This is a genomic window from Devosia honganensis (genome assembly GCF_042648785.1).
GTDB lineage: Bacteria > Pseudomonadota > Alphaproteobacteria > Rhizobiales > Devosiaceae > Devosia > Devosia honganensis.
Window position 1 is genome coordinate 1 of the sequence record NZ_JBHRYD010000016.1, and the last position, 57,157, is coordinate 57,157.

At 58.9% G+C, this 57,157-nt stretch carries 50 protein-coding genes and 3 pseudogenes (1 of these 53 cut by a window edge); 39 read left to right on the forward strand and 14 right to left on the reverse strand.

Features of this window, described 5'->3' with window-relative positions; all coding sequences use genetic code 11:
- Positions 1–261 precede the first annotated feature (261 nt).
- The 6 genes from ACFOOL_RS15820 to ACFOOL_RS15845 all read left to right on the forward strand — a co-directional run bounded on the left by ACFOOL_RS15820 (position 262) and on the right by ACFOOL_RS15845 (position 8,062).
- Positions 262–762, forward strand: a complete 501-nt coding sequence (locus ACFOOL_RS15820) for a nucleoside 2-deoxyribosyltransferase (RefSeq protein WP_380098316.1) — start codon at positions 262–264, stop codon at positions 760–762.
- A 372-nt stretch (positions 763–1,134) separates the two neighbouring features.
- Positions 1,135–1,668, forward strand: a complete 534-nt coding sequence (locus ACFOOL_RS15825; protein WP_380098317.1) for a restriction endonuclease — start codon at positions 1,135–1,137, stop codon at positions 1,666–1,668.
- Positions 1,669–2,647: 979 nt separating this feature from the next.
- Positions 2,648–3,289, forward strand: a complete 642-nt coding sequence (locus ACFOOL_RS15830; protein WP_380098319.1) for a recombinase family protein — start codon at positions 2,648–2,650, stop codon at positions 3,287–3,289.
- A gap of 1,201 nt (positions 3,290–4,490) precedes the next feature.
- A complete protein-coding gene (locus ACFOOL_RS15835; protein WP_380098404.1) occupies positions 4,491–5,555 on the forward strand; it encodes a serine/threonine-protein kinase in 1,065 nt (354 codons plus the stop codon).
- The gene (locus tag ACFOOL_RS15840) at positions 5,552–6,643 is read left to right on the forward strand and encodes a serine/threonine-protein kinase (RefSeq protein ID WP_380098321.1); all 1,092 of its coding nucleotides are present in this window, start codon (positions 5,552–5,554) and stop codon (positions 6,641–6,643) included. Before ACFOOL_RS15835 ends, ACFOOL_RS15840 begins: the two co-directional genes overlap by 4 nt.
- A gap of 513 nt (positions 6,644–7,156) precedes the next feature.
- Positions 7,157–8,062: a hypothetical protein gene (locus ACFOOL_RS15845; RefSeq protein WP_380098323.1), complete on the forward strand. Its 906-nt coding sequence runs from the start codon at positions 7,157–7,159 to the stop codon at positions 8,060–8,062.
- A 259-nt stretch (positions 8,063–8,321) separates the two neighbouring features.
- Here the strand turns inward: ACFOOL_RS15845 and ACFOOL_RS15850 are convergent, their stop codons facing one another.
- The gene (locus tag ACFOOL_RS15850) at positions 8,322–8,873 is read right to left on the reverse strand and encodes a hypothetical protein (RefSeq protein WP_380098324.1); all 552 of its coding nucleotides are present in this window, start codon (positions 8,871–8,873) and stop codon (positions 8,322–8,324) included.
- A gap of 101 nt (positions 8,874–8,974) precedes the next feature.
- On the opposite strand from ACFOOL_RS15850, the gene ACFOOL_RS15855 reads away from it, so the two are divergent.
- Positions 8,975–10,177, forward strand: coding sequence for a restriction endonuclease (locus ACFOOL_RS15855; RefSeq protein ID WP_380098326.1), 1,203 nt, complete (start codon positions 8,975–8,977; stop codon positions 10,175–10,177).
- A gap of 408 nt (positions 10,178–10,585) precedes the next feature.
- Here the strand turns inward: ACFOOL_RS15855 and ACFOOL_RS15860 are convergent, their stop codons facing one another.
- Both ACFOOL_RS15860 and ACFOOL_RS15865 read right to left on the reverse strand, forming a co-directional pair.
- Positions 10,586–12,517: a heavy metal translocating P-type ATPase gene (locus ACFOOL_RS15860; RefSeq protein ID WP_380098405.1), complete on the reverse strand. Its 1,932-nt coding sequence runs from the start codon at positions 12,515–12,517 to the stop codon at positions 10,586–10,588.
- Between the two features lie 61 nt (positions 12,518–12,578).
- Positions 12,579–13,568 carry a LysR family transcriptional regulator gene (locus ACFOOL_RS15865; RefSeq protein ID WP_380098328.1) on the reverse strand — a complete coding sequence of 330 codons (990 nt, stop codon included), beginning with the start codon at positions 13,566–13,568 and terminating at the stop codon, positions 12,579–12,581.
- 81 nt (positions 13,569–13,649) lie between these two features.
- On the opposite strand from ACFOOL_RS15865, the gene ACFOOL_RS15870 reads away from it, so the two are divergent.
- The 15 genes and pseudogenes from ACFOOL_RS15870 (at position 13,650) to ACFOOL_RS15940 (ending at position 29,120) form a co-directional block, all read left to right on the forward strand.
- Entirely contained in the window at positions 13,650–13,877 is a 228-nt protein-coding gene (locus tag ACFOOL_RS15870) for a heavy-metal-associated domain-containing protein (RefSeq protein WP_253125830.1), read from the forward strand.
- Positions 13,878–13,951: 74 nt separating this feature from the next.
- Positions 13,952–15,895 carry a heavy metal translocating P-type ATPase gene (locus ACFOOL_RS15875; RefSeq protein ID WP_380098329.1) on the forward strand — a complete coding sequence of 648 codons (1,944 nt, stop codon included), beginning with the start codon at positions 13,952–13,954 and terminating at the stop codon, positions 15,893–15,895.
- A 100-nt stretch (positions 15,896–15,995) separates the two neighbouring features.
- Complete coding sequence (locus ACFOOL_RS15880; protein ID WP_380098330.1) at positions 15,996–16,646, forward strand: DUF924 family protein; 651 nt, start codon at positions 15,996–15,998, stop codon at positions 16,644–16,646.
- A gap of 246 nt (positions 16,647–16,892) precedes the next feature.
- Entirely contained in the window at positions 16,893–17,111 is a 219-nt protein-coding gene (locus ACFOOL_RS15885; RefSeq protein WP_380098332.1) for a hypothetical protein, read from the forward strand.
- 611 nt (positions 17,112–17,722) lie between these two features.
- Positions 17,723–18,511, forward strand: a pseudogene (locus ACFOOL_RS15890) (IS3 family transposase); the annotation flags it as partial.
- Between the two features lie 135 nt (positions 18,512–18,646).
- Positions 18,647–19,390, forward strand: a complete 744-nt coding sequence (locus ACFOOL_RS15895; RefSeq protein WP_380098334.1) for a FadR/GntR family transcriptional regulator — start codon at positions 18,647–18,649, stop codon at positions 19,388–19,390.
- On the forward strand, positions 19,387–20,322 hold the full coding sequence (locus ACFOOL_RS15900) for a ribokinase (protein ID WP_380098335.1): 936 nt from the start codon (positions 19,387–19,389) through the stop codon (positions 20,320–20,322). The genes ACFOOL_RS15895 and ACFOOL_RS15900 overlap by 4 nt, the downstream gene beginning before the upstream one ends.
- 13 nt (positions 20,323–20,335) lie before the next feature.
- Positions 20,336–20,794 carry a ribose 5-phosphate isomerase B gene (gene rpiB / locus ACFOOL_RS15905; protein ID WP_380098336.1) on the forward strand — a complete coding sequence of 153 codons (459 nt, stop codon included), beginning with the start codon at positions 20,336–20,338 and terminating at the stop codon, positions 20,792–20,794.
- Between the two features lie 10 nt (positions 20,795–20,804).
- Positions 20,805–21,905: an ADP-ribosylglycohydrolase family protein gene (locus ACFOOL_RS15910; RefSeq protein WP_380098337.1), complete on the forward strand. Its 1,101-nt coding sequence runs from the start codon at positions 20,805–20,807 to the stop codon at positions 21,903–21,905.
- 98 nt (positions 21,906–22,003) lie between these two features.
- Positions 22,004–23,509: an ABC transporter substrate-binding protein gene (locus ACFOOL_RS15915; protein ID WP_380098338.1), complete on the forward strand. Its 1,506-nt coding sequence runs from the start codon at positions 22,004–22,006 to the stop codon at positions 23,507–23,509.
- Between the two features lie 9 nt (positions 23,510–23,518).
- Positions 23,519–24,478, forward strand: a complete 960-nt coding sequence (locus ACFOOL_RS15920) for an ABC transporter permease (protein ID WP_380098339.1) — start codon at positions 23,519–23,521, stop codon at positions 24,476–24,478.
- Positions 24,475–25,350 (forward strand): ABC transporter permease, encoded by an 876-nt coding sequence (locus ACFOOL_RS15925; RefSeq protein ID WP_380098341.1) that lies wholly within the window; start codon positions 24,475–24,477, stop codon positions 25,348–25,350. Before ACFOOL_RS15920 ends, ACFOOL_RS15925 begins: the two co-directional genes overlap by 4 nt.
- Positions 25,351–25,354: 4 nt before the next feature.
- Positions 25,355–26,389 carry an ABC transporter ATP-binding protein gene (locus ACFOOL_RS15930; RefSeq protein ID WP_380098342.1) on the forward strand — a complete coding sequence of 345 codons (1,035 nt, stop codon included), beginning with the start codon at positions 25,355–25,357 and terminating at the stop codon, positions 26,387–26,389.
- Positions 26,386–27,384: an ABC transporter ATP-binding protein gene (locus tag ACFOOL_RS15935; RefSeq protein ID WP_380098344.1), complete on the forward strand. Its 999-nt coding sequence runs from the start codon at positions 26,386–26,388 to the stop codon at positions 27,382–27,384. Before ACFOOL_RS15930 ends, ACFOOL_RS15935 begins: the two co-directional genes overlap by 4 nt.
- 5 nt (positions 27,385–27,389) lie before the next feature.
- A complete protein-coding gene (locus tag ACFOOL_RS15940) occupies positions 27,390–29,120 on the forward strand; it encodes a SulP family inorganic anion transporter (protein WP_380098345.1) in 1,731 nt (576 codons plus the stop codon).
- Between the two features lie 335 nt (positions 29,121–29,455).
- On the opposite strand, the pseudogene ACFOOL_RS15945 reads toward ACFOOL_RS15940, so the two are convergent.
- Both ACFOOL_RS15945 and ACFOOL_RS15950 read right to left on the reverse strand, forming a co-directional pair.
- A pseudogene (locus tag ACFOOL_RS15945) lies at positions 29,456–29,587 on the reverse strand (integrase core domain-containing protein); the annotation flags it as partial.
- Positions 29,576–29,727: pseudogene (locus ACFOOL_RS15950) on the reverse strand (IS3 family transposase); the annotation flags it as partial. The pseudogenes ACFOOL_RS15950 and ACFOOL_RS15945, both read right to left, overlap by 12 nt.
- A 108-nt stretch (positions 29,728–29,835) precedes the next feature.
- Between ACFOOL_RS15950 and ACFOOL_RS15955 the strand changes: the two are divergent.
- The 16 genes from ACFOOL_RS15955 (at position 29,836) to ACFOOL_RS16030 (ending at position 48,052) form a co-directional block, all read left to right on the forward strand.
- Positions 29,836–30,510, forward strand: coding sequence for a hypothetical protein (locus ACFOOL_RS15955; RefSeq protein ID WP_380098346.1), 675 nt, complete (start codon positions 29,836–29,838; stop codon positions 30,508–30,510).
- Between the two features lie 283 nt (positions 30,511–30,793).
- Positions 30,794–30,985 carry a helix-turn-helix transcriptional regulator gene (locus ACFOOL_RS15960; RefSeq protein WP_380098347.1) on the forward strand — a complete coding sequence of 64 codons (192 nt, stop codon included), beginning with the start codon at positions 30,794–30,796 and terminating at the stop codon, positions 30,983–30,985.
- A complete protein-coding gene (locus ACFOOL_RS15965) occupies positions 30,982–31,710 on the forward strand; it encodes a helix-turn-helix domain-containing protein (protein WP_380098348.1) in 729 nt (242 codons plus the stop codon). The genes ACFOOL_RS15960 and ACFOOL_RS15965 overlap by 4 nt, the downstream gene beginning before the upstream one ends.
- Positions 31,711–32,187: 477 nt before the next feature.
- On the forward strand, positions 32,188–32,652 hold the full coding sequence (locus ACFOOL_RS15970; RefSeq protein WP_380098407.1) for a DUF2924 domain-containing protein: 465 nt from the start codon (positions 32,188–32,190) through the stop codon (positions 32,650–32,652).
- The gene (locus tag ACFOOL_RS15975; protein WP_380098349.1) at positions 32,633–33,958 is read left to right on the forward strand and encodes a recombinase family protein; all 1,326 of its coding nucleotides are present in this window, start codon (positions 32,633–32,635) and stop codon (positions 33,956–33,958) included. Before ACFOOL_RS15970 ends, ACFOOL_RS15975 begins: the two co-directional genes overlap by 20 nt.
- Entirely contained in the window at positions 33,955–34,356 is a 402-nt protein-coding gene (locus ACFOOL_RS15980) for a hypothetical protein (protein ID WP_380098350.1), read from the forward strand. Before ACFOOL_RS15975 ends, ACFOOL_RS15980 begins: the two co-directional genes overlap by 4 nt.
- 59 nt (positions 34,357–34,415) lie before the next feature.
- Positions 34,416–34,619, forward strand: coding sequence for a type II toxin-antitoxin system prevent-host-death family antitoxin (locus tag ACFOOL_RS15985; protein ID WP_380098351.1), 204 nt, complete (start codon positions 34,416–34,418; stop codon positions 34,617–34,619).
- Positions 34,620–34,665: 46 nt separating this feature from the next.
- Positions 34,666–36,669 (forward strand): type I restriction-modification system subunit M, encoded by a 2,004-nt coding sequence (locus ACFOOL_RS15990; protein ID WP_380098352.1) that lies wholly within the window; start codon positions 34,666–34,668, stop codon positions 36,667–36,669.
- Positions 36,666–37,940: a restriction endonuclease subunit S gene (locus ACFOOL_RS15995; RefSeq protein WP_380098354.1), complete on the forward strand. Its 1,275-nt coding sequence runs from the start codon at positions 36,666–36,668 to the stop codon at positions 37,938–37,940. Before ACFOOL_RS15990 ends, ACFOOL_RS15995 begins: the two co-directional genes overlap by 4 nt.
- A complete protein-coding gene (locus tag ACFOOL_RS16000) occupies positions 37,937–39,187 on the forward strand; it encodes an AAA family ATPase (protein WP_380098355.1) in 1,251 nt (416 codons plus the stop codon). Before ACFOOL_RS15995 ends, ACFOOL_RS16000 begins: the two co-directional genes overlap by 4 nt.
- Positions 39,188–39,195: 8 nt before the next feature.
- Positions 39,196–39,816: a retron system putative HNH endonuclease gene (locus ACFOOL_RS16005; RefSeq protein WP_380098357.1), complete on the forward strand. Its 621-nt coding sequence runs from the start codon at positions 39,196–39,198 to the stop codon at positions 39,814–39,816.
- The gene (locus ACFOOL_RS16010; RefSeq protein ID WP_380098359.1) at positions 39,813–42,890 is read left to right on the forward strand and encodes a type I restriction endonuclease subunit R; all 3,078 of its coding nucleotides are present in this window, start codon (positions 39,813–39,815) and stop codon (positions 42,888–42,890) included. Before ACFOOL_RS16005 ends, ACFOOL_RS16010 begins: the two co-directional genes overlap by 4 nt.
- 5 nt (positions 42,891–42,895) lie before the next feature.
- Positions 42,896–43,837 carry a GIY-YIG nuclease family protein gene (locus tag ACFOOL_RS16015; protein ID WP_380098360.1) on the forward strand — a complete coding sequence of 314 codons (942 nt, stop codon included), beginning with the start codon at positions 42,896–42,898 and terminating at the stop codon, positions 43,835–43,837.
- Between the two features lie 391 nt (positions 43,838–44,228).
- Entirely contained in the window at positions 44,229–44,681 is a 453-nt protein-coding gene (locus ACFOOL_RS16020) for a hypothetical protein (protein WP_380098362.1), read from the forward strand.
- Positions 44,678–45,958 (forward strand): relaxase/mobilization nuclease domain-containing protein, encoded by a 1,281-nt coding sequence (locus tag ACFOOL_RS16025; RefSeq protein WP_380098363.1) that lies wholly within the window; start codon positions 44,678–44,680, stop codon positions 45,956–45,958. Before ACFOOL_RS16020 ends, ACFOOL_RS16025 begins: the two co-directional genes overlap by 4 nt.
- A 15-nt stretch (positions 45,959–45,973) precedes the next feature.
- Positions 45,974–48,052 carry a type IV secretory system conjugative DNA transfer family protein gene (locus tag ACFOOL_RS16030; protein WP_380098365.1) on the forward strand — a complete coding sequence of 693 codons (2,079 nt, stop codon included), beginning with the start codon at positions 45,974–45,976 and terminating at the stop codon, positions 48,050–48,052.
- Here ACFOOL_RS16030 and ACFOOL_RS16035 read toward each other — a convergent pair.
- Entirely contained in the window at positions 48,049–48,333 is a 285-nt protein-coding gene (locus ACFOOL_RS16035; protein ID WP_380098366.1) for a hypothetical protein, read from the reverse strand. The genes ACFOOL_RS16030 and ACFOOL_RS16035 overlap by 4 nt on opposite strands.
- Positions 48,330–48,572, reverse strand: a complete 243-nt coding sequence (locus tag ACFOOL_RS16040; RefSeq protein WP_380098367.1) for a hypothetical protein — start codon at positions 48,570–48,572, stop codon at positions 48,330–48,332. Before ACFOOL_RS16040 ends, ACFOOL_RS16035 begins: the two co-directional genes overlap by 4 nt.
- A 442-nt stretch (positions 48,573–49,014) precedes the next feature.
- On the opposite strand from ACFOOL_RS16040, the gene ACFOOL_RS16045 reads away from it, so the two are divergent.
- Positions 49,015–49,209 (forward strand): hypothetical protein, encoded by a 195-nt coding sequence (locus tag ACFOOL_RS16045; protein WP_380098369.1) that lies wholly within the window; start codon positions 49,015–49,017, stop codon positions 49,207–49,209.
- A gap of 529 nt (positions 49,210–49,738) precedes the next feature.
- On the opposite strand, the gene ACFOOL_RS16050 is transcribed toward ACFOOL_RS16045, so the two are convergent.
- The 7 genes from ACFOOL_RS16050 to ACFOOL_RS16080 form a co-directional block, all read right to left on the reverse strand.
- Positions 49,739–50,503, reverse strand: coding sequence for a hypothetical protein (locus tag ACFOOL_RS16050; RefSeq protein WP_380098370.1), 765 nt, complete (start codon positions 50,501–50,503; stop codon positions 49,739–49,741).
- 13 nt (positions 50,504–50,516) lie between these two features.
- Positions 50,517–51,182, reverse strand: a complete 666-nt coding sequence (locus tag ACFOOL_RS16055) for an Abi family protein (RefSeq protein WP_380098372.1) — start codon at positions 51,180–51,182, stop codon at positions 50,517–50,519.
- A gap of 104 nt (positions 51,183–51,286) precedes the next feature.
- Entirely contained in the window at positions 51,287–51,775 is a 489-nt protein-coding gene (locus tag ACFOOL_RS16060) for a helix-turn-helix domain-containing protein (RefSeq protein ID WP_380098374.1), read from the reverse strand.
- A gap of 239 nt (positions 51,776–52,014) precedes the next feature.
- The gene (locus ACFOOL_RS16065) at positions 52,015–52,944 is read right to left on the reverse strand and encodes an ArdC family protein (RefSeq protein WP_380098375.1); all 930 of its coding nucleotides are present in this window, start codon (positions 52,942–52,944) and stop codon (positions 52,015–52,017) included.
- Between the two features lie 257 nt (positions 52,945–53,201).
- Positions 53,202–54,920, reverse strand: coding sequence for an ATP-binding protein (locus ACFOOL_RS16070; RefSeq protein WP_380098376.1), 1,719 nt, complete (start codon positions 54,918–54,920; stop codon positions 53,202–53,204).
- 1 nt (position 54,921) lies between these two features.
- Complete coding sequence (locus ACFOOL_RS16075; protein WP_380098377.1) at positions 54,922–56,214, reverse strand: SIR2 family protein; 1,293 nt, start codon at positions 56,212–56,214, stop codon at positions 54,922–54,924.
- Positions 56,211–57,157, reverse strand: partial view of a GIY-YIG nuclease family protein gene (locus tag ACFOOL_RS16080; RefSeq protein WP_380098378.1) — the 3' portion only. It continues 250 nt past the right edge of the window; 947 of the gene's 1,197 nt are visible here — the last part of the coding sequence; its start codon lies beyond the right edge, outside the window — the gene reads right to left on this strand; the stop codon is at positions 56,211–56,213. Before ACFOOL_RS16080 ends, ACFOOL_RS16075 begins: the two co-directional genes overlap by 4 nt.

Consider the following 57,157-nt stretch of genomic DNA (forward strand, 5'->3'; position numbering starts at 1 on the left):
ACCAGCGCCCCATAACCGCCCTCAAATCAACCCCACCACCAATACCCCGCGATACCCGCCAAATGATCCTCCAGTTCTCACCAGATTAAACCGGACAGCAGTGGGTACATCCCGAGACGCAACGACTTGGGAGGGCGCCGTCACTAAGTGCGTGCCCCTCCTATCAATATAGGTCGCGTGCGCCGGTCAACAGCGAGTACATTTGCAATCAATTGACGCGCGGCCCGCCTTGTAAGAAATGTCATTCCACGGAGTTCGCAAATGTTTACAGAGCCCCCTCGACCGTTTCATCGTTGCTATATATCTGCCCCGTTCGGCATTGACCTAGGGTCACTGCCGATCCTATTGGGCCAGCGGCAGATTAGCTGGAACTGGGCAGCGCCCGACATTCCGGGCGAGTTGGGTTACGCGAGCGCTATCCAACGAAGCGAGTTCGTTATTGCAGTTCTCGACGGTAGCCGAAGCGATCACCGCGTCCTCTACGAGGTAGGTGTCGCCGAGGGCATGGGCAAGCCTATCTTCATGGTCTCCATACGCAAGCGAACGAATACCTTTGCAATCTCGAAATTCGCCGTTGCGACCGTGGGCCTGCATGAAGCGGGGGCCCTGGGATTTCAACTCGACTTGTTTTTGTCTGCGCCGCACGAAAGCATCTTCATTAAAGGCACGCAGCCACCTCCATCGGCGCCGGTTGCTACCATCGCCGCACGTGAAGGTTCGATCGCCATGCGGGGGGGGGTCTCTGGAAAAATTCGTGTTTGACGAGGTAGTTCTCGCAGGCGGGACTGCTATCGCTGAGCCAGGGAACGATGCTGACACTGCAGCGCCAGACTTGGTTATGTGGCTCCCAATGCAGGAACCAGTTCTTTTGGACCCTGCCATAATCGAGGTTAAGTCCAAGGCTACCGCGCAAATGGCGAGGAACGTGGAGCGTGGCCTCCTCCCTTTAATTCAGGCCGGGAGGATGGGTTCAGCGCTTCTGCTGACGCAAGAGCTGCCAGCGTCCGCATTTCGACCGACTGTCCCACACTTTTTCTGGCTCTCAATAGAGCAGTTTGTTGAGTTGATCCGAGCGGGTCAACTTGGCCGTCACCTGCGCGAGCTTCGTAATCGTGCCGCGCATGGAATGCCCTAATGGTGGCCATTCCTCAGCAGCAGATCATTGAGCAACTGGCGGCGGGCGACGCAGGCCACACAGCACAAAAGGGCATCGCCCTTGAGGAGGTCGTCAACCACACTCTCGGACTTTTTAGCGGGATAACCCTCATTCATCGGAATGCGGTAGATGTGGCAGGCTCTTGCGAGATAGACTTGATATTATCGAACAATCAACATCCCGACGGGCTACCGTTCTTGCCCTTCTATCTAGTGATAGAATGTAAAAATTGGCAGGCTCCGGTCGACACCGCCACTGTTCGCGCCTTCACATCGAAGCTGCGTTTAATGCGGATGAAGTTCGGTCTTCTGGTGGCGGCCAGCGGCATCACTGGCGACGCCGCTGACCGAACGAACAGCCATGCGCACATTCGCGACGAGTTTAATCGGGATGAACTGATCCTCCTTGTGGTCACAAGAGCGGAGCTGGAGAGGCTTACCAGTACCGAAGAGTTCGGTGCACTTCTGAAATTGAAACTTGGCCAATTCCTCCTGAACATGGCTCACTTCTAGGTCTCTTTTGTAGCCATGGAACCCTTGACGTAAATGCAGCCAACCCAAGACCAGTACTGCGAAGATGCGGCTGTCGCTGGTCCCTTTGAAAACCGCCTTCTGTACTCAATGTGCAGAGACTACCCTCATCATAATGAGCCCTATGTCACAGCAGGCAAGGTTACCGCAATTGGACGCATTTACGCCGCCGCCCCAGAACGCGGCGCTGGAAAGACAGGCACCTCGGCCACACTGGCGAGAGCTATCGGTCAAAAGTTAGCAGTCTCAGAACTGGATCAAAAGCTGAACGCAATCGACTTCAGAACTCAATTCTCCCCGGACGTGTGCGGGCTTGTGATAGAAACGCATGCATACCTACTGGGTCAGGTCGCCGACGCCATTAACGATTGGTCGTTGCTGAGTGAACGAGCGGGCTGGAAGCCCCGTAAGCAGGGATCTTTCGCATCGAAGTACCTCCACTTGCATCGCCCAAATGCGTTCCCGATCATGGATAAGTTTGCTAGGGCGGGCCTCGCTTGTCGGGGAATCAAGGGCTCCCGGGAGGCTTACTCCGATTTCTGTGAAGGTCTACTTGCATACATCAGCGGTCAATTACCCCGGACGCTCCGTGCCGTGGACACCGAGCTGGTTGGTCTGGGCCGGGTGCACCTCGACCGCGAGGCGGGCTTCTGCCCGATCTGCAAAGCCAAGTTTGTAAGGCGAGCGCGGGCGAAAGTCTGACCCTGTCGGCTGGCCGCTCCCCAAGGTAACAGGAGCCGCATCGAACGCCCGCTTTGGGGGGCGAAAGGCTGCCATGGTCGGCATGCACCGCGAATGGCCAAAATGGAGTCGGTACAGCCCTTTGCCTTACCCAAATGCGGGTACGTTTTAGGCACACCTCTGCGGAACCACCCCGCATGGTGGTTCGATAATGCCGATTGACAACCCATAGCGAACTTATAATTATGAGACTATCCAAATCGAACTACAGGTCTCATCAATGTTTGTCCGTGCGTACCTCCGGGCGTCCACCAAACAACAGGATGCAAGCCGCGCCCGTGCCGATCTTGAAGCCTTTTCCGTAGAACGAGGGCTCACCATTGCTGCTGCCTATGTCGAGAACGAGAGCGGTGCCTCGCTCCAACGTCCAGAGCTGTTCCGCCTCTTGGCTGATAGTCGCCCGGGAGACGTGCTGCTAGTGGAGCAGGTAGATCGATTGTCGCGCCTGAACGCGGCCGATTGGGAGCGCCTCAGGGCGGAAATCAGGCGGCGACAGGTGAAGGTCGTTGCACTGGACCTTCCCACCTCATGGCAGCTTGCCGTGGCCCATAGCGATGACTTCACTGCCCGCATGGCAGAGGCCATTAATGGCATGCTCTTAGACATGCTGGCCGCTATCGCCCGCAAGGACTATGAGGACCGTCGTAGAAGGCAGGCTCAGGGCATTGAGACGGCAAAGGCCAAGGGGGTCTACGCGGGGCGTCCTGAGGACACTGAACGCAACACTGCTATTCTCGCCATGCTGCAATCAGGTCAGAGCTGGAACACCATACTGAAGGCGACGGGTTGTTCGCGCTCCACTTTGTCGCGGCTGGCTAAGCGGCTAACGTCGGGAGCATCAGTGGGCGCGACAACAGCGTAGGGCAAGCACGAAAGTCTACTTCGTGAGGGACTGACGGTTGTCTCCATTTTGTCGTCGCAGGGGCGTCGGGATTGTGCCAACCCCCTAGGACCTTGCCCGGCGCAACAAGCTTGCCTACACATCTTGATGATCACAAACGGGGAGCGGTCTTGGCCCAAAGTACGGACGACATCGCGAAGTTGCTGCATTTCTATATCAAGCGATCAGCGGCTGGGAAGTCTGTCCGCTCCTCCGCCGGTCTCGCTGTGGGTTCAGTGCGGGGTCCAGTCAGAGACGACAACCAAGACAGAGCCGCCGTTGCATATCTCACGTCGCCCCACAGGGAGCCGCTGCTTGTAGGTCTGATCTGCGACGGAATGGGCGGAATGGTCGATGGCGCCGCAGCGGCCACTATTGCTGCTTCCCAGTTTGTCGCGTCCTTGGCATTGCTGCGAGGGGAGGTCCATGAACGAGGCTTGCTTGGGGCAGTTGATGCAGCAAACCGATCAGTCTTTGACAAATATCGAGGTGAAGGCGGCACTACACTCACTGCCTTGGTAGTTTTACAGACGGGGCCAGCATGGATAGTGCATGTAGGGGACAGCAGGCTGTATTCCCGCACTGAAAATGAAGGATTATTTCTGCTAACGAAAGATGACACGATAGCTGGGATTGCCAGTGGGGCGGGAGTAGGCGAGGACGATCTCGACAGTAGGCTTCTTCAATTCGTGGGAATTGGTGCGAGCATTGAGCCACACCTCCTATTCTTGGAACAGGTAAGGGACCGAAAATTCCTTCTGACCACAGACGGCGCGCACTCTCTTGGAAGGAAACTTCTCGAAGGGACCGGGGCCGGGGCACCTCTTGCAGGGGATTGGATCGAACGCTTGATGGAAGTAGCAGACGCAGCGAACGTTCAAGACAATGCCACTGCCGTAGCGATCTCACTGACAGACTTCGCTGGTCCGCCCGCACTTGGAGGTGGGATAGCCATTAAACTTTGGACACCATTCGATACGTTCGAGCTTTGGCTTCAGTCCCTAACAAATCCAGCCGTTCAAGACGAACCTGCGCCTTCAGAACCTTCGGCTACGGCGCAGCCCCCAAAAGTGAAGAAGCCTAGGACTAAACCGACATCAACGGATAAGGCGAAACAGCGTACCACCAAGAAGGTAAGTCAACGCCCCCAGCTCAGTATCAAGTTTAACGAGGGTGATAGTTGATGATCGCCCTGCCTCCACGATATGCGAAAATCGTCAAACTGCTTTCTGGAGGAGGGATGTCAGACACCGCAATCTGCGAAGACTCCCACCTCCAGCGGGAGGTTGTAATCAAAGGGCTGAAACCCGGCATAGAAAAGCATCGTCTTATGGACGAGCTTTCGGCACTTTCAGCTATCCGCTCGAAATACGTCGTCCAAATTCTAGATGTAGTTTACTCGGGCAATGACATTGTTGGCTTAGTGGAGGAGATACTAGACGGGCCGGACCTCGCCCCGCTTCCAAATGGAGCCGGCTTATCTGAGGCACTTCGTGCCCTATATCCAATCGCTGCAGGTGTCGCTGACGTGCATGCCCACGGCAGACTGCACCGCGACCTTAAACCAGAGAATATGAAGTTTGACAGCAGCGGGGCGCTGAAATTGTTCGACTTTGGTTTGGCAAAGTTGACCGCCAGCGCAAGGACTGGGCAGCTTTTCTTCAGTCAGGGCTATGCCGCCCCGGAAATCTTCAAGCTGGACGCCACTGGGCAATACTCTTTCACGCCTGCTGTGGATGTCTTCGCAATCGGCGTCACAGCTTGGTGGTTACTCAACCATGGCCAAATACCTGACGCCGTCAAGCAAATCCCACCTCAGCTGCCCTGCATGGACTTCTCGATTTTGGTGCCCGTCCTTCCTCCGCCAATAGTGGAAATGCTCAACAGGTCGGTACACCCAAACCCCGCTAACAGACCTAGCGCCGAAGAAATTAGGGGTGCGCTGGCCCGGCAGTTACTGCACGAACGACATCGCATGCTAATTACTCACGGGGGCCTAGAGTACATCCTAGATGCCAACAACCGTGGCGTTACCTTAACCGAAGGGGCGGACACCGTGAGCATACTGTACGATGGGTATGATTTCCGCGTTGCATCGGTGACGGGGCATGTTCGGCGGAACAATATTCAGTTGGTCGTGGGGAGTGTTTTGAGTGGGGCTGCCGTCATAGTTCTCGGCAATCCCTTTGCTAACCGCTACCGCGTCTCAATCACTGCTGATGTCTCGCACCCGGAGGTTATGCTTTGACGGGACCACTTTCCCCAGAAACGCCCCCCATCGGCGGACGGTATAAAATTTCTGGCTGGATCAACGCAGGCGGCATGCAGCATGTCTATCTAGCCGAGGACCAACTCTTTGGCCGGGTAGTTGCCCTCAAAACTCCGAAGGACGACACCGGAGCCCGCAGATTTACTCAGTCAGCGATTGTCAGCGCGAAGGTCAACCATACCAACGTCGCCAAAACCTTGGATTACCTTGAGGCCGCTGGTGGTAGGGCAGTCCTGATCGAAGAGCTAGTAGAGGGCGCCGATCTTGAGACCGTCTTAGCAGGCGGACTACCCTACCTCCCGCCGATGACTGTCGCCCGCCTCCTTCATCAGCTCGCTAAAGGCTTGGCCGCATCCCACCACGTCAAAGTGGTGCATCGCGATCTAAAGCCGAGCAATATAATGATCGTGGGTGGTTGGAAATTTGAACAGGCCAAAATTACTGACTTCGGCATTGCGAAAATGGCCGAACAGGAAATCGGAGCGTGGGCCGATAGCCAAGGAAATACCCAGTCAAAAACGGTTCTGGGTGCAATCCCATACATGTCCCCAGAAAGCGTTGAGAACTTTCGTCGCTATGACATGCCCTCCGATGTGTGGTCGATCGCAGCTATCGCTTATCGATTGCTATCGGGGGAGCCGCCATTCGGAGGGGGTCTAAGTTCGGTTGCGCGAATATTACAAGCCGTTCCTCCGCCGCCGCCCATCCACTTGGCGCCAGTTCAATTCCGAGGATTAGGCGGCCAACTCCATAGTATCATTCTCAAGTGCTTGAACAAGGACCCTAGAGCACGGCCTACCGCAGCCCAGCTTGTCACTGAATGTGAGACGCTCTGCTACTCGATGGTACCTTACGAACTGGGGACCATAAGTCGGACCAATGGCGCCACAGGGTTCATACGGGCAGACGGAGGTTCTGACCTTATGTACTACACCGGCAACTTTTATGGTCGCCAGCGCAAGATTGAAGAGGGTCAGCGCGTCTGGTTCCAGCGCGGTCCCGGCCACCCCAATGACCGAGCGTTTCCCATAGTACAACTCTTACCTCCCGTGCCGCGCCCCGCGTAACCTGCGCACAGCACACACCTGTGACACTTGCGCTGCCAATTCGGATTGAGACCCCGCAAAAGCGTGGCTCTAATGGCTTCAGTGACGAAATTTAGCCCTGCCCGGAAGCGCGCATTAGAGGCCGTATGCGTATTCAAGCGAAAACCGGTAAGCCTCGCAGTTGACCGTTCGATTGATCGAATAGTTGGAATTCGGCCCTTAATAGGACATTGAAATTCAATCTAGCGAATACTTTCTAACGAGAAGCCGCCCCAAAATCTGTTGGCAATCCCGGTAATTCCGCAGTTGTTTGGTGACCTATCAGACCGCCAACTATAGCCTCTCCTAATGTTGCCAGACTTTAGCGCAAAGACAGTGGAGACATTGGCAAGGCGAGCGGCCTACCTTTGCTCGAATCCAGATTGCCGTGTTTCAACAGTGGGACCGAATTCGGAGCCGGATAAGTCGACAACCATCGGCGAGGCGGCCCACATATATGGGGCTCGCCGCGACACGGCCCGATACGATCCCAAAATGCTAGACATAGCCAGAGCTGAAATTACGAACGGCATTTGGCTATGCCGCAATTGCCACAAAGTTGTAGATCGCGACGCTCCGGCCCATCCGGCCGACTTATTGTTCTCTTGGCGAGCCGATCATGAACGCTACGTTCTGGGCAATCTTGGAAGTGCCAGCGATCGCGTACGGCCTGAGGCCAACCCTAGCTATTTGAGCGAATTCGACGGTTATCCTCCTGTAGTCAAGCGCATACTGCTCGACAAACCGCTCGGATGGGAATGGCGGCTAACTGCTGAGCTGTTGCGATATCTCAATGGCCCGGTCCTGAAGCGGCTTAATGACCTCCGAGGCGGCTACTACACCGTGCCTTCGACACATATCGACGACGCGGACGCCATATCATGGGTGAATAGCCAGTTGCACGAGATGCAAAAGCTCGTCCAACCTATGAGCAAGGTGCTCGACAGGCTAACTGCAAGCTGGGGCGAACTGGGAGAGCCCGGAGACCTCACAGAAATCCATCACTCTTGTTTGCTCCTTCGCGACGCTCTGAATCGAGCCGTACAGCATGAGGAGCAAATCTGGTTTGTAGACATAGCGAGTGATTATCAGCATCTCGCGGACCTACTGAGGGACGTTATAGGTTCCCAAATCGGTCAGTTTGAAACCCTCCCGGACTCTCTTTACGAAGTGGTCGCCCTAATCGCTGGAGACCATCCCGGAACAAAAGAGGCACCACACATCATTGAGAGAACATTGACGTTCACGCTGCCAGAGAAATGGGAAAACCAGTTTACCAAGGAGATGCGCCGGATCGTGCATAAGAACGGCGGACAAGTTGGCGGCAAAACTATGAGTGGCTTTTGGTCCACATTTTGGACTATTGCCTTCATCGTACTCCTGATCATCGTGATATTCTAGACTTTGGCAACGTGTCATAGACTAGCCCGTGGGGCTTAGCGCGCCAGCGTAGGGTCGACCCGAAGTTTCGGGAACCGTTGCCACTCCTTAACAGCCGTTTGGTGCACAGGCATTCAATAAGAACAGTCCTCGAAGGTCGGATCACACGGTCCGACCTTCGTGCCTCCCCCTGCGTGATGCGAAAATAGTCATCGCAGGAGATTGGTTCGACGGATTTGGCGAAGTCGCCTAGAATTTTTGATTGGGGCGACGCAATCGCCTACCGTACAATGTTGGCACTCAGGAAGCTAATCTGCGCCAACGGCAATGCAAACCCGATGACAAAAGCGCTAGCTGATACAATCAAGCTGCCCGCCCAAAGTCGCGACCACAAGCGGTAGCTCTTCCAAGCACTTTCGGCATGTCCGTGCTCGCGCCCGGACCTAGCGATCAGGGCGTTTCGTTCAGCGTTCATTTCGTCGGCCAGGCGCTGGGGCGAAGAAAGCACCTCGGGGATTTTCTTGATCGCCTGATTCACCTGCTCACGGTTATGCGCTGCCGCGTGGTGGAGGGCCAAAGCATCCGCCCTCCGGGCAAGAAAAAGCAAACTTGCCCCGGCGGCAACAACTCCCAGCAAAAAACACCAAAGAGACGGCTGGAGGAACCGAAGTGCATGAGCGGGATCAGAAAGGTTCGCAGCTAGAGAGACCATTGAGATCGCGCCGCCAGCGGAGCCAATGCCGAGCCAAACATGCAATTGCCGCATGTAGCTTTCGCTCTCTGCATTCTTATTTTGTACGACGCGCAAGGCGTCTGAGGTATCAACGGTCATGATCACTCCGATCTGTATGAAGTTTAGCAGATTCGATGGCCGTCGGTTCTCCGAACCTTCCCTTTCTGCTTATTGGTCCTATTTGATTGACCGAGACATCTATGATCGTGGGGGAAAATTTGGCGTCGACTTTTCAGCATGCACTTGAGCAGTTCGAAGCTACGGAAGCGAACATTGCGAAACTTGAGCGCCTTTGTGACGAGGTTCGCGGTCTTGTTCCGAGCGGTGTGGTGTTCGGCTCGAATGCGGACTACGAGGACAAATGCCGAAGCGCCGTAGATATTGCCAAGCACCTCCCGGCCATCGACGGGTGGAAACCAGACATTGGATTTGTGGATTGGAACGCTCTGGCGCAAACCCGGCTCGATCTGTTGGAACTTGGTGAGCCATCGGCGGAAATCTCGTTTGAAAATTCGCTAGACGAGCCGCAACAGCAAATGCGCGACTACCGCTTTAGGTTCAACCGCAAGCGCCGCGCTCTGGTTCGTAGCGCGATTGAACGTCCCATCGATGAAATAGACCGATTGCTTCGCGAAACAGCCTCCGCCGTTGACCAACTGCCGATTGGCGGACAAATCCCCGAGCCCGCCCTATCCGAGCTTCGCGCGCACTACAAAGAAATCCATGTATTGCTTGGCAGCAGCGCTTCTCGCCCAGACCGCTGGCAGGACATGGGACGGCACCTCCACTTCGGTCAGAAAGGTGACTTCCACGACATAGTGGAGTTTGACTGGCCTGCCGCGAAGGCGAGCCTGCGAGCAAGCTTCTATGGTCAGAACGAAGCGATCCCGGTTGCTGTTGCCGATTTAGGAGAACTTGTGGCTAGCGCCCCTTCGGGTCCAATCCCAATCAAACTCAATTGGAGCGCGCTGACCGACGATACATTTGAACGGCTGATGTTCGCGCTAATCGCCAGCGAGCCGGGTTACGAGAACCCTGAATGGCTTACTCCAACCCGCGCACCTGATCGTGGCCGTGACCTATCGGTCATGCGCGTCACTCGCGACGGGCTGTCGGGGCAGATACGGAGCCGTGTCATCATCCAATGCAAGCATTGGCAGTCCAAGACAGTGAATGCAGCGGAAGTAGCGACACTCAAGGAACAAATGACGCTCTGGGAGCCGCCCCGTGTAGACGTGCTAACCATCGCCACCACCGGACGATTTAGTACGGACGCGGTTCAGCTCATCGAAAAGCAGGCGCAGTCGGATAGAGCGCTAAAGATCGAGATGTGGGCCGACAGCCATCTTGAAATGCTTCTGGCCTCTCGGCCCGCTCTGATCGCAGAGTTCGCACTTCGCTAAGCAGAGGTGATATAGGGGCGCACGCGAGCAGCATTTACGCAGGAGACGCCCATAGTTGCAGTTTCTAGCGGTAGCCAACGCTGGATTTAGTCTGTCCGTGCGCTGGCGCGTTCAAACCGATTCAGCGTCTTAGCTGCACTTGAGGTGTTCCCCACAAGGGACAAGCAGGTGCCCTTCGGCAAACTAGAAATATATAAACACCACCTCGGCGAGATGGAATCGACCTAAACTTGGTGGAATCCACGGTGGGAGAGGGCATACCGCACATCTACCTGAACCGCACCTTTAGGGTAAACCTTAGGGTAGCGTCGGCGACGGCACACCAATTCTTTGAAAATAAACACGATTTTGAAAGGAAGTGGCGGAGGGGATGGGCCTGATATCCAACCTTCTCCATTCCAAGTTCTATCAACCTGCTCGCCTCGGCACCTTTCTCCTATAGGCCTCTCGCGGAATGGGCTGGCTCGAACTCGCAGGAACAGAGGTGTTTGGCGCTGTTTTCGTTCCGTCCCGGCGAATGGGATCCCTCAGTAAGCGCAAGCCATTGAGTACGACCAGAACTGTTCCACCTTCGTGGCCGATCACGGCAAGTGGCAGGGGCAGTTCGAAAAATAGCCCGCCGGTGACGAGGATCGCCATGGCGCCCATGGCAAAGACGAGGTTTTGCCGAATAATTGTCGCTGCGTGGCGGGCAAGTCGATGCGCATCCGCCAGCCGTCCCATGTCCTCCGATAGCAGCGCCACGTCGGCAGCCTGCAATGCGACGTCCGACCCTGCCGCCCCCATGGCAATGCCAACATCGGCACGAGCCAGCGCCGCCGCATCGTTGACGCCATCACCGACAAATGCGATCTTCCCGTCCGCCGTCAGTTCGCTCACCATCCGCACCTTGTCTTCAGGCAGCATGTCGGCATGGATTTCCGTGGGCTTCAATCCAAGTTCAGCACCGATCCGCTGCGCGACGGGCAATCTGTCACCCGTCATCATAACGATGGTGGCGACCCCGCTTTGCCTCAATGCCGCAAGGGCGCGAACTGAGGTCGGGCGAATCTGGTCGGCAATCGTGACCGCCCCTAGCACCTGCGCGCCGCGCCCCAGATAAATGACGGTCTGAGTGTCAGCAGCCAGCGATTTCAAGGCGGGGTGGTCGATCGCAGCCTTCATCTGTGCAGCAAGGCGTGGATTGCCGGCCCAGACCTGCTCATCGCCCCACTCGCCGACAATGCCGGCGCTTGGTCGGGCTGCAACATTTACGACAATTGACGGTTCAATATCGCGATCTTCAGCTTCCTGCCGAATTGCCGCTGCGCTGTGATGCTCGGAATGGGCTTCAAGCCCTGCGAGCAACGACAGAAAGCCCTGCTCATCACCGTCAAGCGCGACAACCGCAGTGACGGTTGCCTTCCCGGTCGTCAACGTTCCAGTCTTGTCGAAGGCGAAAGTGTCGACGGCAGCGAGGGTTTCAAGTGCGCCGCCACCCTTGAACAACACACCGCCACGTGCGGCAGCAGAAAGGGCAGACAGAATTGCAGCAGGAACAGAAATGACAATGGCACAAGGACTGGCCGCCACCAGCAATGTCGCCGAGCGATAGAGTGCTTCTTCCCAGTCGCGCCCGAGCCAGTAGAAGGCAGCAAAGGCCAGGACAGCCCCTGCCATCACCGCGACCGTATAGCGTTGGCCGAACCAGGCGCTGAAGCGTTCGGACGGGGCCCTGGCCGCCTGCGCCTCCGTCACAAGGGCGATCATGCGGGCAATCGTGCTTTCCTCGACCGTCTTGGTCACTGCGACCTCAAGCACGCCATCGAGATTGACCGTTGCCTCAAAGACCTGTGCGCCAGGTTCCCTGGCGACCGGCATCGACTCGCCGGTAATGTTTGCTTCATCTAGAGAGCCGCGCCCGCTGACGATCAGACCGTCCGCCGGCACGCGCGCGCCGGGCCGCAGCACCACGACATCGCCTACGCCAAGGTCGACTGCAGCAACTTCCGTCACTGAACCATCCGGTGCCTTTCGAAGGGCCGTTTCGGGTCGAAGTTCCATGAGTGCCTCGATGGCGCGGCGTGCACGGCCGAGCGCCCGTTCCTCCAGCGTGGTGGAAATGCTGAACAGCGTCAGCAGAACCGCACCTTCAAAAGGAGCACCGACCACTGCCGCAGCGACGGCCGCAACCACCATCAGGAGGTCGATGTCGAGAACGCGCTCTTGCCACAAGGTGACGGCCGCCCGCCAGCCCACGGGCAGACCGCCAGCCAGATAAACAAGCGAAAGACCCGTCACGGAAGCGGATGCCGCAAGGGAGCCGTCCAGCGGCCATAGCGCTAGCGTTGCCAGCACCATTCCGAAGACGGTGAGCACCGTCAGCAAGGAAGAACGATCGGTCTGCAACAGGCGTTTCACATCATCTCCTCGTGGCCGAGGCACGAGCCTCGGCATTCATGGGGTCGTTCTGCATTGATGAAGCGGGCCCGTCACGACCGTTTCCTTTCAGCAATGGCGCTTCCCTTGCCAATTCTCCGGCCAGGAAATCAAGAAATGCGCGAATCCGTGCCGTCTGGCGCAGATCCTCATGGGTCAGAAGCCACAGATCGAGCGTGAAATCTCCCGGCAGCGCGGCAACACGCACAAGATCAGCTTCGAGATCGGCAAGTCCACAAGGTAATGGCGCCAATCCAATCCCAGCCTTTGTGGCGGCGATGGCGGCGGCAATAGAATTTGTCCGAAAGAGCGGTTCGGCCGAGGGCAGGAAGGCGCCAAAGCGACGGGTAAGCGCGGCGTGCTCGGTATCGAAGCCGACCCAGTCATGCGCCGCAAGCTCGACTGCGGATTTGCCCGCAAGATAGGTCTTGCTTGCGTAGATCGCGAAGACGAGGCGCCCGACACGCCGGCCAACCAATGTCTCGGGCGGCGCATTGCCCACCCGCAGCGCTATGTCGGCCTCGCGCCGGTTCAGGTTAAGCGCTGCATTGCCAACGATCAGTTCAACCTCAATGCCAGGATAGTCGGTTCTGAATTTGGCAAGGTGACGGGGCAGCAAACCGAAAGCCAGCATGTCGAGGGTGGTGACGCGGATGGTCCCGCTGAGCCGCAGATCCTGTCCCGTTACCTTGCGGCTCAGGCTGGCTATTTCATCCTCGACCCGCAGCGCACCTTCCTGCATTGCCTCCCCCGCCTGGGTGAGCAGATAGCCATTTGGCAGGCGTTCAAACAGGCGGACGCCAAGTCCTTCTTCAAATGCGCCAATCCGGCGAAACACGGTCGAGTGGTTCACGCCAAGCCTTCGTGCAGCACCAGAAAGTGACCCGGTCTTGGCCACTGCCAGGAAGTAGCGCAGGTCATCCCAATTTTGCGCCCTTGCATCCATGCAAGAAGCCTTTGCTGTTTCTGCCAATCAAAATGCAGTCTCGCACAGACTAACTCTTGAAGCGAGGGCCAGCATCACCGGCTGGCCGGAGCTGAAAGGAGAAAAGTCATGTCCCAAGCGATGAAAACCATCCTGCGCAGCGATGAGCTTTCCTGCCCGTCCTGCGTGCCGAAGATCGAAAAGGCGCTGAATGCCCTGCCTGGCGTTGCGAAGGCCGCTGTGCGGTTCAACACCGGCAAGATCGAGGTTGAGCACGATCCCAGCCAGTCGAGCGTCGAGGCGCTGGTCGAGGCGATCAGGAGCACCGGCTATGAGGCAAGGCCATCGGCCTTCTGACCAAACCACCCACCGGCCGCGTCGAAGAACCGCGCGGCCGGTTCATTTTGTGGAAGATGAAAAGGAGAGTTGAGATGAGCGGTGTCATGAAGATCAGAAACGCCTTTGCGCACCCGGCGCGCCGGCGCTTCTGGCTGACTGTGGGCAGTGGCGGACTGATCGCCACCGGTCTTCTTGCGCGCTATGGCTTTGGCATGATCGGGCTGTGGTCCGCCTTGATGGTCGCCGCCGCCCTACTGGCTGGTTCCGACATTGCCGTGCGCGCTTGGCGGGCGTTACGGGTCAAACATCTGAGCATCGAGCTCCTTGTCACCGTTGCTGCTGTCGGCGCACTGGTGATTGGCGAAGTCTGGGAATCGGCCGCCGTCACCTTCCTCTTCATGTTCGGTGCATGGCTCGAGGTGCGGACCATGGGTCAGACCCGCGGCGCATTGAAGGAACTGCTGGACGCCGCGCCTGCTACCGCCACCGTCCTGCGCAATGGTCAGCCGGTCGACATACCGGCCCATGAAGTGCAGCCGGGCGAGATCGTGCTGGCCAAGGCAGGCCAGCGCATCCCGGTCGACGGTGAGGTAACCGAGGGTACCGCCGCCGTCTCCGAGGCCGCCATCACCGGCGAGCCAATGCCGGCCGAAAAGGCGCGGGGCAGCCGCGTCCATGCCGGGACCATCGCCGAAAATGGTCTCCTGCGCATTCGCGCCACCAATGTCGGCGCAGACACCACGCTTGCGCGCATCATCCAGCGCGTCGAGGAAGCGCAGGAGGAAAAGGCGCCCAGCCAGCGCATGATCGAGCGTTTCGCGCAATGGTATACACCCTCGATCATCGGGCTTGCGGTTCTTGCCTTCGCCTTCACCCAGGACATCAGGCTGGCACTGACCCTGCTGGTCGTTGGTTGCCCCGGCGCGCTGGTGATCTCGACGCCGGTGTCGATTGTCGCCGGCATCGGCCGGGCGGCTCGAAGCGGCATCCTGGTCAAGGGCGGCCAGCATCTGGAAAGTGCTGGAGCAATCGACACGCTGGCCCTCGACAAGACCGGCACGCTGACGGAAGGTAAGCCCCGTCTGGCAACCGTGATCGCGCTTGACGGCATGGGCGAGGACGAGTTGCTGCGCCTTGCCGCTACTGCCGAAGCTGGATCGGACCATCCACTTGGCCGCCCCATCGTCGAGGCCGGGCGCAAGCAAGGGCCGCTGTCCACGCCTGAAATGCTGGACGAACATGCCGGAATGGGCATCAGTGCGCGCATCGAGGGGCGTGACGTCGCAGCTGGCAACCGCCGCCTCATGGAAAAGCTGGGCATCCCGCTCGGCGCGGAAGGTGAAGCCGGGCTGGAGCGGCTGCTCAAGGCCGGACAGACGCCGATCATGGTTGCAGCTGATGGCAGGCTGATCGGGTTGCTGGGCATGTCCGACATGGCCCGCGAGGGTGCCAAGGATGCCATTGCCCGCCTGCGTCAGATCGGCATAAAGCGCGTCGTCATGCTGACCGGCGACCAGGAGGGCGCGGCGCAAGCGATTGCGCGCGAGGTCGGCATCGATGAAGTCCATGCCGGCCTGATGCCCGAGGACAAGCTAGAACTGATCCGGAAGATGAAGGCCGATGGCGCCCATGTCGCCATGGTCGGCGACGGCATCAATGATGCGCCGGCCCTGGCGGCTGCTGACACCAGCATTGCCATGGGTGTCGCCGGCAGCGACGTTGCCATCGAGACCGCTGACATTGCGCTTCTCAAGGACGATCTTGGCAAGATCCCCGAAGCCATGGCGATCTCGCGTGCGACACTTGGCAATATGCGTCAGAATCTGTTGATCGCATTGTTTACCGTCGCCGGACTGCTTGCCGGGGTGTTTTCGGGTGAGATTCACATGGCGGGCGGGATGCTCGTGCACCAATTGTCGGTGCTGGTCGTCATCGCCAATGGCATGCGGCTGCTGCGGGTACCAAAGGCAGCGAGGCATGTTGCCATCAGCCCGGAGAAATCGTCCTCCCCCGTAACGGCAGGCGCCACAACCTGACCGTTCTTCATGACGAACCACCCCTGTGCCCATCGGCGCGGGGGTGGAACTTTCGATAAGGTACAAAAAGCGGCAGCAATGATTTGACGGAGATGCGGACATGAATACCCAATCCCACAAGCAACCCTGGGCCGAGATTCTTCAGTTCTGGTTCCCCGAGGGACACTCTGCGGCAATCGCCCCAGACGCCCACCAAAAACACTGGCGCTGGCGGATGCGAGGCGGCGCGGACGGCGACGTTATTGCCCACTTTTCCGATATTACCGCACAGGTTGCTTCTGGCAGTCTCGATCATTGGGCCGTCTATCCTCAAGGCAGGCTGGCGCTCATCATCCTGCTCGATCAGTTTTCGCGCTCGGTGTGGCGCGGCAGTCCGCGCGCCTTCGCGCAGGACCCGGCAGCATTGAAGCTGTCGCTGGACGGGTTGGCGAATGGTCACTATGCCGCCTTGCCAACCCCGTGGTTTAAGATCGTTCATGGCCTGCCGCTCGGCCATTGCGAAGGGCCGGATCACCTTGCACGCATCAATCGCCTCATCGGGCTGCGCGAGGAGATCGCTGCAGAAGCACCAGAGCAATTACAGCCAATCTACCAATCACTGGTGAAACAGGCACGGGACGTAAAAGAAGTGATCGAAGCTTTCGGTCGTCACCCTCATCGCAATCGCGTTCTTGGCCGCAGATCCACCGAGGCGGAAGACGTGTATCTTGAAAAGGGCAGTTTCCCGCACGAACGGGCGTTCCAGCGCTGAAGCGATTGCTCTTGACCTTCCAGCGCTTGGAAGGTGCACCGTCTTCCATAACGATTTTCGGATGACTGGATCGAAACCCGACCCGACGAGCGGTACAAGCAGATTACCGCGCGCCTTTAGGGCAAGGGGCTGACGCTGCGCGGCGAAGCCCTTGGCGCGGAGATAGCGGCAAGCCGGCAAATCAGGCCGCGCGCGGGGCAGTTTCTGTTATCGCGGATCGACGCCCGGCACGGTGCGTATGGCATCGTGCCTGACGAACTCGACGGCGCGCTCGTCAGCAACGATTTCCCGGGCTTGGACATCGACGCAGAAGCCGTCTTGCCCAGCTATTTCCTGTGGTATTCCAGAACTGACGCGTTCATCGACCTGTGCCGCCGTTCCAGCGAGGGCTCGACAAACCGGGTCCGGCTGAAAGAGGCCGCGTTTTTCGACATGTGGATCGAGGTTCCACCCCTCGCCGAATAGCAGCGCATCGTGGCGCGGCTGGTCGCGGCGCGGGCGCGCGCCATCGCCGTCAGGATGCTGGCAAAACCCGCGTTCCGCCTTGGCTAGCTAGGGATCAGACTGCGGTTCGATCCCGGTTCCATTCTACAAACGCGACCCCCGTCGAAGTGCTCAGCCCGCCTCTGGAATACTCATTTCAACCAATGGCTTGCAGAACTTTACTGAATCCGAGCAGGCAACAGGTCCGGAGAATATCGGCCCGGAGAGAGCGATGTTGGGCCTCTCGCCGCCGGGACCAGTGCTCAGCCCCAGCCGCATAACCCTGCAAAACAACGGGAAAGCCGGCGGAAGCCGGATCGGGAGAACGCTTTCGCAGGGGCAAGTGGCGGAGAGAGGGACTCTGCCGACATATCCCCAAAAACCCAGAATTCCTCAGGAATTTAACCGCTATCGATCCGACTAGTGTACCAACTACATGTCCTAAATCAATCAAGATTTGGCGGGCACTGAATGAGGTGGTGCCGGTTTTTGAGACAGGGGCATAAGGTGGATTTTCCGATGACAAGGACGATCCAGCATGAAGACACGCAGACGGTTCTCGGCCGATTTCAAGGCCAAGGTCGCGCTTGAGGCGATCCGCGGCGATCTCGCGCGCGTCGTTCTATCGACAGCCGGCGGGCGAGAGCCCGCAGAACCTGGAACTGATGCGCGTCATCGACGAGGCGTTCATGGAAATGCCCTGGTATGGCTCGCGACCGATGGCACGGCATCTGCGCCGTCAGGGCTGGTGCGTGGGCCGCAAGCGTGTCCGGCGGCTGATGGGCAGAATAGGCCTGTCACCGATCTACCAGGCCCCCAAGACCAGCGAGCCGCATCCGCAGCGCCGCATCTATCCCTACCTGCTGCGGCATCTGGCGATCGAGCGGCCCGATCAGGTCTGGTGTGCCGATGTGACCTATATCCCGATGCGACGCGGCTTTCTCTATCTCGTCGCCATCATGGACTGGTTCAGCCGCAAGGTGCTGACCTGGCGATTGTCGAACACGATGGATGCCGACTTCTGCGTTGCCGCCCTCGAAGAGGCGATCGCCCACCACGGCAGGCCCGATATCTTCAATACTGACCAGGGGAGCCAGTTCACCGGCTTCGCCTTCACCACGACGCTGAAGGGTGCCGGCATCCGAATCTCCATGGACGGGCGCGGCCGCTGGATGGACAACGTCTTCATCGAGCGGCTATGGCGCAGCCTCAAATACGAATGCGTCTTCCTCAGCGCCTTCGAGACCGGAAGCCAAGCCCGCAGCGGCATCGGCTCCTGGATCGATTATTACAACCGGAAGCGCCCCCACTCGAGCTTCGGCGGCAGGACGCCCGACGAGGTCCATGCTATGGCAGAAATGACGGAGCTATTGGCGGCGTAGAAACCAACCGATCCACCTTAGCCAAGCCGCCAAGCTGTCTCACCAGGCGGGTCCACCTCACTCATCCTGAACGTGTAGACGAGCCGCGCCGTGAACCACTTGACGGTCGTGGTAATACCACGGTATTATCGCGGCATGATATCTGAGTTCTCAATCAAGCGCGACAGCGACCAGCAGGCCTCCGGATACGACCGCGTCGTATCGTTCCTTAAGGAGCAGCTCATTCATGGGCATCTGAAGGAGGGTGACATGCTGTTGCCTGAACGCGAGTTGGCGCTGCGGCTCAATGTCAGCCGCCCCGTCGTGCGCGAAGCGCTCAGGGCATTGGCAATCATCGGCGCCGTAGAGATCCAACACGGCGTCGGTACGGTCATTCGTCAGCCGGACGCCACCGCTTTGGGCGAGTTCTTCAGCATCGGTCTTGCTCACCACGCCCGTGCAGTGGACGACGTTATGGAAGCGCGCGTGGCAATTGAATGTCAGGCAATCCGACTGGCCTGCGCGCGGGCAACTTCGATCGACTTTATCCAACTTGCTGGCGGCATCGATGACATTCGCGCAACCATTGGCGACCCGGTCGCCGGGGCCCGTGCAGACTTCGAGTTCCATCGCCTGATTGTACAGGCCAGCCGGTCCGATACCCTAATCAGCATTTATTCCGTGATTTCTGACCTGCTGCTGCGGTCCCACCTTAACCGTCGCCGCGAGGTCGCCACGGTAGAAGGGATCAATCGCGACATCGAACAGGCGCATGTGGAGATCCTCGAGGCTATCGAGGCGCGAGATGCCGACGCGGCCGACGCAGTCCTGCGGCGGCACTTTGCCATCGGCGCTCAGATCCGGAGCAGTGCCCTACCGAACCGCGAGGGCGCTGAATGAGCCGACTTGCATCGAGACGTATCCTCGTCGTCGGTAGCCTCAACGCCGACACTTCATTAGTACTGGCGCGAACGCTCCTGTTAGGCGAAACCTTGGCGGCTGAATCCGTTCACAAGGGCCTGGGCGGCAAGGGAGCCAACCAGGCTGCTGCCGCGGCCAAGTCCGGTGGCCGGGTGGCGATGATCGGCGCGGTCGGCGCCGACGAGCCGGGGCGGGCGCTACTGGCGCATCTGCGGGCGCTTGGTGTCGACATCGAGGGTGTCCTCGTCTCGCCGGACCATCTCACCGGCGAAGCCGCTATTCTCAGTTTCCCCGGAGGGGAAAATTCCATCGTCGTGCACGCCGGAGCCAATCACGCGCTTACCCCAGATGTCCTACGCACGATGGCCGCTGCGTTTGACGCGGCAGATCTCCTGGTCGTGCAGTGTGAAATCGAAGCCGATGTGGTGGAAGAGGCCATCGCCATGGCCGTTGCCCGGGGCGTGCCGGTACTGCTCGACCCGGCACCGGCAGCAGCGGTGCGACGCTCCTGGCTACACGACGTTGCCTTTCTGACACCTAATCTCACCGAACTGGCGGCTCTGACTGGTCTGTCCATCGACGGACGCGATGCGGTGGCGGATGCCGCGCGCAGCCTGTTGCGGGACGGCGTCAAATGTGTGCTGGCCAAGCGCGGCGCAGAGGGTGTGCTGGTCGTGACGCCCGACGCTGTCCAGTCCATTTCGGCCCCGTCGGTCGCCGCCATCGATACGACGGGAGCCGGCGACATGTTCGCGGGCGCATTTGCAGCGGCGTGGACAGAGAAGCGTGATCTCTTGGCCGCCGTCGCCTTCGCCAATGCAGCGGCGGCCCTTTCGACACAGGAGCGGGGTGCGGCTCGGTCTTTTCCGGATCGGGCGGCTGTATTGCGGCTATCCACTCTTAATCAATAATCTGGAGCAAGTAATGAAAATTGCCATTGGCGGCGATCATGCCGGCTTTTCGCTGAAGCCTTTTATTGCGGATTGGCTCCGTCAGAACGGCCACGACGTGCTCGACCTCGGCTCTTTCGACGAGCAGCCGGTCGACTTTCCCGACATCGCCGCAGCCGTTTGCGCTGCGATCAGGGACGGGCGCGTCGAGCGCGCTGTCATGGTCTGCGGCACAGGCGTAGGTGCAGCCATCGCCTGCAACAAGGTGAGCGGGATCCGCGCCTCCGTCTGCCATGACGTCTACACCGCCCGCCAATGCGTGGAGCACGACGATGTCAACGTGATGTGCATCGGCGCCCAGATCATCGGCAAGACCATCGCGCAGGAAATGGTCAGCACCTTTCTTAAAGCCACATTCAGCACGGCGCCAGAGTTCCGCCGCCGCGTCGAAAAGCTCAACCGCCTGGATGGCAGCCTTGCCGGCGCCCAGTAAGGAGACGATCATGACCGCATCGACTTTCAGCAAGATTTTCGGCTGCATCGCCGGATCCCGCATCGGCTCGTCCATGGCGATGCCCACCGAGCACCTGCCCATCGAGGAAAGCGAGAGCCGCTACGGCTTCCTCGACGACATGCGAGGCATCACCCAGAATGCAAAGGAGTTCCGCTGGCCGCACGGACCCCTCACGCTCAAGAAGCAGTACGAGTTTCCAGCCGGCTCGACCGAGGACGGCATTGAGCGCCAGAAGCTGATCGCCGACGCGATCATCGTCAAGGGCCGCCGCATCAATGTCGGCGATCTGGCGCAGAGCTGGTTGCGCAACATCCGCGACGAGCACTTCGGTTATGCGCTGCACTACAGCGACAAGCAATATTACGACATGTTGAAGGCTGGCATGCATCCGAGCCATATTGGCCTCTTTAGCCTATGGCCGCAGATCGTCACCTTTGCGCGCTCGTGCCATCCGCTGGGATTGGTCAACGCGGGCGATCCGGCACAGGCGATCGACGATGTCTACCAAATCGGCAGCATTTACCATCAGCAGCACGGTACCGGCCTGCAGGTGGCAGCCGCCTACACCGCTGCGATCGCCGAAGCGATGCGCCCATCGGCCACGCTTGATGCAGTCATCCGCACCGCCCTGGAGCATCTCGACCGGTTCGTGCGCGCCGATTTCGAGGCGGTGTTCACCATCGCCGAACAGGCCGAGGACATGGTCGCGGCCCGCCGCAAGATCAATGATTTCTTCATCTACAGGTATGGGGAACTGAAGAGCTCGGGCGAAGAAGTCGTGTCGCGGGGCATGGCGATCACCATCCTGACCAAGGGCGACGTCAAGCAGTCGATCCTCTATGGGATCAACTTCGCCCGCGATACCGACTGCACCACCGCAATTGCGGCCGGCCTTTCCGGCGCCCTGTCCGGCGTCGAGGGCATTCCGGCCGAGTGGATCGAAACCGTGGATAAGGCGACAGTCCAGAACGCTGCCATCACCGTGTGCCAGCGCACGCTCGAGGAAACCGCCCAAGGGATCTTTGACGCCCTGCGTAACACCCAGGCCCAGCGGCTCGCCACAATCCGGGAATTCAACCTCGTGAACTAACGCAAAAGGGTTCGCCGCGGCTGTCGGGAGCGGTTGCAGGCAACTGCCCCGACGGCTGGGCCGACTCTGCCTGAACAACTACTAGGAGGAGAAAACTCATGAAGCATACTTTTCGCGCGCTCGCCGTGGCTGGAGCCATAAGCCTGGCAGCTTTGGGCGCCGCCACCCCGGCGCTGGCGCAAGACGCAGTGATCCGCGTCGGTCAGACCACCGATCTGACGTCCTTTGATCCAACCGAGCTGCGGATCGGCTCGTACGTATCCACTTTCCTGCTCTACAATTCGCTCCTGCGGATCGGCAGCGACGGCCAGGCAAAGCCTGAACTGGCGACGGACTGGTCATGGTCCGAGGATGGCCGCCAGCTCACCGTCAAGCTTCGCGAAGACGTTCGCTTCCACGACGGCCGGCCGATGACTTCCGCCGATGTCGCCTTCAGCTTTCAATACGCCAAGACCCCGGAGGTCGGCGCCAACGTGCTGCCGCTCGCCCGCCTCATCGAGAGCATCGAGACGCCCGACGACCACACTGTCCTATTCACGGTGACCGGTAGCCAAGAGGCGATCATCGACCTCCTGGATCTCATCTTCGTAATCGATGCTACGCAGCCGGACAGCATCAAGACTGCAGGTAACGGGACCGGCCCGTACCGCCTGGATGGTCACGAGCCCGGTCAATCCACCCGCTTTGCACGCAATGCCGATTATTGGGGAGAGGCGCCCGAAGCCGAGCGCATCGAGATTCGCATCGTTCCCGACGCGCAATCGGCGGTCGCGCAGCTCAAGAGCGGCGCGATCGATTTTCTGCCGGTCGCCAGCCGCGAAGCCATCGACCAGGTGGCGGGCGACAGCAAGCTCAGGGCCGGCATCGCCGCCCCCGAGGGCCGCGTGCTCGACATGCTGATCAACGTCAAGGCCGGGGCGATGGCGACGCCGGAACTGCGTCAGGCGATCAACCTAGCGCTGGACCGCTCCCGTATCGCCGCTGATGTGATCGGTGAGGGCGCGGTGCTGAAGTGCCTGCCGTGGACGGAACGGGCGACAGCCCAGCTTGCAAACTACGAGCAGGCCTGCCGCTATGATCTTGAGGCCGCCCGCAAACTGGTCGAGGAAGCCGGCCTTTCGGGCACCAATATCGAGCTGCTGAGCTTTGCACAGGCGGTGCCCGAACTGGGCGGCATGGCGCAGATCGTGCAGTATTCGCTCAGCCAGATCGGGCTCAACGCCAATATCGTCGATCTGTCGGAGGCGGCCGTCACGCAGCGCTATCGCGCCGGCGAGTTCGAGTTGGAAGCCCACACCTATGCCCGCGGCGGGCGATCCCCTGAGACCCTGCTGCTGACCGCGGTGCCGTTCCGGCCGATCGACAATCCGTCCGGCTTTGACTCGGAGCAATACGCGGCCGACGTGGCCACCGTTACCGGCGTGCGCACCTCCGAAGACAATTCGGCGGCCGCGTGGACTCGGATCAATGACTTCCTGCTGTCGGAAGCTTGGATCCTGCCGGTCGCCAGCCTGCCGATCCGTTGGGTTTCATCCAACCGCATCGACAATGTGACCTTCAACCTGGACGGCATGCCGATCCTGGCAACGGCAACGTTCGAGTAGGACGCACCCATGACGACCTATGTGCTTCGCCGGCTTCTGCAATGGCTACCCGTGCTGTTGGTCTCGAGCATACTGGTGTTTGCCGTCGTCCGTTCCCTTCCGGGGGACGCGGCCGATGTCATAGCCGGACCCGACGCCAGCGAAGAGGTCGTCGCCGCGGTTAGGCGGGCCTATGGTCTCGATCAGCCCCTGCCGGTCCAGTACTTGGCCTGGCTGGGGCAACTGCTCCAGGGCAATTTGGGTAAGTCCTACATCTACCACCTGGATGTCGGGACGCTGATTCTCAGCCGCGTGCCGCAATCTCTGCTGCTCGCCGGCATGGCGTTGTTGATCGCAGTTGCAATCGGCGTTCCGGCCGGCCTTGTCGCCGGACTGCGCAATGGCCGCTGGCCGGACTGGATGGTCTCCGGGGGCACAGCCGTTGCCATAGCACTGCCCGATTTCTGGTTCGGCATGCTGGCCATCCTGTTGTTCTCGGTCAGCCTCGGCTGGCTGCCGCCCGGCGGGTTCGAAAGCCTGTTCGACAACCCGGCGGGGTTTTATCTCTCGTTGGTGCTACCGTCGGCGACGCTCGCTCTGACCGGCACGGCGGTGCTGGCCCGCTTCACCCGCAGCGCCGTGATCGAAACGCTCGGCGAGGACTTCGTGCGCACCGCCCGCGCCAAAGGCCTGAATCCGCTCCGGATCATCTTTAGGCACATCCTGAGGAACTCGCTGGTGCCCGTCATTACCATGATGGGTATCCTGTTCGGCCGCATGCTGGGCGGTGCCGTAGTGATCGAATCCCTGTTCGCCTGGCCCGGCGTCGGCCGCCTGCTGGTGCAATCAATCATCAACCGTGACTATGGCGTGGTGCAAGGCGTGCTGGTGCTGCTCGTCGTGTTCTTCCTCGCCATCAATCTCATCGTCGATCTGCTCTATGCCGCTGTCGATCCCCGCATCCGCTATGCCATTGAGGACAACAAGTGAGCCAGACCCCCTCCCTGATGGGCCTCGCGACCTTGCGCGACAGGGCCCTTGATGCCATGGCGGCTCATCCGCTGGGCGCGTTCGGTGCCGCCCTGGTGGCTCTAGTTGCGGCGATTGGGCTGTTCGCCCCCTGGCTCGCGCCGTTCGACCCGGATATGCAGTTTTCCGGAATGCGTCTTGCAGCACCCGGTACTGGCGGGCACCTGCTGGGTGCTGACGAACTCTCTCGCGACATTCTCAGCCGCGTCATTCACGGCACGCGCGTGTCCCTGCTCGCAGGCGTAGCCAGCGTGTCGGCGGGTGCTGCAATCGGCATCCTGCTCGGTATGGTCTCGGCGACCTTTGGCAATAAGGTCGACGCCCTCATCATGCGGGCCTGCGACGTGATTCTGGCCTATCCCGGGATCCTGCTCGGTATCGTTGCGGTTGCTGTCCTCGGGCCGGGCCTGGTCCAGGTGTGCATCGCCATCGCCTTCCTCAATATCCCGGTCTTTGCCAGGCTCATGCGTTCGGCAGTGCTGAAAGAGCGCAGCCTTGAATACGTCAAGGCCGCCCAGGTGCAGGGCGCCTCGATGGGCCGCATTCTGTTCTATCACATTATGCCCAACTCCATCGGTGTGGTGATCACCCAGATTTCGGCGGCCGTGGGCCATGCGGTGCTGCTCGAGGCTTCGCTTTCATTCCTGGGACTGGGGGTGCAGGCGCCGACCGCCTCGCTGGGCTCGATGTTGAGCAAAAGCCGGGATTATCTGGGAGCGGCGCCGTTCTATTCCATCGCTCCCGGCCTCGTCCTGTTCGTACTGGTGCTCGGTCTCAACTTCTTCACCGACGCGCTGCAAAAGAGCCTCAACCCCACCAGTAAACAGAGATAGGACGATGGCAATGCTCGCAAATTCGCCGCAACCGCTCCTCGACGTCCAGGGACTGGTGGTTCGCATTGGCAGCAAAGCAACCGGGTTCGACGTCGTGCGGGGCGTCAGCTTCCAGGTGCAGCCGGGGGAGACCGTGTGCATCGTCGGGGAGTCTGGCTCCGGCAAGACGCTGACCGCGCTTACGCTTTTGGGGCTGCACGCCGATCCGGTGCGGATCGCCTCTGGACGTATCGCCCTTGACGGTGCGGACCTGATCAGCCTGTCGGAGCGCGACTTCGCCGCACTGCGCGGGGACCGCATCGCCATGGTTTTCCAAGACCCTATGACTTCGCTAAATCCGGTGCTGACCATCGGTGAGCAGATCAGTGAGGTGATTTCTGCGCATCGTGAGGGACTCGGACGCTCGCAGCTACGGGCAGAAGCGGTCGACCTGCTCAAGCTGGTCGGTATTCCAGCCGCCGCCGAACGGCTCGACGCCTATCCCCATCAGCTTTCGGGCGGCATGCGCCAGCGTATCCTGATCGCCATAGCACTCGCTAACCAACCCCGCGTCATCGTGGCCGACGAGCCGACCACCGCGCTCGACGTGACTATCCAGGCGCAAGTCATGGACGTCATGCGCGCGGCAGTGGCCAAGTCGGGGGCGGCGCTGCTGCTGATCACGCACGACATGGGCCTGGTGGCCGAGACCGCCGACCGAGTCTTGGTAATGTATGCCGGCCGCATCGTGGAATCGGGCAGCGTCTACGACGTTTTCCGCGAGCCGCGCCATCCCTATACCCGCGCACTGCTGTCCAGCATACCGCGCGTCGATGGCGACCCCGATGCCGCGCTCGAGGCCTTGGGCGGGGAGCCGCCGCGATTGTCCAACCTGCCACCCGGCTGCAGCTTTCGGCCGCGGTGCAAGCTCTCGGCGGGACGCGCCGCTTGTACGCGCGAGGATCCTCAGCTGCGCGAAATCACGGTCGGTCATGCGGCGGCGTGTCACTTCGCCGAGGAGCTCGTGGACCAAATGATCCTTCAAGGAGACGCGCCATGAGCGCCGCAATCGCCTCCGCCGGCCCGAGTGAACCGCTGCTGCGCGTCTCCGGGCTCAAGAAGCACTTTCCGATCCGCAAGGGCGTGCTGCAGCGGGTGAGCGGGCACATCAAGGCTGTCGACGGCGTGGATTTCGAGATCGGCCGCGGGGAAACCTTCGGACTGGTCGGGGAATCGGGCTGCGGCAAGTCTACGGTCAGCTCCCTGTTGGTAGGCTTGGCCAATCCCAGCAGCGGCGACATCACCTTCGAAGGCCGCAGCATCGTTGGGGTCTCGCGCCGGGCTGACCCCGAGCTGTGTCGCAAGGTACAGATCGTGTTCCAGGACCCTTATGCTTCGCTCAATCGGCGCCGGACGGTGTTCGAGATTGTCGCCGAGCCGCTGATCATTCACAGAATTGAAAAAGGTCCGGCGCTGCGCGCACGGGTGCTCGAGTTGTTGGCGCAGGTGGGCCTGACCGCCGAGCAGGCCGATCGCTATCCCAGCCAGTTCTCCGGTGGGCAGCGACAGCGTATCGGTATCGCCCGGGCGTTGGCGCTAGATCCGGCACTGATCATCCTCGATGAGCCCGTCTCGGCGCTAGATGTGTCGATCCAAGCTCAGGTGCTCAATCTTCTGAAGTCGCTACAGCAGAAGTTGGGGCTCTCCTACCTGTTCATCTCGCACGACCTATCGGTGGTCAAATACATGGCGGATCGGATCGGCGTGATGTATCTGGGCCGGATCGTTGAGGTCGGGGTGACTCATGCCCTGTTCAGCAATCCCAGGCACCCCTATACGCAGGCGCTGCTGTCGTCGGTGCCCTCCGACAATCCCTTCAACCGCTCGCTGGGCAAACGCCGGATCCTGTCGGGTGACCTGCCGAGTCCGAGCGCGCCGCCCCCCGGCTGCAGCTTCCACACGCGCTGCTTCCGCAGCCGTCCCGACTGCGCGGTGCGGATCCCCCAGTTATCCGTCGGCGAGCCCCATCGCGTCGCCTGCCACTACCCGGACTAAGGGTCATGCACCGATACTTGCCGGTCCTCGACTGGGGCCGGAGATACAACCGGCAGACGCTGGTCAGCGATCTGGTGGCCGCAGCGATCGTCACCATCATGCTGATACCGCAGTCGCTGGCGTATGCGCTCTTGGCCGGTCTGCCGCCGGAGGTTGGTCTCTACGCCTCGGTTCTGCCGCTCGCCGCTTATGCGATCTTCGGGACGTCCACCTCCCTGGCGGTGGGACCGGTGGCGGTGGTGTCGTTGATGACTGCCGCGGCGGTGGGCCGGATAGCGAGCGAGGGTACTGCGGACTATGCCAGCGCCGCGATCATCCTTGCCATGCTCTCAGGCGGAATGCTCGTGGCGATGGGCGCGATGCGTCTGGGGTTTCTCGCCAACTTCCTTTCGCATCCGGTCATGGCCGGCTTCATCACCGCTTCCGCATTGATCATTGCCATAAGCCAGATCGGCGGCCTGCTCGGCATACCGACTGCGGGCCATGCCCTGCCGGATCTGCTTGCGTCCCTCTGGGATGGCCTAGACCAGTTCAACGCCTCCACGCTGGCAGTAGGTGCCCTGGCGCTTGGCCTTTTGCTGTGGATCCGGCTCGACCTGAAAAACTGGCTCCTGCATTGCGGACTTGGTAAGGCGGCGGCCAACGCTGTCGTGCGGGCTGGGCCGGTCGCCGTAGTGGGCCTGACCATGACCGCTTCTGCCCTGTTCGACCTCGGGGGAAGGGGGGTTGCACTGGTCGGGCAGGTGCCGCAGGGCCTGCCTCAGCCTTCTCTCCCCACTTTCGATCTTGAGACCATTCGTCTGCTGATCGTTCCAGCTCTCGCGATCTCCGTCGTGGGGTTTGTCGAATCCATCTCCGTTGCACAGACCCTCGCCGCCAAGCGGCGAGAGCGCATCGATCCGGATCAAGAGCTGATCGGGCTCGGCATGGCCAATGCCGCCGCCGCGATCAGCGGCGGCTATCCGGTGACGGGCGGCTTTGCCCGCTCGGTCGTCAATTTTGACGCGGGCGCAGCCACGCCGGCGGCGGGCGCGTTTACGGCGGTCGGCATCGCCGCTGCGACCCTTGTGCTGACGCCGTTACTGGCGCTGCTGCCAAAGGCGACCTTGGCAGCCACAATCATCGTGGCGGTGCTCAGCCTCGTCGACTTTTCTGTCCTGACACGCGCCTGGAGCTTTTCGAAGGCGGATTTTGCAGCCGTCGTGGCCACCCTCTTCGGCACGCTTCTGTTCGGCGTGGAGCCGGGCATCGGTCTGGGGGTCGGCCTCTCTCTCTTGATCTTCCTGCTGCGGTCGTCCCGCCCCCATGCCGCCGTTGTCGGGCGCGTCCCCGGGACGGAACATTACCGCAATGTCGAGCGCCATGCTGTCGAGACTGAGCCCAGCATCGCTTCGCTGCGCGTCGATGAGAGCCTCTATTTCGCCAATGCACGCTATCTGGAGGACATCGTTTTCGACCTTGTGGCGAAAAGGCCAGAGGTCAAGGACGTCATCCTGATGTGCTCGGCCGTCAACGCCGTCGACCTGTCGGCACTCGAAAGCCTGAGCGCCATCCACCGCCATCTGGCGGATATGGGCGTGCGGTTTCACCTCTCCGAAGTTAAGGGGCCAGTGATGGATCGGCTCAAGGGAACGGAGTTTCTTGCTCAAATGAAGGAGCGTGTTCACCTAAGCCACCATCAGGCGGTGCAGGCTGTTTCCAATGGGGCACAGTCGCTTGTTCACGACGTTAGTTGAGAGTGCGGGCACCGGACGAGGCGCCGTATGTCACCGCTGGTAACTTCGGGTAGGAACGCCTCTGACCACTGTTGGCAATGGCCACTCGAACGGCCTACGAGGTGGCCAACTAGTACATGACTATGACTGTCCAGAATGCTCGCGAGGCTGATTCTCTGAGGAGCGAGAACATCAAGCGCAGCAGCTAGGACGAGGATCTAAACCTCAAGCAGCCGGTTGCTGATGAATGTCCGCTTTGGGCCGAGAGCGGACTGGCAGGTTTTAGATCGGAAGGCTGAGGTGGACCCGCCTGGTGAGACAGCTTGGCGGCTTGGCTAAGGTGGATCGGTTGGTTTCTACGCCGCCAATAGCTCCGTCATTTCTGCCATAGCATAGACCTCGTCGGGCGTCCTGCCGCCGAAGCTCGAGTGGGGGCGCTTCCGGTTGTAATAATCGATCCAGGAGCCGATGCCGCTGCGGGCTTGGCTTTCCCCCGAGCAACCGATCTTTGCGGCGATCGACTGAATCGCAGCCCACTGCGAGCCGTGCTCCTCCTGGTGATCCAAAACCATCCCAACCGCACGGCGCGGGCCTCGGGGCTAAAGGGCGGTACTCTTTTCTTTGTCATGGCTCCATTCTCTCAAGAGTTGGAGCCTCCGCTAAACCCGGGGCAGTTCAGTCCAGTAGTGGTCAGGCACGTTGATTATGGTTCATTGTCGTCTAGCATGTTCCTGTCATGCAGAACTCTCATTCCGAGCTTGTCGAAATTGCCAAAGCGCGCCTGGTCGATCTGGGCGCGTTGGTAGGTCGGGTTGACTTACCAGTGCTGGAACGCAGAGTGGCGGATATACTCGAGCATCTCGAGGAATTCTGCCAAGAATTTGATCATGACGAGCCCCCTCATTCTGGACAAGGTCAAAGTCTTGCCAGCGTTGACCTCGCAAATGCCTGGCGGTCGGGACTAGCGCCTGATAGAGCCAGTGCTCTTCCGAGTCACGCATACCTTGAGAAGCTTGAGGAGCTTGGTCGCCGATGCTCTGCAGACCCGGCAGCGTTCGACGCCCTTGCTTTTCATGCAGCTGCAAGAATTGCGGAAGATCAGCGTTTGTCCGTTCCGCTCCGTCGGTTCGTATGCGACCACCTGAGTGGCAAGCTGATGCGTCCCCGTCCACCTGGACGAACGCGGAAAACTGTTCTGTCTGACCTGATGCTCGCTCAGGTTGTAGCAGAGTTGGTCGAGAAGCATGGCATCAAGGCCGTTGGCAATGTAGCTTCCGAGAATGAAGGAAGTGCCTGCGCAATTGTGGCACAGGCCATGAAGGAACTCGGTCAGCCGCCGCGCTCATTTTCGGCAGTCGAGAAGGCATGGTTTGCGTCCAGGCGTGGCAAAGCGCGATTGAGCGTTTCATGAGCTGATGCGGCCGCCAACCATGGGGTCTGCATGCACCGTTACGTTTCGTGCACTTCCTCATTTCAGCCCTGCCTGTTCTGCTCTCTCGTACTTATCCTGTCCCGATCAGCTCTGCTCCTGTTGGGCCCTGACAAGCTGTATCGGCAGCAACTCGCCCTCTTGAAGGGTGCGAACCTGCTCCGCAAGACACGCAAGAAACGCCCCCTGATTTACTGCGTGTGACAGCCCCGGTCCGATCCAGTTACGTCCGTTGGTGAACGATCCGACTGGAAGTAATTCGACAATGACCGATGAGATCTGGAGGCTCCGCCGCGTCATGGCGGTAATCGGGATGAGCCGGAGCTGGCTCTACGAGGAAGTCGCGGCTGGCCGTTTCCCCGCTCCCCTGCAGCTTGGCCAACGCGCCATCGGCTGGCGCCGCTCGGAGGTGAAAAACTGGTTGGGGGGCCGTGTCCGCAAGGAGGGCAATCGATGAGTCAGGAAGCGTTGATCTGGCTTAACGGACTGCCTAAAGGCGAAGTGCGGCTCAAGCCAACCGCCAGACGTCTTCTCGAATGCCTGGCACTGCATCACCGCCATGAGACAGGGTGTTACATCTCGCAGGCGCGTTTGGCCAATGAAGCGGTGGTGTCGAGGGGCACCGTCAACAACTGCCTGAACATCCTCGAACGTGAGGGGCTTATTGCACGTGAGCGCAGAGGTTCACCGGCGCGAGGCGTGATGCAGACTACGCGCTATCACTTTCCCTTCGAACCCTCATTCGAGCGCTTCAAGCGCCCTCCGGCGGTCCTCGGAGGCGCATGCCATGTGGGCCGAGTCATGAAAACATCGGACGGTGCAGCATTTGTACCGCCTACAGTGCAGGAATTGGACGCAAGTTTCAGGAATCAAACTGAAAGAAAGGAAATCTTTCATCCCGACCAGTTTGTTGCGCATTGCCTCGATGCATGTGGCCCAGGCCTGTGCACAGCATCGCGCCGGATGATCACTGACACGAACGACCTGGTCATCGGTTGGCTGAAAGCGGGATACAGCCTCCAAAAGGACATTCTCCCGACGCTGCGGAAGCGGACGAGCCGGCCACGGACAAAGGAAATCAGGACCTGGGCCTACTTTACCAAGGCAATTGCCGAGGCTCATTACCGGCGGACACTTACGGCTCGCGGCGGTATCGAAACCAAAATGGGGGGCAAGGGGTGATGTCGTGCGCGAGCACCCTCCGTCCTGATGAACAGGTGAGCAGCGCCACGATTGCCACCAAGTCAGCCCGCAAGGCCTCTCCCCCCCGCTTCGGGTCCTTCCGGGCGATGGACGTATGCGGGGTGGCTTTGCCCGCTAAACCGCTAGTACCAAAGAATTTTTCCGGGTTCGCATCCAAGGTACGCACCTTCGGGTTCGCAGGGTACGCACCTCGTTCCGGCAATGGGTACGCAGTGTCAGGTCGCGATGGGCTGGTCCCATGTTGAAGGCTGGTCCCAATCCACTGCCGCCGAACCTCATGTCGTCCCTCGAGCGCAGGCGGGCGCTTTGCGAACTATTGGCGGCCGGACTGCTGCGTCTTCGATCAAGAGAAATAAAACACAGTGAAAACAATTCGGTAGAGGAGAAATTTCGACTACACATTCGCCCGAGACCATGCGGACTTCATCGTGACGATCACAGGAGGCCCGCATGACGATGCATGACCCCATTCCCGTGCGCCTGGCCGCGCTCAAGACCACCTCGATTACCGATCTCAAGCAGCAGTGGCGCGACCTGTTCGACAGCGAACCACCGCCATTCAACCGGCGCTACCTCGAGTCCCGTCTAGCCTATCGCATTCAGGAATTGACGTACGGCGGGCTGAAGCCCGAGACGATCCGGCGGCTGGAACGGCTGGGCGAGGAACTGGACGGCGGCGACAGGGCGAAGCGGAGCATCCGCGCGGACCGCGACCGCCCCATCACGGGCACGCGCCTCCTGCGCGAATGGCAGGGCGTCGAGCAGATCGTCACCGTCACCGCCGACGGCTTCGAATGGCAGGGGCGGCCCTACAAGTCGCTGTCGGCCATCGCCCGCGCCATCACCGGCACGCGCTGGAACGGCTGGGTGTTCTTCGGCCTCAAGAACCACAGGGGCGGAAGTGACGAAGCCGCCGGATAAATCGAAGGTCGTCCGCAAGCTGCGGTGTGCTGTCTACACTCGGAAATCCTCCGAGGAAGGGCTGGAGCAAGAGTTCAACTCGCTCCACGCCCAGCGCGAAGCCTGCGAGGCGTTCATCGCCAGCCAGCGGTCCGAGGGCTGGGTGCTCGTCCGCGATCAATATGATGACGGCGGCATCTCTGGCGGGACGCTGGACCGCCCCGGCCTTCAGCTGCTGCTGGAGGACATCGAGGACGGGCTGGTCGATGTCGTCGTGGTCTACAAGATCGACCGCCTGTCGCGCTCGCTCGCCGACTTCGCCAAGCTGGTCGAGGTGTTTGACCGCAATGGCGTGACCTTCGTCTCGGTGACGCAGTCGTTCAACACCACCACATCCATGGGGCGGCTGACACTGAACATCCTGCTCTCCTTCGCCCAGTTCGAGCGCGAGGTGACGGCCGAGCGCATCCGCGACAAGGTCGCCGCCAGCCGCAGGAAGGGCATGTGGATGGGGGGCGTGCCGCCCTACGGTTATGTCGTGAAGGACCGAAAACTGGTTGTCGACGATCAGGCCGCCGGTCATGTGCGCTGGATCTTCGCCCGGTTCCTCGAAATCGGCTCCTGCACGGAACTGGCGCGCGAGGTCGGCACGCGCGGCATCCGCACCCAGCGTGGCAACCGGATCGACAAGAAGTACCTCTACCGGATGCTGTCGAACCGCGCCTATATCGGCGAGGCGGTCCACAAGGGCGAGAGCTATCCCGGAGAGCACGACGCGATCATCGACGCCGGGACGTGGGACAAGGTTCACGCCATCCTGACTGAGAGCCCCCGCAAGCGCGCCGCCCGCACCCGTGCCGACACGCCCGCACTGCTGAAGGGGTTGCTCTACGGCCCCGACGGCGCGGCCTTCTCACCGACGCACACGCGCAAGGGCGGGCGGCTTTACCGCTACTACGTCAGCCAGACTGTGCTGAAGCATGGCGCGGGGGCCTGTCCCATCGGCCGTGTTCCCGCGGGCGAGATCGAGGCGGCGGTCATCGACCAGCTGCGGGCCGTGTTCCGCCAGCCCGAGATTGTGGCGGGCACTTGGAAGGCGGCCCGCGCGCAGGATGGCGAGATCACCGAGGCCGACACCCGCGAAGCCCTGACCCGGCTCGACCCGCTGTGGGACGAACTGTTCCTCGCCGAGCAGGCGCGCATCGTGGCGCTGCTGGTTGAGCGCGTGGACATCGGCCCTGACGGGCTCAACATCCGGCTCCGCGTCGATGGCCTCGGGAGTCTTTACCGCGAAATGCAGGCTTCCAGCGACCGAGGGGCCGCATGATCCGCAGCGCGCCGATTCCCGACACCCTCACTTTGCACGTCCCGTTCCGCATCGTGAAGCGCGGCGGTCGGAAGGAGATGCTCGTGCCCGCCGGACAGACTGTCCCGCGGCAAGCGTCCGCAACGGTCATCAAGGCGCTGGCCCGAGCTTTCCGCTGGAAGCAACTCCTTGACACCGGCGGGTTTTCGACCGTGTCAGAACTCGCGCAAAAGGAGGGGATCTCGACCACCTATCTCGCGCGCATCCTCCGCCTGACGCTAGTGGCTCCTGACATCGTGGAGAGCGTGCTCGAAGGGCGGTACGAGACTGAGTTCCTCAAAGCGGCCCTGCAAGCAGACTTTCCATCGGATTGGGAAGCGCAACGAGCGATGTCTTCGGCATTCGGCTCAGCACGTTAGCGTCTATCCATCATCTCACATCTTGGCTAAAATAGCTCCAACTCGGGGAGGAGCTCACCATGCAACGCATGTCGGCGCGCGACGCCAAGAACGCTTTCGGGCGGCTGATCGACATGGCGAGGGCAGAGCCTGTCGCCATCGAGAAGTACGGCCGGTCTGTCGTCGTGGTGCTTGCTGTTGAAGAATTCGAGCGGCTGACGGCAAAGGCGAAGAAGCGGGTGGCTTCTGGGGCATCGGGCAAACGACCGGGGCAAGAAGACTGATCCAACAGAACAACAGACCGGACAAACCGGCAGGAGACTGAACGACATGGCAAGCCACTCGGACTTGGCGAACTTGATCTGGCAGATCGCGGACCTTCTGCGCGGGCCCTATCGCCCGCCGCAGTACGAGCGCGTCATGCTGCCACTTGTCGTTCTGCGTCGCTTCGATTGCGTGCTGGCCAACACCAAGGACCAGGTATTGGCGGAGTATGCGCGGCGCAAGGGTGGGAAGCTGGAGGACGATGCTCTCGACCGGATGCTGAACAAGGCATCCGGGCACCGCTTCCACAACCGTTCGCCGATGACGTTCCAGACGATGATCGGCGATACCCCCAACTTGGCACGCCACCTTCAATCCTACATCAGCGGCTTCTCGGCCAACGTGCGGCGGATATTCGACTTCTTCGAATTCACCAACGAAATCGAGAAGATGGATGAGGCGAACATCCTCTACCTCGTGCTGAAGGAGTTTCTGAAGGTCGACCTTCATCCTGACCGGGTGAAGAACGATCAAATGGGCCTCGTATTCGAAAACCTCATCCGACGCTTCAACGAACTGGCCAACGAGACCGCGGGCGACCACTTCACGCCGCGCGAGGTGATTCACCTCATGGTCGATCTTCTTTTCATGGATGCCGACGACGTACTCAGCAAGCCGGGAACGGTGATGCGCATGCTCGACCCGGCATGCGGCACGGGCGGGATGCTTGCCGAGGCACAGCGGTACATGCGTGATCACCACAAGGAAGCGAAGCTTTACGTCTACGGACAGGACTACAACAAGCGCGCCTTCGCGACGGCCGCATCCGACATGCTCATGAAGCAGGTCGACCACAACGGCGGCGGTGAGAACGTCCAGTACGGGGACAGCTTCACCGACGACAAGTTTGATGGGCAGACCTTCGACTACTTCATCGCCAACCCGCCCTTCGGCGTGGACTGGAAGAAGCAGCAGAAGGAAATCGTGCGCCGGCACGAGAAAGCCCCGCAGGACAGCCCGTGGAGCGCAGGACTGCCGCGCGTGAATGACGGCTCCCTGCTGTTCCTGCAGCACATGATCTCGAAATTCGAAGACGTCGATTTCAAGTCGCAGAAGTACGGCTCGCGGGCGGCCATCGTATTCTCTGGCTCACCCCTGTTCACCGGGGGCGCGGGGGGCGGCGAAAGCAACATCCGCAAGTGGATCATCGAACGCGACATGCTCGAGGCCATCGTCGCCCTGCCGGAGCAGATGTTCTACAACACCGGGATCGGCACCTACATCTGGATCGTCACCAACAACAAGCCCGGCCATCGCAAGGGCACCATCCAGCTCGTCGACGCGCGCGATATCTGGATGCCCATGGGCCGCAGCCAGGGCGACAAGCGCCGCAAGATCGGCGCTGGCAAGGCGCCCGAAGGGGATGATCGCCCGGACGAACCCGATCAGATCGCCGAGATCGTGCGCCTCTACGGTGGCTACGCCCAGAATGCCAAGTCCAAGATCTTCGACAATGCCGACTTCGGCTATACCCGCGTCACCGTCGAGCGTCCGCTGCGGCTGCGCTACCGGATGACGGTCGAAGACAAGGCCCGCTTCCTCGACGCGGCACCGCACCTGCTCGACGACATCCAGGCGATAGACCAGGCGCTGGGACGCGAGCCGGAACTGGATTGGAACAAGGTCTGGGCCAGCATCGAGAAGCTGTTGAAAAAGCGCGAGTCCCGCTGGCGCGCGCCCGAGGTCAAGCTGTTCCGCAATGTGTTCACCGAGAAGGATGCGGCGGCCGAGCGGGTGAAGGCGGGCAAAGGGTTCGAGGCCGACCCAGACCTGCGCGACTTCGAGAACGTGCCCCTGAAAGAGGATATCGACGCCTACTTCGCGCGCGAGGTTCTGCCGCATGTGCCGGATGCCTGGATGGACCGCAGCAAGGACAAGGTCGGCTACGAGATCAACTTCAACCGCCATTTCTATCAGTTTACGCCGCCCCGCAGGCTGTCCGAGATCGACGTAGACCTGAAGAAGGCGGAGGACGAGATCCTACGACTTTTGCGCGAGGTGACGGAATGAGTGACGTTCCTTGGTTCAAGGCCGCTCCCGAAGGCTGGGAACGCAAAAAGCTGAAGTATTTGGCAGATTTTGTCGGCGGCGGCACGCCCGACAAGTCGAAGCCAGAATACTGGAATGGCGATATTCCCTGGGTTTCACCGAAAGACATGAAGACCGACGAAATCCTGGATACAGAAGATCACATCACAGTTGATGGGCTGCAATCCAGTGCCACCAACCTGGTGCAGCCGGGAGCAGCATTGATCGTTGTCCGGTCTGGCATTCTGCGGCACTCAATACCAGTGGCTGTGAACCGCGTTCCTGTCTCTCTCAATCAAGACATGCGTGCGATTCTTCCTCACGACTCCTTGGCGGTCGAGTTTCTCGCCTGTCTAGTCCGTGGCTTTCAAACAGAGTTGCTGAAGCAATGGAGCAAGGAAGGTGCTACCGTCGAGAGCATTGAATACGATCTGATGGCGTCCACCGAGATCCCACTGCCTCCTCTCGCCGTTCAAAAGGGCATCGTAGCGTTTCTCGACAGCGAAACAGCCGACATCGACGCCCTCATCGCTGCCAAGCAGAAGCTCCTCGACCTAATGGCCGAGAAGCGGCGCGCCATCGTGGCCGAGGCCGTCATGCGTGGCCTCGATCCATCCGCGCCCCTGCGCCCCTCAGGCATCGACTGGCTTGGCGACATCCCTGCGCATTGGGAGGTGGAGCGCTCCCGCTGGCTGTTCACCGAACGCGACCAGCGATCCCAGACCGGCGAAGAGGAAATGCTGACCGTCTCTCACCTGACCGGTGTCACCCCCCGGTCCGAGAAGGACGTGAACATGTTCGAGGCCGAAAGCACCGCTGGCTACAAGCTGTGCTTCGCCGGGGATCTGGCCATCAACACCCTATGGGCCTGGATGGGCGCCATGGGCACCGCCCGCGTCGATGGCATCGTCAGCCCCGCCTACAACGTCTACACCCCAGGCCCGCGCCTGCTGCCCGATTACGTCGATGCTCTGGTCCGGATTCCCGTCTTCGCGCAGGAAGTGACCCGCTACTCCAAGGGCGTCTGGTCCTCCCGCCTGCGGCTCTATCCCGAGGGCTTCTTCGAGACTTGGTGGCCCGTGCCGCCGCTCGATGAACAGCAACAGATCGTCGCGCACATCGGCACCGAGACCGCCAAGATCGACCGCCTGCGCACCGCGACCGAGAACTCCATCGCACTGCTGAAAGAGCGCCGCGCAGCCCTGATCGCAGCCGCTGTGACCGGCCAACTCGAAATCCCGGAGGCGGCATGAAAATCAATCGTCTCAGCCTTGCCAATGTTCGCGCGTTCAAGCAGGTCGGCTTCAAGTTCGATCCCGCTTTCACGCTGCTTGTCGGCGTCAATGGGGTCGGCAAGACAACGGCGCTTGAAACGCTGCGCATCTGTCTGTCGCGTCTTGTGCCGCAATTCACCCCCAGCCGGGCAAGACCAGATGCATTTGACCTCGACGACATCCAGATTGGCGCTGATTTTCTGCAGATCGATCTCGATTTGGATATCGCTGGCAAGGAATATCGCTATCTGCTCCTGAAGCAGAAAGACGCACACAAACCTGACCAGCCGGGATCGGTCCGGCAAGACACGTTCGAAACGCCGGACAGGGAAGAGCTTTCACCGGACCTTGACGCAGAGGCCAAACCGCTCAAGACCGCGAAATCGCAACCAGTCGCGGTCTATTTCTCAACCCGCCGTTCGCTTGTATCCGATGAACAACCGCGTTCCGGCCGCGCAAGCGGCGGTCAGGCTGCAGCTTATGCTGATGCGTTGTCCGAGCGGCCGCTGCGCCTTGCTGAGTTTGCTTCCTGGATGCGTGCGCAGGAGGAGCTTTCCAGCGAGCTGCCACGCGCCAGGCTTCATCTCGGTGCACTTCAGAAGGCTGCAAGCCGGTTTCTTCCGGATTGCACTGGCCTTCGTGCCGAAGTCGATGATCGACCGAAACTTTTGATCGACAAGCAGGGCACTACGCTGGATGTGCGTCAGCTCTCTGACGGCGAGCGGAGTATGCTTGCACTTGTTCTCGACCTTGCAAGACGTTTGTCACAGGCCAACCCCGAACTCGAAGACCCCATCCGTGATGGGAAGGGTGTCGTCTTGATCGACGAACTTGATTTGCATCTGCACCCGACCTGGCAGCGCAAGGTGACTGGGCAGCTTACGGAAACATTTCCGGCTTGCCAGTTTATCGCCACTACGCATTCGCCACAGATCGTCGGGGAAGTTCCCCACGAGAAAATCCGCATCATTCGGGAAGGAGAGGTTTTCACGCCCGACTACTCCTTCGGAATTGACTCCAGTCGTGTGCTTGAAGAACTGATGGAAACGGCTCCCAGGAACACGAATGTTGAGGAGCAAATTGGGACCATCGCGCGGCTGATCGCAGACGGCAAGCGGGAGGAGGCAAACACGGCCATAGACGCGCTGTCGTCCGAGATCGGAGACGATGATCCCGAGGTTACAAGAGCGCGTACGCTGCTCGACTTCATGGAGGATGAGGTTTGAGAGCAATCGTGAAAGGCGCAGAGCCGAACAGCCTTCTCCAGCATCGTCTGCAGCAGCATTGCAACTACGACAACTACGCCCAGAAGGACGACCTTCGCACTGCTTTGGTCGCTGAGCAGAGAGGTCTTTGCTGTTATTGCATGGGACGTATTCGGGCCGATGGAGCATCCATGCGGATCGAGCATTGGCGATGCCAGGCTATGTTTCCGGATGAACAACTCGCCTATGCCAATCTCCTAGGTGCATGCCGCGGCGGAGATGGCGAGGCCGCAGTTGGTCACCATTGTGATGTTCGAAAGGCGGATCAGGAACTGCGATGGAACCCTGCGAATCCTGAGCATGCAATTGAAGCGCGTATCCGGTACTTGTCGGATGGCAGGATTGAAAGCGCGGACGATGTTTTCAACGGCCAGCTGGATTCAGTCCTAAACCTCAACTTGGCGCGTCTTAGGAGCAACAGGAAAGCGGTATTGGAGGAAGTACTGAATTGGTGGCGCTCAACACCGCCGGCGCGCCGGAACATACAGGCGCAAATTGTTCGCCGCACAGACGGGGCAGATAAGCTTGCGCCCTTCAGCCCCGTCGCTGTCTGGTTTCTGCGGCAGAAACCCCGAGGGGTAGCTGCATGAACCACGCCCGATATTCGGAAGGGGCTTTCGAGACCGTCATCGAAGCAACGATGCTCGCGAATGGGGCGGTGCTGGAACCTGCGTCGGGGTTCGACCGTGATCGCGCCATCTTCCCTGAGGCCGTCCTCACCTTCATCCGCGAAACACAGCCGAAGGAATGGAAGGCTCTCAAGGCACTTCATGGGGAAAAGACCGGCGCCCAAGTTCTTGGCGACCTGACCAAATGGATGGACCGGGAGGGCTCTCTGGCCACTTTGCGTCACGGCTTCAAGTGCTACGGCAAGACTCTGCGCGTTGCATTCTTCAAGGCTGCGCACGGGCTGAACCCGGAGTTGGAAGCTCGCTACGCCGCTAACCGCGTCGGGCTCACGCGGCAATTGCACTTCTCGAGGACCTCCGAAAAGTCCCTGGACGTCGTACTGAGCGTCAATGGCATTCCAGTCGTGTCGGTCGAGCTCAAGAACCCGATGACCGGACAGACTGTCGAGCACGCCCTGCACCAGTACCGGCATGATCGCGACCCGCGCGAGCCGATCTTTGAGTTCAAGCGGCGTATGCTGGTCCACTTTGCGGCCGACACGGACACAGTGTTCATGACCACTCGGCTTGCCGGTGCGGCCACCCACTTCCTGCCCTTCAACAAAGGCAACAACGGTGGCGCCGGCAATGGGCCCGATCCCAAGGGGCGAAGCTACCGCACGGCGTATCTGTGGGAGGAGGTGCTGCAGCGAGACAGCCTGCTCGACCTCCTCGCGCGCTTTATCCATCTCCAGGTCGAAGATAGGCGCGACGACCAAGGACGAAGGGTCAAGAAGGAAACGATGATCTTTCCGCGCTACCACCAGCTTGAAGCAGTCCGGTCGTTGGTCGATCAAGCGCTAAGAGATGGGGTTGGCAACAACTACCTGATCGAGCACTCGGCCGGCAGCGGAAAGAGCAACACCATCGGCTGGCTGACGCACAGGCTTGCATCGCTGCATGATAGTGCGAACTCGCGAGTTTTCGATAGTGTGATCGTCATCACTGACCGCGTGGTCCTGGACAAGCAGCTTCAGGACACGATTTACCAGTTCGAACACAAGCACGGCGTCGTCCAGAAGATCGACGAGGACTCGCGCCAGCTGGCGGAAGCACTCGAAAGTGCCGTGCCGATCATCATCACCACCCTTCAGAAGTTTCCATTCGTCTCGCGTCAGTTGGCCAAGATCGCCGAAGAACGGGGAGAGGCCGACGGAGGTGTGCTGAAGATGCGCCGCTGTGCAGTGATCATCGATGAGGCGCACAGCTCGCAGGGCGGCGAGACGGCAACTGACCTGAAGGAAGTTCTCGGCGGGCAAGGCCTTCGCGAAGAGGCTGCTCGAGCCATGGCCGCCGATGACGAGGACGACATGGACGAGCTGTATCGGTCCATGGCGAAACGCGGAAGGCAGGCAAACCTGAGCTTCTTCGCGTTCACGGCTACGCCGAAACACAAGACGCTCAAGGTGTTCGGGCGCGACGGCAAGCCCGCCCATCGCTACACAATGCGCCAAGCGATAGAGGAAGGCTTCATCCTCGACGTGCTGAAGCACTACACGACCTACGCCACCTATTTCCGGCTGCTCAAGGCGAGCGAGGACGATCCTAACGTCGAGCGGAAGAAGGCGGCACGCGCTCTGGCACGGTTCCTCAAGCTGCATCCTCACAACATCGCCCAGAAAACCGAGGTGATGATTGAGCATTTCCACGCCGCGACGCAGCACAAAATCGGTGGCCGGGCCAAGGCCATGGTGGTGACGGGCTCGCGGCTCGAGGCTGTTCGCTACAAACAGAGTTTCGATCGTTACGTGAAGGAGAAGGGCTATGCCATCAAATCGCTGGTGGCCTTCTCAGGCGTCGTCACGGACGACAAGCTGAAGGATGTCACCTACACGGAGGAGGGCATGAACCTCGGCGTCCGTGAGAAGGAACTGCCGGAGGTCTTTGCCACGCAGGAATATCAGGTGCTCCTTGTTGCCGAGAAGTACCAGACGGGCTTCGATCAACCTTTGCTGCACACCATGTATGTCGATCGGCGACTTGCCGGCATCCAGGCGGTGCAGACACTGTCTCGCCTGAACCGAATCCACCCCCTAAAGGAGGACACGTTCGTCCTCGATTTCGTCAACGAACGCGATGAAATCCGCGAGGCGTTCAAGACCTACTACGAAGGCGCGGAGGTCGGCGAAGACGTCGACCCTGCTCGAATGTATGAGATCAAGGGCGAGCTCGACGCGGAAGGTGTCTACGTCGTCGCCGACCTTGAGCGTTTCAGTGCGGTATATTTCAAGCCTCGCCAGCGCCAGAGCCCGAACGATCATCAGTTGATGAATGCCGCACTTGATCCGTGCGTCGCCCGTTTCAAAGAGCTTCAGGAGGACAAGCCTGAGGAGGCCGAGCTGTGGCGCGGCAAGTTGATGGCATTTTCCAGTCTCTACGGGTTCCTCAGCCAAATCATTCCCTACCAGGACACGGACCTCGAACGCCTCTATGTTTTCCTGCGCCACCTCGCGACTAAACTGCCGAAGCGCGGCGCCGGGCCGTCCTACCAGTTCGATGACGAGGTGCGGCTTGAATACTACCGCCTGCAGAAGATCAGCGAAGGCTCTATCAGCCTGAATTATGGCCAGGCCACCCGGCTCGATGGCCCATCCGAGGTCGGAACCCGTGTCCTTCACGAGGAAGCGGTGCCGCTCTCGCGACTCATCGATGTCGTCAACGACCGGTTCGGCACCGACTTCAATCAGGCCGACCAGCTGTTCTTTGATCAGATCGTGGAAGCGGCGATCTCCGATGCTGCGCTGAAGCAAGCGGCGGCCGTCAATCCGGGCGACAAGTTCGAGCTCGTCTTCAAGAACTTGCTTGAGGCGCTGTTTGTTGAACGCATGGATCAAAACGAGGAGATTTTCGCACGGTTCATGAACGACAAATCGTTTCAGAAGGTCGTGACTGGTTGGCTGTCTTCGGAGGCTTATCGCAAGCTAAACACCTCGGCTGAGGCTCAAAGCAACGGGAACGTTACACTTCCCAGCCGAACCGACCGTGAAAGGCGTTAGCCGAGTTGAAGCCCCGTTCGATAAACATTTTCCTTCTTGATGGCGACCCAAACGGTATTCGGGTCGCTCAGATTTCCATGTCGACCATTCAAGCAATTGCCTTTCGAAGGAATCAGCTTCGGCGAGTAAGGGAGGCGTTTCCAGAGATTGAACGTCCTGGTGTTTACCTGCTCATTGGCTCAGACGAGAATGAACCCGACAGGCTGATCGCCTATATCGGCGAGTCTGAAGGCACTGGTTCGCGGCTCTACACCCACAATTCAAATGACGCAGGTCGTGACCCGAAGGCTTACTGGACCGATACCGTTGTACTCATCAGCAAAGGTGAAAATCTGACAAAGAGCCACGCGCGATATGTGGAAGCTTGCCTAATCCGTGCGGTTGGAGGCAATCCACGCTGGCACGTCCCAAACAGCAAACGTCCTTCCGAAGATGTTGGCAAGCTCCCGCTGCCCGACAGGGCGGCCATGGAGGAGTTCGTCGACCAGACCAAGACGCTTGTCGGTGCTCTCGGATGGGATCTGTTCCGTGAGATGCGCGGCAGGGCCGCTGAACCGCTGGAGCAACTGACTACTACCGTAGACGATCCGAGCCCGGTGTTCTTCTTCAGGGGGGAAGGCTTCTCCGCGGAAATGATGATCTCTCAATCGGGCGACTTTGTCGTGAAGGCAGGTTCCAAGGCCCGCGCACGCACTACGCCCACTATCCCCAAGGGCAGTCTCGCGCTTCGGGAGACGCTTCTGAAATCGGGCGTCATTCGCGCAGACGCCAGCACGTTGGTCTTCGCCAGCGACTACAGTTTCACATCAGCATCTGCAGCAGCAGCAACGGTCATCGGAGCCAGCGCGAACGGACGCATACTGTGGAAGCTTGCGGACGGACGATGCTACGCGGACTGGGAAGCGGAAGGCACGCCGCCCCAGGGCGAACCTGAGACGAATGGATGAAGCGGGTTGGATTACGGTCCGCTTTGCATGCGAATGGAATTCGAGAACGGTTGCCGCGCGATAAGCATTTTAGGTAAACGAAATCATAGCATTAACCCGCTGAACCATATGGGGTTGGTTGACGGGTCCAGAGAATATCTGCCCAGAGAGACCGCCTTCAGCGCTGCTGACACGCGGGGCGGTTCACAGCCCTTCCCGCATAACCCTCGAAAACAACGGGAAAATCCGGCCGAAGCCGGATCAGGAGAACGCTTTCGCGAGGGCAAGTGGCGGAGAGTTGCGGAAACTCTTCGAACTTAGAACTCACTGATTTTGATGAACTTTTTCAAGTCTTAAGTGATTGGGAACACCAGCTAAAACATGCCGATGTTGATTTTCGGGAGGTACAGCCATGAGCACCTTTCACCGAAAGCCTTACGGCAAACGCCCCGCACCGCTCTCAATCCGCCTGACGCCAGAGGAGCGCCGCCAGTTGGAAGAACTGGCAGGCACCATGTCGCTGGCGGGATATATCAAGATGGTTGCGCTGGAAGGGTATCGCCCCAGCCGAATTTCACGCGGCACCCGCCATGACCAGCAGGCATTGGCCAAGGTGCTGGCCGCGCTGGGCGCAAGCCAGCTTGCCGCCTCGCTTGAGCGGCTATCTTACGCCGCCGCCAATGGAAGCCTTTATGTCGATGACCGGCTGGCTGCGAAGTTTGCGGCGGCCTGCGATGATATTCGGGCTATGCACCTGCATCTGCTCGAAGCTTTGGGCAAGAAGCCGCCCAAAGCGCCGGTGCCGAACCAGCGGCTAGGCATCCGTTTCGCCCAAGCCTCCCAAATGGGAGGGCCGCATCTATGATACTGGTCGGTTCCCAACGTGGCGGTGCGGGCAATCTGGCCCGCCACCTGCTGAACGAAAAAGATAATGACCACGTGACGGTGCATGAGCTGCGCGGGTTTACCGCGCGCGATTTGCACGGGGCGTTTGAAGAAGCCCACGCCATATCGCTTGGCACCAACTGCAAGCAGTTCCTGTTCTCTTTGAGCTTCAATCCACCCAAAGACGTGGCGGTTGATGTTACTGCCCTTTTGGCGGCAGCGGAGCGGGCCGAAGAAAAGCTCGGCCTTTCCGGCCAGCCGCGCGCGGTGGTCATTCATGAAAAGAATGGCCGCAGGCATGCGCACGTCGTGTGGTCGCGGATTGATGCGCAGGAGATGAAGGCGGTCAATCTTCCGCACTTCAAAAACCGTCTTAACAGCCTTTCCAAAGATTTGTTTCTCGAACATGGCTGGCAACTTCCCGATGGCTATAAGGAAAACGGCTGGAAAAATCCGCTGAACTTCACTTTGGCCGAGTGGCAGCAGGCCAAACGCCTCGACCTCGACCCACGCGAGATAAAGCAGGTTTTTCGCGAAGCTTGGGCGCACTCGGATGGACAGCAAAGTTTTAAGGCCGCGCTGGAGGAAAGCGGCTTTTTCCTTGCCCGTGGAGATCGGCGCGGCTTTGTCGCGCTCGATATTCACGGAGAGGTCTATTCGGTCGCCCGCATGGCCGGGATCAAAACCAAAGACCTGAATGCCCGATTGGGCAGCCCCGACGCACTGCCCAGTGTGAATGAAGTCAAAGCCGATACGCATCGGCGGATGTCCAGCCGGTTGCGCGAACACCTCAAAACCATCCGCGCCGAACAACAGCAGGCGTTAACGCCGCTTGTTGAACAGCGCCAGAAGCTGGTCGCCCAGCATCGGGCTGAACGGACGACACTGGAACAAGGCCAGGAACGGCGCTGGAAAGCCGAAGCCCAAGAGCGGCAACAGCGTCTGCGCACCGGCCTGATGGGCGTGGTGGATTTTTTCACCGGTAGGGCAGCGGCCATGAGGCGGCAAAACGAGCGGGAAGCCTTCCAGTGCTTCGCCCGCGACCGCGCCCAAAAAGAAGCGCTGTATAAATTCCAATCCGGCGAAACCGCAGCCCTCCATAAACAGGTCGCAACGCTTAAAGCCCGCCAGCGGCAAGAGCGAATGCAGCTTGCCGCCCGTATCGGCCAGATGCTGCGCATCAGCCGCGAGAGTGACCGCAAGCGCGAGCGCCAGCCAGACCATACGCCGCAGCGCGGCATCGATTTCAGCCTTTAATCACAGGAGGCGATGATGAGCATGAATCTGCCCGTCACCTATACCCAGGCCCACGATACCAGCAAAATCCCGCTTGGTACGGCGGGCTGGATGAATTTTGTGGGCGATAGAAAACCCATTTATGCCGAAGGCGACCTATGGCTGGGTCGCCTGCCTTCGGGCGAAGCTGTCGGCTATAATGATGACCGCCATGTGCTGTTGGTCAGCGGTACGCGCTCTGGCAAAGGTGCGTCGATCATCATCCCCAATCTGTGCTTATGGCCCGGCTCCGCCGTGGTGATCGACCCCAAGGGCGAGAACGCCATGGTGACGGCCAGACGCCGCGCGCACGGCTCCGCGTGGGCAAGAGGCCAGATGCAGGAGGTGTATATCCTCGACCCCTTTGGAGAGGTCAGCACCCAGCATGATGATTTTGCCGATCTGCGCGCCAGCTATAATCCGCTCGACATCTTGAAAGGTGATAGCCGCACCGCGATTGACGACGCGGCGCGGATTGCCGATGCGCTAATTGTCTCGGAAGACTCGCGTGAGCCATTTTTCGATGACTCGGCCAAAACCATGCTCAAGGCGCTGCTGCTGCATGTGGCAAGCAGCTCTGATATTCCCGACGATAAACGCAACCTTGCGACGCTACGCAACATCTCGCTGTCAGGCGATGATGAAATGCGCCGCCTTCTGGAAATAAACGGTGAGGACGACATACCCACCGGCATGAGCCTGTTGTTCAAGGCCATGCAGCGCAACACGGCCTATGGCGGCGTTGTCGCGCAATATGGGGTGATGTTTGAGGAATTGCTGGGATCCTCGCCTCGCACGATGATGTCGGTGATGCAGGTGCTGCGCACCAATACCGATTTTCTCGATAGCCTTGCGCTGCGCGATACGCTTTCCCATTCCAGCTTTGACCTTGGCAATCTAAAACGCTGGCAAACCACGGTTTATCTGTGCTTGCCGCAACGCTATATGGCCAGTCACTATCGCTGGCTGCGCATGATGACGGCGCTCATCATCGGTGAAATGGAGCGCGTCCGCCCCACGCCTGCGCCCAAGCATCCTGTCTTGATGGTGCTCGATGAATTCCCCGCGCTCGGGCGCATGAAGGTCATTGAAAATGCCGCCGCGCAAATTGCCGGTTACGGCGTCAAGCTGATGTTCGTGGCCCAAACCCTCGCCCAGCTCAAGGATGTGTATAAGGATAACTGGGAAACCCTTGTCGCCAATGCGGGGCTAAAACTGTTTTTTGGCAACGACGACCATTTCACCCGCGAATATGTCTCAAAGCTGATTGGCGAGATTGAGGTTCAGCGCTGGACGGAAAGCCACAGCGCCACCAAGGGAACGTCAAAAAGTCGGAGTCACGGCCAGTACCAGAGTGAATCTGGCAGCGTCAGTTCCAGCGTGACAGACAGCTCGGGCTGGAGCGGGGGTCACTTCAATTTTAGCCGCAGCACGTCCTCCAGTTCCACCGTCGGATGGTCATCCGGCACATCCTCCAATAGCAGCGTCGGCAGTAATGAAAGCCAAACGCGGGGCAAGAACGAAAGCATCCACAAACGCTATCTGCTCACGCCCGATGAGGTTGGGCGCCTGTTTGGCAATCGGGCGCAACCGGCCATGCTGGCGCTGGCCTCGGGGATGCAGCCATTGGCACTCAGGCGCGGCACCTATTTTGCCGATAGACAATTTACGGCGCTGTTCGACCCGCACCGCGACCACAAGCCGCCCGTTACGCTCGAATACCGGAGACAAGAGCGTCTTAAAGCGCAAAGACGGACGGAGCTGCGCGAAGCGGAATACAAACGACTTCGCGCCGAGAAGGAGGCGCGGGACGCTCGCGAGCGCGAAGAGCTTTTGGCGCTACGAGCCGCCCAGCACGCGGCCAAAGAACAAGAGCTGGAGAGGTTGAAGCGCGAGGCCATTGCCAATGCGCGCAAGCGGCGCATCACGGCAATTATACGGCGCATAATCCAGCTTGGCTTTGTGGCAACCCTTGCGTGGGGCGCAATGCAATATCCGCCCATTGCCAAAACAGTGCACCAGGTTGCAACAGGCCTGCAAATTCAGTGGAACATTCAGGTTGACCGCTGGCTTTAAAACAAGCTCGGCTGGCGGCATGTTTCGGCAATGCGCCGCCATGCGGGCGATTGCTCAGCCTCGGCCAGCCATGCGGTTACAAAGCTTTGGGCATCGCCGTAGCGCTTCAAATCTTCGCCATGCAGGAAATGGGAGCGATAACCGGTCTCTGATATCGGAAAGGGCAACCGCCGCTCGGACGTAATTTCGATATGGTCAAAACCGGCGGCCCAATCGGGCTGATGGCGAATGGTGAGGCAAATGCCCTGCCAGACGATGGTGGAAATAGTAGGGGCGCTCATGAGCGCCCCACTTTCTTGGCCGTTTCTGCGGCTCCTGCATTGTCCATCGGGTGGCGCAGGACGATCCGGCCATCCATGGGCAGAACCTCAAGCTGGAGGGTCATGCCCTTTTTATCCTTGTGCTGCCAGCAAGCGCCGACTTTGTGCCAGTAGGATTTGTTGCCCTTGGTGGTGACGTTCCAGGCAATGAAGCTGGGGGCCGTAGCCTCTTTGCGGTTGGTATTGGACGTGCGTGCCATGTTGAAAACTCCTCATCTTTGGGTTGGCTCGTTACGCCTTCCCCAAAAACCGGCACATCAGGCGCAGCCGTCATGCGCAACACGGGTGAGCCCCGCCCAAAAACGAGGGGCGAACTGGCGCGGGCCGCCGCATTGACGGCCAGCCGTGACGGTGAAGGAATTCAGGCGTCATAAACGAGTCGATCCAGCCCATGAGGAAAACAAGCGTACCCGAGCGCGTACACCGGCCAGCAAGTCACGGGCTTATCCCCGCTTTGCCGCCGTTCTATCCCGAAGCAAACATCAATCATTAGCACGAAGGCAGACCGACAAACCCGCAAGGTCAATGGTATGACCTTCTCCACATCCGTTTCGCCCTAAAGGTGCGGATTATCAGCCCCCGCGCCCTCCCGATTGCCAATGCTCCGGAATGAACCGGGCAGGCAAGACAAGGGAAAACGCCATGCGCCTCACATTCTCTTTCCGCGACCTCGAAACACTCTCCACCCATGAGCTGCATCAGCTTTACGCCGACTTGCTCGAAATCCTGCGCCACGACGAGCTTGCGCCCCAGGAACGCAAGCAAGCCCAAGCCCTTGCGGGGAGTATCCGGTTGGTGCTCAACCGCCGCACATATCGACCACGGCCACCCTTTTAGCAATTAGGTCAATATTATTGACCTAATGTCCTTATCGCCGTATGCTTTTCTCAGATCGGCCAGCAGGTCGGTCCGGGGCGTGACAACCCTGAAACTGTACCGGCTGACACCCGTTACCGTGTCGCTTCTCGGCCAAAGGTTGGGAGGCGGCGTTGTATGCCAAAGCCTTGCGACCAAAGAGCGCCGCGCCGTCTCGTATAGATTCCGGTTGTCAACTCCCGGCCACCAGCCAGCACAGTGCGGGTCTGGTGGTCTATTTCCAGCATGGTGAGGATTTGAAGCGCTACGGCGATGCCCAAAGCGGCCAGTGATAATTTCCGAAAGTCAAAGATTGGTTTTCCCTAAATAGTAGTGGGCATCGTGCCCAACACAAAAACAATGGGGTAAACCATAATGTTAACAATAGCATACGGTATAATGGCCGCTTGCTATCTCATCCTCATCCTGCATGGTATGGCGCTGCTGTTTTAGGACAAAGGGGGCGAAAGCCCCCCGCCTTTGCCGGAAGAGTCGGTGGCGATCCGAAGACTTAGAGCCGAACCGGCTCAAACCACGCCGCACAATCCGCCAGCCTGATAAATTCTGGTTCGGGAAAGCGATGTATCCGCTCGATAGCTGATGCGGGCAAGGGTTCAACGGCGCAATCCTCAAATTGAAAACCCTCAATCGAATAGCCGCTCGTATGCGCCCAAAACACCTTTTGGATATGCAAAGCCAAGCCATGCGGCCTTAACGAAGGCACTGGAAATGCCGCCTCGACAATGCAGGGAATGCCAATGCGTTGGAGAACCAGCGAGGTGTCTGGGTTACCCTCATGATAATTGTAGAGCGCTTCACCGCCCCAATGCCGAAAAAAGCGCCCTATACCGCTTCTTCCGGCAAGGCCGGGCTGATAGCCGACAAACCATAGTCGTCCGGCCCGATTCCAATCGGCGCTCTGGTTTTTAGCTTTGAGCTGTGCAGCGATTTCATCGGTAAGTACGCCTTGGATGACCAACCTATCAATGCGGCTTTGCAACATGGTCTCATCTGGCAGTTGTAGGCCTTCGGCTAGGATATGGCTAATTTCATGCTCGGTTAGCCGCGTACAATGCCAACCTTTGACGACATAAGGCTGCAAGGCACTTGTCACGCTATAAATGGCGCGGTCATAGGCCTGTCCGCTTATGCTGCCATCACCCCGCTCCCACGCTGCAAACAGCGCCTTGTGCTCGTCCAGCGCATCCAACAATTCTGCGGGCCATAGTGCAGGGCGGGTTAGGTCAAGCACAGAGGGGGTGATAGTTTCGATCATTCGTCTTTTTCGCTTACTGACCATTTATTTCGTCGCTTGGGGCTAGCTCGATACGCTCAACCGGGTAGACCGAAGCGAAGCGACAATGGGCAAGACACCATTCATGCGCGGCTGGCGACAGCCACAAAATAATCTCCAAAGCCTTTGAATGGTGGCTTGGTAGGTTCCAGGCAATTATCGGCTCATGATGGGCAATGCGGTTCCGCAAAGTCCGTATTGGACGTAGTGGGCCTGACAAGTCCTTGCGACGCAGCCCCTTTCCATTGGGCTTTCGGGCAATCCGGAATAATGTTGTTTGCCATAGCGTTTCGTAATCAGGGCTAAGCATAGAAGTCCAAAAACTGAATGTGAGCGCGGCCACGACTCTACCCGGCGTTGCTTCTTTGCCATCACCATTGACGTCGCTTATCGCCTTTGCAACCTGCTCTTGCTGGTGGGCTAATTTGATAAGGGTATTGTTTTTGAACCAATCCTCACCATGTGTCACTGACATGGTGGTGTGTATGCGGTTGCGCAGAGATACCTCCAGCATTTGCATTGTGATATAGAGGCTTTCAGAAAGCTTGGCATTGAGCGTATATAGCTCAAGAGCACGCGCGCGGTCACCGGCTGCCCAGCCCTCATAGCGAGCAAACCGTTCATATGAAAGCGCTTTTTCCAGTTCGTGCTCCTTTGTCATTCTGTGTCCTTAAAGCTTGATATTTTCCCCTACCTGCACTATTCTAATAAGTGGACACCCCGGTACCGTCTCTGCCTCTGGCACGCGGCCGGGGTAAATCTTTTTTAGGCACCTTTTAGCCCGGCTGGTGTTTCAGCGGCAGCCTTGGCTTCCTTCTTTTTCTTTTTGGCAGCCGCAAAATCAGGCTCAAGCGCCCGAACCCTCTCGATGAGGCCGTCCAGGTGATAGATATTGCTATTCCAGTCACCAGCGGCTGTCTTTCGCTTCTCCCTGACAATCAAGCTAGCTTGTTCCAGCGCTCTGACATTATTCTGGATGGTTTTAGAGGTAACACCAATGCGTGTGGCCAAATCCCTCTTGCTCGGGAAAGGCTTGCGTGCCGGGTCAATCCAATAATCCAGGAGCTGCAAAACAATATTTAACTGAATTGGCGAAAGCCCAAGTCGGCGCTGCCCCTGAATTAAAATTGACGGCACGCCAGTATAGCCGTGACTATAAACAGCTTTTCCCCATATCTTTTCAGTTGAAGATGATTTTTTCTTCTCTTGTTTTGGAAAATCTAAGATCGACGCTGTGTTGGATTTCTTATTCATGGCCAATTCCTTTCGCCTTCTAACTATAGGAGGCGGATTGACATACGGCAATACATGTCTCGGGCGTAGGTGGGGAATAGGCCTTACCCACCCAAATTACGGTACTTGCGGTCATTCTGAAATGGCGTTGTACGGTTATCGTTGTTTATGTGGCCGCCAAACGCCCCTACCTACAGAAGCTGGTTTCCCCACCCCTAGGGAAGCGCTATTCCTTACCTGAGGTGGTGCAAAGATGCGGCTTACGCCGCATCCTCGGAGTTCCACGGCAAGGCCGCCTGCTCAAGCGCCAACAGCCAGTCGGCAGCTTGGGATGCCTTGGAAGCGGCGGTAAATACGGCTTTCTTGTCGGATTTGAGCACTTCAAGCCAGTTCTTGATATAGCTGGCATGGTCAGCGCGCGGCTCCGGCGTGATGCTAAGGTCAGCACACAGGAACGCTGCACCCAGCTCGGCCACGAGTTCTTCCATGGCGTAGGCTTGGGTGCCGAAGCGTCCGGACATATCGCGGTCGAGGCGGGATTTTACGCCTGTCCAGTGCGTCAGCTCGTGGAGAAGGGTTGAATAGAACCCTTCGGCGGGCGTGGTGGTGTCGGTACCGGTAAAGCGGCGGCGCTCCGGCATGCGGATTGTATCAAGGGCGGGAATATAACAGGCACGGTCTCCACCTTCCTCGATACGGGCACCCGTGGCCTTGGCAAATCCTTCGGCACGAGCAATCGGGTCAAACATAGGACGTTCAGGCAATTCTGCCTGTTCGGGCAGGTCATAGCCGTCGACCTGCGCGGCATTGAACACCCAGCTTGCTCGGGCAATCATGCGCTCGGCCTGCTCGGCTTCGCCGGTCTGGTCATTGACCTGCTCAAAGTCGATAGTCTTATAAAAGACAACCAGTGAGGATTTCTCGCCCTTGCGGACTTGGCAGCACTGCGCCTGCCATTGACGATACGTACCCCAGACATTGGACGGAAACTCGCTGGCAAGGGCCGATACCCAGAGGCTAACGATATTGACGCCGTTATAAGGCTTGCGCGAGGCGATATTGACGGGGCGGGCAAAACTGCCGCCTGTGGCCTTAATCCAGGGCAAGCGGAACTCGCCTGCGGTTTCGATGGCATCAACGATGCGGTTGGTGATTTCCTGGTGAACGTCGAACTTTGTGTTGCGTGACATGGTTTCTCTCCTTTGCCGGTTTAAGCCGCGACCATCGCGGCCTGATGGCGTCCGGAGAGACAGGCCAAAACAGCCCTTGCACCCCGAAGGGGCGGGCAAAGCGAAAAGACGGCGTATGCCGTTGCAAGGGATGGGAGGGACTGTCAGGAAAGCCACAAAGAAGGCCGCAATGGTTAGCGGCGACGGGCTTCTAGGAGAAGACGACTGGAATACGAATTCGATCAAAGGGAAATATGCTAAGTGTCCAAGCCTATGACTTAGAACCCCGCAGAAGCCAGACGCTGCCTGCGCCCCATCCAATGAGATTGAAATTTTGGTCCTTTAGAATCTGGCGGTGACTCCGGGCGGAACATTTTCAATGGCAGAGGCGTCGGCAAATCGGGTCCGATTATAATAGCCTCGCCAGGGGCGAGCATTGGAATGAACTGCGCAGCAGAGCGATCAAGATCGCCGCAAGCGTGCTCCACAGTGTTACGATCTTGCTCGTTGGTTAGGCGATGAACTATCAGCGTTCCGAGCTGACTCAGTACATCGTGAGGAATATCGCGCGGACGTTGCGTTGCCAGAACGCAAGTGAGGCCATACTTTCTTCCCTCCTTGGCGATTAGGCCAAACGAATCCAAACGTACGCTTCCATATTCATCGCCAACGGTGCGTCCGAGAAACTGGTGCGCCTCATCGAGGAAGACAACAATCGGTTCATCCCGGAAACGTCCTTCGCGGGCAATGCCAAGGAGATAGCGCCCAATAATGTTGAGCAAAATTTCACGTGTATTGTGCTCGAACCGAACCTCTTTGAATGAAATCACTGCGATATCGCGTTCGTCATCATCAAGAAATTTGTTGATCTCATCGACGAGGGAATCACCATGCGTTCGAAAAATGCACTCCAGTTCACGGGAATTGGAAAGCGTCGCAATACGAGATGCTAGAGACTCACAGTAGCTTGCGGCGTTGTTGTCAATTCCACCAAAATTGCTGGGAACGTTTTGGGAATTACCCCACACGCATTCCAGCTTAATCTGCTCTGACAGTTTAGTGATATCGAAGTTGCATTTCGGGGAATGGATCGCCACAGAGTTGGCCTGAACAGCATTGAAAAACGTTTCCCGTGGGCGGTTGGCCTTTTCTATAAGGCCTCCAACCATATGGAGGCCGGTAGGGGCATTCTGCCCAAGCGCCCGAACCAGTTTTAGGCTTTTTACAGCATCTCGCAGCTTTGGACCTTGGCTTTGGCCGGATGGACGGAATAACGAAAAAAGATCGTCCTCCGTAATTTCTGTATAGGGAAAATGAACGTGACGGGCATTGGGGACATTAGCCTCGAAAGCGAAAATGGTGTCCACTCCCGCTATGTCGCAAAACTCTCCGGTTGGATCGAAGACAATAGCCTTTCCGCTTTTCTCTTTGATTTTTTCGATGAGACTCGCGATAGTCCAGCTCTTTCCGCCACCGGTCGCGCCGAAAATTCCGCAATGACGCCCCAAGAGCTTTTCAGGTGGCAGGTCTATGGTGACGTTGCGGCTTCCTGCCTCGATTACGCCAACAGGAATATTTATTTCGCCTTCCTTCGTCGCACTCTTTCCGATCATCTGCGCTAATATTTCAGCACTGGCCAAGAAAACACCATCCCCTATTTTTGGGTAAGTATTAACGCCACGAGAGAGCTTTGTGTCTCCATCGGTCACAGTGGCAAGCAACTGGATACGGCCGATAGGGTTGGGCGTGACCGATGCACCGAGATGAGGCTCTACCGACAGGCGTTCGACATCGGGTATCTTTACTTCCGTGATACGCCCTAGCAACTTTGTTCGCTCGCAGTCTATAAAAACGAAATCGCCGACCGCACCAAGCGCAAGCGCTCGCCGCTCCGGGTGAGCGCTTGCGAGAGGCAAATTGGCCTGTACCTGGCCAGCGTTCACGACCGTTACGGTACCGATATATTTGTCCGGATCGACGGGGCTGATTGTCACCATTTTATGCTCCTTGATCGCGCAGTACCTTCACGCGCTCTGCATGGCGCTCTCGGTCAGTCTCTCCAATGAGGTCGGGGAGCGCATCGACCAAATCTTCGAACCGACCATTCATCAGATGAAGCCGTGGATCGCCTTGTTGCGCCAGCAGCATGATCCTGGCCAGGAAACCGTTGGCAGGGGGGAGGCCTATAGGGATGGTGTGTTCTGCCGGTTCGGGGGCTATTCCGCGCAGATCATTTTCCGATAGGATGAAGCCGGGGTCGCAGATAATCAGCCGTAACGAGAGATTGGATTCCAAGGCGGACATAATGGGACGACTAATATGATCGTCGTTAAAACCAAATCCTGCCACGATGAGTGCGGTATCCGGCTCGCGCAACGCCGCTTGAAAGGCGCCCATCATATCCAAATAGGGAGGGTCAAACGCTTCTTGATATTTACTGGATCGTGGATAGATAAGGACTGGCTTGCCGTTGGTATTGTCACGCGACCGCATCACCTCCGTACCAATGCGCCGCCAGTCTGCCGAGCCGTGGAGCTTGTAGAGCTGGAACACATTGGGAATGTAGTCCGGCGCTTCCTTGGTCGCTTCACGCCGCACGATGTCCATTTCGTAGTGCTGCCGATCATAGACCTGATCGAGTGAGTGCGAGAATCCGTCAATGATCGTGAAACGCAAACGGCGGGCCGCTTCTTCAAGTGCCAGGTCATAGTTGGTGGTGAACAACTTGGCTCTTGTCTTCCGAAAACCGCGCCTTCCAATTTTCCGCACATAGGTCTCATGGGCGGGGAGAGCAGTGTCCTGATTTACGAAATCAACCCTTGCAAGGATGCTTGCCTCGGCCTGGGTAACAAAGTTTTGTACCTCCGTCACATCGTGATCGTCGTCTTCCGCACCGTCATTTAATTCGAGATACACTTTGCACAAACTGAGAAGCTTCTCGATATTCTTCTCAAGCTTGGCCTTGGGAAACCGTGCGCAGATTGCTGCAAACTCGGCCGCTCCAACCGCAGCCTCAACGCTGTTCCATAGATCAGCCATGGAAGGTGCTATTGGCTCACCATCACCATCGCGGGTGCACAGAGATGCGCCTGCTCCTATGAGGGTTGAAAAGTTTGATGCCGATAAGGCATTGATAAGAGCGCTGTCTATCTCCTCTTTGCTGCCCCGCTCTGCCACTTTGCCTTCGTTATCATGGCGATCGGCAAAAGTGACCCAACCCTTACCGGAAACTAGCAATCTAAGGTTCGATTTTCCAGCCGCAGTTTCCTTCCAATATTCCCAAATACTCATGACAGTCTCCCCCGGTTAACCAGTCGTGCCGTTTTCGGATCATAGATGTAACTGGTGATTGTGCCGTCTTTGATCCGCCTAACGGCCTCATCAATAACGAACAAGGGCGCTATGAACCATTCGCGCGGCGTGATCGGGTTGCCGAAACGATCCTTGATCTCAATATCGAGTCGAGCATGTCCGAATATTCGATGAATAAGATTTTCGAGTTTCGTACGGTTGATGTTAGCCAATTTGTACGTCGCGATGATTTCGACATCTGCCAGTAGAAAAGTGGGGTCGAGCTTCGCATTTGTGAGCCGTGCCTCCACTTTTCCACCGGTAACGCCAATTTTGTGCAGCACATCTCGGTTTTTTGCTACAATCGGATTATCGGACTTGCTACGCAGTACATAGATCGTACCGGTTTCTAGATCGCCGTCCTCGCTTTGATCGGCAAACAATGGCCCTGCAGTCGGGTCAGTAATGCGCCGACCGGCTTCATCCTTTTGTAACGCACGCTCTAGGGAACGCTTGAGCATGTTGCTTTCTGTGGCGTTGTCATAAATGACACGCAAGCGCCGGTCTTTACGGCCATAATCAGCGACAAACTCTTCCCCAACGTCTGCCACGAAGACCTTTTGTCCGCTTAAAATAAACCAGTGCCCCAATTCGATACGGGCATCGTCCTTGAACGGTCTAGTTTCGCGTATGCCGCTGTAAAGCTCTTTTTGGACCTGCTCGAAGAGCGGCTTGAAAGTTTCGAAATCTTTGCAGCGTTCCCGATTGGCAATCTCTTCGGCTGCGCGAATTTCAGCACTGGAGCGGACGTGTTTAAGGGTGGTGATGTCAGGCGCAATAGCTTCGATCCCCAGTTCGGCAAGCAGGGCGTCGTCGTCCATATCATCGAGTTTGGCACCCACCGATGTGTCGCCGCCTGATAGCAGTCCTTGATAGTCAATCG

Excerpts from the sequence above, each read along its gene's own strand:
- ACFOOL_RS15900 (WP_380098335.1), top strand. The coding sequence starts at position 19,387 with ATGAGCCGACTTGCATCGAGACGTATCCTCGTCGTCGGTAGCCTCAAC.
- ACFOOL_RS15820 (WP_380098316.1), top strand. The coding sequence starts at position 262 with ATGTTTACAGAGCCCCCTCGACCGTTTCATCGTTGCTATATATCTGCC.
- ACFOOL_RS15965 (WP_380098348.1), top strand. The coding sequence starts at position 30,982 with ATGAGTCAGGAAGCGTTGATCTGGCTTAACGGACTGCCTAAAGGCGAA.
- ACFOOL_RS15915 (WP_380098338.1), top strand. The coding sequence starts at position 22,004 with ATGAAGCATACTTTTCGCGCGCTCGCCGTGGCTGGAGCCATAAGCCTG.
- ACFOOL_RS15970 (WP_380098407.1), top strand. The coding sequence starts at position 32,188 with ATGCATGACCCCATTCCCGTGCGCCTGGCCGCGCTCAAGACCACCTCG.
- ACFOOL_RS15980 (WP_380098350.1), top strand. The coding sequence starts at position 33,955 with ATGATCCGCAGCGCGCCGATTCCCGACACCCTCACTTTGCACGTCCCG.
- ACFOOL_RS16070 (WP_380098376.1), bottom strand. The coding sequence starts at position 54,920 with ATGGTGACAATCAGCCCCGTCGATCCGGACAAATATATCGGTACCGTA.
- ACFOOL_RS16010 (WP_380098359.1), top strand. The coding sequence starts at position 39,813 with ATGAACCACGCCCGATATTCGGAAGGGGCTTTCGAGACCGTCATCGAA.
- ACFOOL_RS15960 (WP_380098347.1), top strand. The coding sequence starts at position 30,794 with ATGACCGATGAGATCTGGAGGCTCCGCCGCGTCATGGCGGTAATCGGG.
- ACFOOL_RS16065 (WP_380098375.1), bottom strand. The coding sequence starts at position 52,944 with ATGTCACGCAACACAAAGTTCGACGTTCACCAGGAAATCACCAACCGC.
- ACFOOL_RS16020 (WP_380098362.1), top strand. The coding sequence starts at position 44,229 with ATGAGCACCTTTCACCGAAAGCCTTACGGCAAACGCCCCGCACCGCTC.
- ACFOOL_RS15870 (WP_253125830.1), top strand. The coding sequence starts at position 13,650 with ATGTCCCAAGCGATGAAAACCATCCTGCGCAGCGATGAGCTTTCCTGC.
- ACFOOL_RS15910 (WP_380098337.1), top strand. The coding sequence starts at position 20,805 with ATGACCGCATCGACTTTCAGCAAGATTTTCGGCTGCATCGCCGGATCC.
- ACFOOL_RS16035 (WP_380098366.1), bottom strand. The coding sequence starts at position 48,333 with ATGAGCGCCCCTACTATTTCCACCATCGTCTGGCAGGGCATTTGCCTC.
- ACFOOL_RS15990 (WP_380098352.1), top strand. The coding sequence starts at position 34,666 with ATGGCAAGCCACTCGGACTTGGCGAACTTGATCTGGCAGATCGCGGAC.
- ACFOOL_RS16030 (WP_380098365.1), top strand. The coding sequence starts at position 45,974 with ATGAGCATGAATCTGCCCGTCACCTATACCCAGGCCCACGATACCAGC.
- ACFOOL_RS15855 (WP_380098326.1), top strand. The coding sequence starts at position 8,975 with ATGATCGTGGGGGAAAATTTGGCGTCGACTTTTCAGCATGCACTTGAG.
- ACFOOL_RS16050 (WP_380098370.1), bottom strand. The coding sequence starts at position 50,503 with ATGATCGAAACTATCACCCCCTCTGTGCTTGACCTAACCCGCCCTGCA.
- ACFOOL_RS16040 (WP_380098367.1), bottom strand. The coding sequence starts at position 48,572 with ATGGCACGCACGTCCAATACCAACCGCAAAGAGGCTACGGCCCCCAGC.
- ACFOOL_RS15860 (WP_380098405.1), bottom strand. The coding sequence starts at position 12,517 with ATGGTGCTGGCAACGCTAGCGCTATGGCCGCTGGACGGCTCCCTTGCG.
- ACFOOL_RS16025 (WP_380098363.1), top strand. The coding sequence starts at position 44,678 with ATGATACTGGTCGGTTCCCAACGTGGCGGTGCGGGCAATCTGGCCCGC.
- ACFOOL_RS15895 (WP_380098334.1), top strand. The coding sequence starts at position 18,647 with ATGATATCTGAGTTCTCAATCAAGCGCGACAGCGACCAGCAGGCCTCC.
- ACFOOL_RS15845 (WP_380098323.1), top strand. The coding sequence starts at position 7,157 with ATGCTAGACATAGCCAGAGCTGAAATTACGAACGGCATTTGGCTATGC.
- ACFOOL_RS15880 (WP_380098330.1), top strand. The coding sequence starts at position 15,996 with ATGAATACCCAATCCCACAAGCAACCCTGGGCCGAGATTCTTCAGTTC.
- ACFOOL_RS15850 (WP_380098324.1), bottom strand. The coding sequence starts at position 8,873 with ATGACCGTTGATACCTCAGACGCCTTGCGCGTCGTACAAAATAAGAAT.
- ACFOOL_RS15825 (WP_380098317.1), top strand. The coding sequence starts at position 1,135 with ATGGTGGCCATTCCTCAGCAGCAGATCATTGAGCAACTGGCGGCGGGC.
- ACFOOL_RS15830 (WP_380098319.1), top strand. The coding sequence starts at position 2,648 with ATGTTTGTCCGTGCGTACCTCCGGGCGTCCACCAAACAACAGGATGCA.
- ACFOOL_RS16055 (WP_380098372.1), bottom strand. The coding sequence starts at position 51,182 with ATGACAAAGGAGCACGAACTGGAAAAAGCGCTTTCATATGAACGGTTT.
- ACFOOL_RS15955 (WP_380098346.1), top strand. The coding sequence starts at position 29,836 with ATGCAGAACTCTCATTCCGAGCTTGTCGAAATTGCCAAAGCGCGCCTG.
- ACFOOL_RS15835 (WP_380098404.1), top strand. The coding sequence starts at position 4,491 with ATGATCGCCCTGCCTCCACGATATGCGAAAATCGTCAAACTGCTTTCT.
- ACFOOL_RS16060 (WP_380098374.1), bottom strand. The coding sequence starts at position 51,775 with ATGAATAAGAAATCCAACACAGCGTCGATCTTAGATTTTCCAAAACAA.
- ACFOOL_RS15995 (WP_380098354.1), top strand. The coding sequence starts at position 36,666 with ATGAGTGACGTTCCTTGGTTCAAGGCCGCTCCCGAAGGCTGGGAACGC.
- ACFOOL_RS15930 (WP_380098342.1), top strand. The coding sequence starts at position 25,355 with ATGGCAATGCTCGCAAATTCGCCGCAACCGCTCCTCGACGTCCAGGGA.
- ACFOOL_RS15985 (WP_380098351.1), top strand. The coding sequence starts at position 34,416 with ATGCAACGCATGTCGGCGCGCGACGCCAAGAACGCTTTCGGGCGGCTG.
- rpiB (WP_380098336.1), top strand. The coding sequence starts at position 20,336 with ATGAAAATTGCCATTGGCGGCGATCATGCCGGCTTTTCGCTGAAGCCT.
- ACFOOL_RS16045 (WP_380098369.1), top strand. The coding sequence starts at position 49,015 with ATGCGCCTCACATTCTCTTTCCGCGACCTCGAAACACTCTCCACCCAT.
- ACFOOL_RS15875 (WP_380098329.1), top strand. The coding sequence starts at position 13,952 with ATGAGCGGTGTCATGAAGATCAGAAACGCCTTTGCGCACCCGGCGCGC.
- ACFOOL_RS16075 (WP_380098377.1), bottom strand. The coding sequence starts at position 56,214 with ATGAGTATTTGGGAATATTGGAAGGAAACTGCGGCTGGAAAATCGAAC.
- ACFOOL_RS15940 (WP_380098345.1), top strand. The coding sequence starts at position 27,390 with ATGCACCGATACTTGCCGGTCCTCGACTGGGGCCGGAGATACAACCGG.
- ACFOOL_RS15920 (WP_380098339.1), top strand. The coding sequence starts at position 23,519 with ATGACGACCTATGTGCTTCGCCGGCTTCTGCAATGGCTACCCGTGCTG.
- ACFOOL_RS15935 (WP_380098344.1), top strand. The coding sequence starts at position 26,386 with ATGAGCGCCGCAATCGCCTCCGCCGGCCCGAGTGAACCGCTGCTGCGC.
- ACFOOL_RS16000 (WP_380098355.1), top strand. The coding sequence starts at position 37,937 with ATGAAAATCAATCGTCTCAGCCTTGCCAATGTTCGCGCGTTCAAGCAG.